This is a genomic window from Allobosea sp. NPDC055353 (genome assembly GCF_053644975.1).
Genome location: NZ_JBSHMC010000001.1, coordinates 2,729,306 through 2,784,413, shown reverse-complemented (window position 1 = coordinate 2,784,413; position 55,108 = coordinate 2,729,306). Strand labels below are relative to the sequence as shown.

The 55,108-nt window shown below is 63.4% G+C and carries 56 protein-coding genes and 1 pseudogene (2 of these 57 cut by a window edge); 33 read left to right on the top strand and 24 right to left on the bottom strand.

Features of this window, described 5'->3' with window-relative positions; genetic code table 11:
* Positions 1-253 carry the final stretch of a non-homologous end joining protein Ku gene (gene ku / locus ACWIEX_RS12910; RefSeq protein ID WP_454033382.1) on the top strand. Its footprint begins 560 nt before the window's first position, so 253 of the gene's 813 nt are visible here — the last part of the coding sequence; its start codon lies beyond the left edge, outside the window; the stop codon is at positions 251-253.
* Between the two features lie 60 nt (positions 254-313).
* Here the strand turns inward: ku and ACWIEX_RS12905 are convergent, their stop codons facing one another.
* From ACWIEX_RS12905 to ACWIEX_RS12875, 7 genes are all read right to left on the bottom strand, one after another.
* A complete protein-coding gene (locus ACWIEX_RS12905; protein ID WP_454033381.1) occupies positions 314-559 on the bottom strand; it encodes a hypothetical protein in 246 nt (81 codons plus the stop codon).
* A gap of 226 nt (positions 560-785) precedes the next feature.
* Entirely contained in the window at positions 786-1,514 is a 729-nt protein-coding gene (gene istB, locus ACWIEX_RS12900) for an IS21-like element helper ATPase IstB (protein ID WP_449375368.1), read from the bottom strand.
* Positions 1,514-3,013, bottom strand: a complete 1,500-nt coding sequence (istA, locus tag ACWIEX_RS12895; RefSeq protein ID WP_079592389.1) for an IS21 family transposase — start codon at positions 3,011-3,013, stop codon at positions 1,514-1,516. The genes istB and istA overlap by 1 nt, the downstream gene beginning before the upstream one ends.
* 85 nt (positions 3,014-3,098) lie before the next feature.
* Positions 3,099-3,302 (bottom strand): hypothetical protein, encoded by a 204-nt coding sequence (locus tag ACWIEX_RS12890; protein ID WP_454033380.1) that lies wholly within the window; start codon positions 3,300-3,302, stop codon positions 3,099-3,101.
* Positions 3,303-3,316: 14 nt separating this feature from the next.
* A complete protein-coding gene (locus tag ACWIEX_RS12885) occupies positions 3,317-3,790 on the bottom strand; it encodes a DUF3833 family protein (protein ID WP_454033379.1) in 474 nt (157 codons plus the stop codon).
* The gene (locus ACWIEX_RS12880) at positions 3,702-4,100 is read right to left on the bottom strand and encodes an ATP-binding cassette domain-containing protein (RefSeq protein WP_454033510.1); all 399 of its coding nucleotides are present in this window, start codon (positions 4,098-4,100) and stop codon (positions 3,702-3,704) included. Before ACWIEX_RS12880 ends, ACWIEX_RS12885 begins: the two co-directional genes overlap by 89 nt.
* Positions 4,101-4,686: 586 nt before the next feature.
* Entirely contained in the window at positions 4,687-5,691 is a 1,005-nt protein-coding gene (locus tag ACWIEX_RS12875) for an AraC family transcriptional regulator (protein ID WP_454033378.1), read from the bottom strand.
* 414 nt (positions 5,692-6,105) lie between these two features.
* Between ACWIEX_RS12875 and ACWIEX_RS12870 the strand changes: the two genes are divergently transcribed.
* Positions 6,106-7,548: a DUF1254 domain-containing protein gene (locus ACWIEX_RS12870; protein WP_454033377.1), complete on the top strand. Its 1,443-nt coding sequence runs from the start codon at positions 6,106-6,108 to the stop codon at positions 7,546-7,548.
* A 669-nt stretch (positions 7,549-8,217) separates the two neighbouring features.
* Here the strand turns inward: ACWIEX_RS12870 and ACWIEX_RS12865 are convergent.
* The gene (locus ACWIEX_RS12865; protein ID WP_454033376.1) at positions 8,218-9,582 is read right to left on the bottom strand and encodes an ATP-binding protein; all 1,365 of its coding nucleotides are present in this window, start codon (positions 9,580-9,582) and stop codon (positions 8,218-8,220) included.
* A gap of 50 nt (positions 9,583-9,632) precedes the next feature.
* A complete protein-coding gene (locus ACWIEX_RS12860) occupies positions 9,633-10,397 on the bottom strand; it encodes a response regulator (protein WP_454033375.1) in 765 nt (254 codons plus the stop codon).
* A gap of 178 nt (positions 10,398-10,575) precedes the next feature.
* Here ACWIEX_RS12860 and ACWIEX_RS12855 point away from each other — a divergent pair, with 178 nt between their 5' ends.
* The 14 genes from ACWIEX_RS12855 to ACWIEX_RS12790 all read left to right on the top strand — a co-directional run bounded on the left by ACWIEX_RS12855 (position 10,576) and on the right by ACWIEX_RS12790 (position 23,240).
* Positions 10,576-10,794 (top strand): hypothetical protein, encoded by a 219-nt coding sequence (locus ACWIEX_RS12855; RefSeq protein ID WP_454033374.1) that lies wholly within the window; start codon positions 10,576-10,578, stop codon positions 10,792-10,794.
* A gap of 65 nt (positions 10,795-10,859) precedes the next feature.
* Positions 10,860-12,326, top strand: coding sequence for a TolC family protein (locus ACWIEX_RS12850; RefSeq protein WP_454033373.1), 1,467 nt, complete (start codon positions 10,860-10,862; stop codon positions 12,324-12,326).
* A 23-nt stretch (positions 12,327-12,349) separates the two neighbouring features.
* Positions 12,350-13,786, top strand: a complete 1,437-nt coding sequence (locus ACWIEX_RS12845; RefSeq protein WP_454033372.1) for a multicopper oxidase family protein — start codon at positions 12,350-12,352, stop codon at positions 13,784-13,786.
* A 30-nt stretch (positions 13,787-13,816) separates the two neighbouring features.
* Positions 13,817-14,299: a cupredoxin domain-containing protein gene (locus tag ACWIEX_RS12840; RefSeq protein WP_454033509.1), complete on the top strand. Its 483-nt coding sequence runs from the start codon at positions 13,817-13,819 to the stop codon at positions 14,297-14,299.
* A 28-nt stretch (positions 14,300-14,327) separates the two neighbouring features.
* Positions 14,328-14,606: a copper-binding protein gene (locus ACWIEX_RS12835; RefSeq protein ID WP_454033371.1), complete on the top strand. Its 279-nt coding sequence runs from the start codon at positions 14,328-14,330 to the stop codon at positions 14,604-14,606.
* Positions 14,603-14,896, top strand: coding sequence for a hypothetical protein (locus tag ACWIEX_RS12830; RefSeq protein WP_454033370.1), 294 nt, complete (start codon positions 14,603-14,605; stop codon positions 14,894-14,896). The genes ACWIEX_RS12835 and ACWIEX_RS12830 overlap by 4 nt, the downstream gene beginning before the upstream one ends.
* A 60-nt stretch (positions 14,897-14,956) precedes the next feature.
* Complete coding sequence (locus ACWIEX_RS12825) at positions 14,957-15,217, top strand: heavy-metal-associated domain-containing protein (protein WP_454033508.1); 261 nt, start codon at positions 14,957-14,959, stop codon at positions 15,215-15,217.
* A 256-nt stretch (positions 15,218-15,473) separates the two neighbouring features.
* Entirely contained in the window at positions 15,474-15,782 is a 309-nt protein-coding gene (locus tag ACWIEX_RS12820; RefSeq protein WP_454033369.1) for a hypothetical protein, read from the top strand.
* Between the two features lie 91 nt (positions 15,783-15,873).
* A complete protein-coding gene (locus ACWIEX_RS12815) occupies positions 15,874-16,227 on the top strand; it encodes a hypothetical protein (protein ID WP_454033368.1) in 354 nt (117 codons plus the stop codon).
* Between the two features lie 135 nt (positions 16,228-16,362).
* Positions 16,363-16,752, top strand: coding sequence for a FixH family protein (locus ACWIEX_RS12810; RefSeq protein WP_454033507.1), 390 nt, complete (start codon positions 16,363-16,365; stop codon positions 16,750-16,752).
* A complete protein-coding gene (locus ACWIEX_RS12805; protein ID WP_454033367.1) occupies positions 16,749-18,167 on the top strand; it encodes an efflux RND transporter periplasmic adaptor subunit in 1,419 nt (472 codons plus the stop codon). The genes ACWIEX_RS12810 and ACWIEX_RS12805 overlap by 4 nt, the downstream gene beginning before the upstream one ends.
* Positions 18,164-21,358, top strand: coding sequence for an efflux RND transporter permease subunit (locus tag ACWIEX_RS12800; RefSeq protein ID WP_454033366.1), 3,195 nt, complete (start codon positions 18,164-18,166; stop codon positions 21,356-21,358). The genes ACWIEX_RS12805 and ACWIEX_RS12800 overlap by 4 nt, the downstream gene beginning before the upstream one ends.
* A 194-nt stretch (positions 21,359-21,552) precedes the next feature.
* Complete coding sequence (locus tag ACWIEX_RS12795; protein WP_454033365.1) at positions 21,553-22,707, top strand: putative sulfate/molybdate transporter; 1,155 nt, start codon at positions 21,553-21,555, stop codon at positions 22,705-22,707.
* A gap of 26 nt (positions 22,708-22,733) precedes the next feature.
* Entirely contained in the window at positions 22,734-23,240 is a 507-nt protein-coding gene (locus ACWIEX_RS12790; RefSeq protein WP_454033364.1) for a DUF411 domain-containing protein, read from the top strand.
* 43 nt (positions 23,241-23,283) lie between these two features.
* Here ACWIEX_RS12790 and ACWIEX_RS12785 read toward each other — a convergent pair whose 3' ends face one another.
* Complete coding sequence (locus tag ACWIEX_RS12785; RefSeq protein WP_454033363.1) at positions 23,284-23,733, bottom strand: hypothetical protein; 450 nt, start codon at positions 23,731-23,733, stop codon at positions 23,284-23,286.
* Between the two features lie 153 nt (positions 23,734-23,886).
* On the opposite strand from ACWIEX_RS12785, the gene ACWIEX_RS12780 reads away from it, so the two are divergent.
* Positions 23,887-24,471: a Crp/Fnr family transcriptional regulator gene (locus tag ACWIEX_RS12780; protein WP_454033362.1), complete on the top strand. Its 585-nt coding sequence runs from the start codon at positions 23,887-23,889 to the stop codon at positions 24,469-24,471.
* Positions 24,472-24,531: 60 nt separating this feature from the next.
* Complete coding sequence (locus ACWIEX_RS12775; RefSeq protein WP_454033361.1) at positions 24,532-25,095, top strand: hypothetical protein; 564 nt, start codon at positions 24,532-24,534, stop codon at positions 25,093-25,095.
* 59 nt (positions 25,096-25,154) lie between these two features.
* On the opposite strand, the gene ACWIEX_RS12770 is transcribed toward ACWIEX_RS12775, so the two are convergent.
* The 5 genes from ACWIEX_RS12770 to ACWIEX_RS12750 all read right to left on the bottom strand — a co-directional run bounded on the left by ACWIEX_RS12770 (position 25,155) and on the right by ACWIEX_RS12750 (position 29,516).
* Positions 25,155-25,505: a hypothetical protein gene (locus tag ACWIEX_RS12770; protein ID WP_454033360.1), complete on the bottom strand. Its 351-nt coding sequence runs from the start codon at positions 25,503-25,505 to the stop codon at positions 25,155-25,157.
* A 331-nt stretch (positions 25,506-25,836) separates the two neighbouring features.
* Positions 25,837-26,214 carry a DUF305 domain-containing protein gene (locus ACWIEX_RS12765; protein ID WP_454033359.1) on the bottom strand — a complete coding sequence of 126 codons (378 nt, stop codon included), beginning with the start codon at positions 26,212-26,214 and terminating at the stop codon, positions 25,837-25,839.
* A 26-nt stretch (positions 26,215-26,240) separates the two neighbouring features.
* On the bottom strand, positions 26,241-26,579 hold the full coding sequence (locus ACWIEX_RS12760; RefSeq protein WP_454033358.1) for a four-helix bundle copper-binding protein: 339 nt from the start codon (positions 26,577-26,579) through the stop codon (positions 26,241-26,243).
* Between the two features lie 212 nt (positions 26,580-26,791).
* Positions 26,792-27,028: a DUF2933 domain-containing protein gene (locus ACWIEX_RS12755; RefSeq protein WP_454033357.1), complete on the bottom strand. Its 237-nt coding sequence runs from the start codon at positions 27,026-27,028 to the stop codon at positions 26,792-26,794.
* 109 nt (positions 27,029-27,137) lie between these two features.
* A complete protein-coding gene (locus ACWIEX_RS12750) occupies positions 27,138-29,516 on the bottom strand; it encodes a heavy metal translocating P-type ATPase (RefSeq protein ID WP_454033356.1) in 2,379 nt (792 codons plus the stop codon).
* A gap of 363 nt (positions 29,517-29,879) precedes the next feature.
* On the opposite strand from ACWIEX_RS12750, the gene ACWIEX_RS12745 reads away from it, so the two are divergent.
* Positions 29,880-32,678, top strand: a complete 2,799-nt coding sequence (locus ACWIEX_RS12745) for a TrlF family AAA-like ATPase (protein WP_454033355.1) — start codon at positions 29,880-29,882, stop codon at positions 32,676-32,678.
* Positions 32,679-32,929: 251 nt separating this feature from the next.
* Here the strand turns inward: ACWIEX_RS12745 and gmtX are convergent, their stop codons facing one another.
* The 3 genes from gmtX to gmtY form a co-directional block, all read right to left on the bottom strand.
* Entirely contained in the window at positions 32,930-33,658 is a 729-nt protein-coding gene (gene gmtX / locus ACWIEX_RS12740) for a gamma-mobile-trio protein GmtX (RefSeq protein WP_454033354.1), read from the bottom strand.
* A gap of 122 nt (positions 33,659-33,780) precedes the next feature.
* Entirely contained in the window at positions 33,781-36,852 is a 3,072-nt protein-coding gene (gmtZ, locus tag ACWIEX_RS12735; RefSeq protein WP_454033353.1) for a gamma-mobile-trio integrase GmtZ, read from the bottom strand.
* A 10-nt stretch (positions 36,853-36,862) separates the two neighbouring features.
* Complete coding sequence (gene gmtY / locus ACWIEX_RS12730) at positions 36,863-38,281, bottom strand: gamma-mobile-trio recombinase GmtY (RefSeq protein WP_454033352.1); 1,419 nt, start codon at positions 38,279-38,281, stop codon at positions 36,863-36,865.
* Between the two features lie 305 nt (positions 38,282-38,586).
* Here gmtY and ACWIEX_RS12725 point away from each other — a divergent pair.
* Both ACWIEX_RS12725 and ACWIEX_RS12720 read left to right on the top strand, forming a co-directional pair.
* A pseudogene (locus tag ACWIEX_RS12725) lies at positions 38,587-39,537 on the top strand (replication-associated recombination protein A); the annotation flags it as partial.
* A 2-nt stretch (positions 39,538-39,539) separates the two neighbouring features.
* The gene (locus ACWIEX_RS12720) at positions 39,540-39,719 is read left to right on the top strand and encodes a hypothetical protein (RefSeq protein WP_454033351.1); all 180 of its coding nucleotides are present in this window, start codon (positions 39,540-39,542) and stop codon (positions 39,717-39,719) included.
* Between the two features lie 7 nt (positions 39,720-39,726).
* Here the strand turns inward: ACWIEX_RS12720 and ACWIEX_RS12715 are convergent, their stop codons facing one another.
* On the bottom strand, positions 39,727-40,077 hold the full coding sequence (locus tag ACWIEX_RS12715) for a hypothetical protein (RefSeq protein ID WP_454033350.1): 351 nt from the start codon (positions 40,075-40,077) through the stop codon (positions 39,727-39,729).
* Positions 40,078-40,171: 94 nt separating this feature from the next.
* Between ACWIEX_RS12715 and crcB the strand changes: the two genes are divergently transcribed.
* From crcB to ACWIEX_RS12670, 9 genes are all read left to right on the top strand, one after another.
* Entirely contained in the window at positions 40,172-40,588 is a 417-nt protein-coding gene (crcB, locus tag ACWIEX_RS12710; protein WP_454033349.1) for a fluoride efflux transporter CrcB, read from the top strand.
* Complete coding sequence (locus tag ACWIEX_RS12705; RefSeq protein ID WP_454033348.1) at positions 40,585-41,838, top strand: RluA family pseudouridine synthase; 1,254 nt, start codon at positions 40,585-40,587, stop codon at positions 41,836-41,838. Before crcB ends, ACWIEX_RS12705 begins: the two co-directional genes overlap by 4 nt.
* Before the next feature lie 136 nt (positions 41,839-41,974).
* The gene (locus ACWIEX_RS12700; protein WP_454033347.1) at positions 41,975-42,475 is read left to right on the top strand and encodes a hypothetical protein; all 501 of its coding nucleotides are present in this window, start codon (positions 41,975-41,977) and stop codon (positions 42,473-42,475) included.
* Between the two features lie 74 nt (positions 42,476-42,549).
* On the top strand, positions 42,550-43,227 hold the full coding sequence (locus ACWIEX_RS12695) for an HAD-IA family hydrolase (protein WP_454033346.1): 678 nt from the start codon (positions 42,550-42,552) through the stop codon (positions 43,225-43,227).
* Positions 43,228-43,728: 501 nt separating this feature from the next.
* Positions 43,729-44,178, top strand: a complete 450-nt coding sequence (locus tag ACWIEX_RS12690) for a hypothetical protein (protein ID WP_454033345.1) — start codon at positions 43,729-43,731, stop codon at positions 44,176-44,178.
* 256 nt (positions 44,179-44,434) lie between these two features.
* Positions 44,435-46,435, top strand: a complete 2,001-nt coding sequence (locus ACWIEX_RS12685; RefSeq protein ID WP_454033344.1) for an acetyl-CoA carboxylase biotin carboxylase subunit — start codon at positions 44,435-44,437, stop codon at positions 46,433-46,435.
* 131 nt (positions 46,436-46,566) lie between these two features.
* Positions 46,567-47,187, top strand: a complete 621-nt coding sequence (locus ACWIEX_RS12680; protein ID WP_454033343.1) for a glutathione S-transferase family protein — start codon at positions 46,567-46,569, stop codon at positions 47,185-47,187.
* 51 nt (positions 47,188-47,238) lie between these two features.
* A complete protein-coding gene (locus tag ACWIEX_RS12675; RefSeq protein WP_454033342.1) occupies positions 47,239-47,742 on the top strand; it encodes a lysozyme inhibitor LprI family protein in 504 nt (167 codons plus the stop codon).
* 121 nt (positions 47,743-47,863) lie between these two features.
* The gene (locus ACWIEX_RS12670; protein ID WP_454033341.1) at positions 47,864-48,652 is read left to right on the top strand and encodes a YdcF family protein; all 789 of its coding nucleotides are present in this window, start codon (positions 47,864-47,866) and stop codon (positions 48,650-48,652) included.
* A gap of 159 nt (positions 48,653-48,811) precedes the next feature.
* Here ACWIEX_RS12670 and ACWIEX_RS12665 read toward each other — a convergent pair whose 3' ends face one another.
* Positions 48,812-49,078, bottom strand: coding sequence for a DUF3253 domain-containing protein (locus ACWIEX_RS12665; protein WP_454033340.1), 267 nt, complete (start codon positions 49,076-49,078; stop codon positions 48,812-48,814).
* On the bottom strand, positions 49,075-49,767 hold the full coding sequence (locus ACWIEX_RS12660) for a DUF599 domain-containing protein (RefSeq protein ID WP_454033339.1): 693 nt from the start codon (positions 49,765-49,767) through the stop codon (positions 49,075-49,077). Before ACWIEX_RS12660 ends, ACWIEX_RS12665 begins: the two co-directional genes overlap by 4 nt.
* A gap of 134 nt (positions 49,768-49,901) precedes the next feature.
* Here ACWIEX_RS12660 and ACWIEX_RS12655 point away from each other — a divergent pair, with 134 nt between their 5' ends.
* From ACWIEX_RS12655 to ACWIEX_RS12645, 3 genes are all read left to right on the top strand, one after another.
* On the top strand, positions 49,902-50,315 hold the full coding sequence (locus ACWIEX_RS12655; protein ID WP_454033338.1) for a rhodanese-like domain-containing protein: 414 nt from the start codon (positions 49,902-49,904) through the stop codon (positions 50,313-50,315).
* Between the two features lie 9 nt (positions 50,316-50,324).
* The gene (locus tag ACWIEX_RS12650) at positions 50,325-50,498 is read left to right on the top strand and encodes a hypothetical protein (protein ID WP_454033337.1); all 174 of its coding nucleotides are present in this window, start codon (positions 50,325-50,327) and stop codon (positions 50,496-50,498) included.
* Between the two features lie 324 nt (positions 50,499-50,822).
* Positions 50,823-52,622: an ABC transporter ATP-binding protein gene (locus ACWIEX_RS12645; RefSeq protein WP_454033336.1), complete on the top strand. Its 1,800-nt coding sequence runs from the start codon at positions 50,823-50,825 to the stop codon at positions 52,620-52,622.
* A 61-nt stretch (positions 52,623-52,683) separates the two neighbouring features.
* On the opposite strand, the gene ACWIEX_RS12640 is transcribed toward ACWIEX_RS12645, so the two are convergent.
* The 3 genes from ACWIEX_RS12640 to ACWIEX_RS12630 all read right to left on the bottom strand — a co-directional run.
* Positions 52,684-53,202: a gamma-glutamylcyclotransferase family protein gene (locus ACWIEX_RS12640; RefSeq protein WP_454033335.1), complete on the bottom strand. Its 519-nt coding sequence runs from the start codon at positions 53,200-53,202 to the stop codon at positions 52,684-52,686.
* A 123-nt stretch (positions 53,203-53,325) separates the two neighbouring features.
* Positions 53,326-54,498, bottom strand: a complete 1,173-nt coding sequence (locus ACWIEX_RS12635; protein WP_454033334.1) for an isovaleryl-CoA dehydrogenase — start codon at positions 54,496-54,498, stop codon at positions 53,326-53,328.
* Positions 54,499-54,618: 120 nt separating this feature from the next.
* On the bottom strand, positions 54,619-55,108 hold the 3' portion of the coding sequence (locus ACWIEX_RS12630) for a CorA family divalent cation transporter (protein WP_454033333.1). Its footprint extends 503 nt past the window's final position; 490 of the gene's 993 nt are visible here — the last part of the coding sequence; its start codon lies beyond the right edge, outside the window; it ends in the stop codon at positions 54,619-54,621.

The following is a 55,108-nucleotide window of genomic DNA, read 5'->3' as shown; positions in this document are numbered from 1 at the left end:
CGATGCGAGCCTGGTCCCACTCGTGCAGAGCTTCATCAAGGGGCATACCAAGACCTGGTCGGCCGACATGGTCTCGGACCCCGTTCAGAGCGCGCTTTTGGATATCATCGCTGAAAAGAAGAAGGCCTTGCGGCGGGCCCGGAAGGGGAAAGCGAAGGTGGTGGACGACAAGAGCGAAAGCAATGTCATCGACATCATGGAAGCTCTTCGTCGGAGCCTCGCTCCCCGAGGAGGCAAGCAGCGAGCGTCCTGAGAAACCGTACGGGAACTGACTCGATCGAGCGAACCCGGCCGGCCGAGCGCCTTGGTGGCGTCAGTTCTTTCGAAGTTTGCCCAGGTTGCCGGGCAAACCCGTGACAGCCATGTCGTCGGGTGTGAGAAAGCCCTCATCTGTTTCGGGACCGTGAGCGTTCTGCCCTTTGTGAGCTTCATCCCACTCTCGGATTTCTGAAACCAGCCGCTGGTACTCCCGCCCCTGCTCGGAGTCCGAAAGCGCGTCGCTCAAGGCCGCAGCCCGATGGACTTTCGCCTGATATTCCTCGTGGCTGCCAATGCGCATGATAGCCTCCTGATGATGAGCCGATGGCTCGGGCATTCCGCTCAGGGCTTCAGCCTTGGGGCCTGTAGATCCGTTGGGGTTTTCTGTCAAACGGCCCGCAAAGTTGCCCCCCGATCGGCGTCCAATGTTGACCCCTTGAGTATGCTTCACGGCGAGGAGGCGGCGCGGCGGAGCTGGTCTGGATTGCGCAGCCGCGCCGGCTCCGGATCGGTGGTGTGCGGGGAACTCAGAGCCTGTTCTTGAAGCGCCAGCTTTCGTTGCCGGTCTCGACGATGTCGCAGTGATGGGTCAGCCGGTCGAGGAGCGCGGTGGTCATCTTGGCGTCGCCGAAGACGGACGGCCATTCGCCGAAGGCGAGGTTCGTGGTGACGATGACGGAGCTCTGCTCGTAGAGCCTGCTGACCAGGTGGAAGAGCAGTTGCCCGCCGGACTGGGCGAAGGGCAGATAGCCGAGTTCGTCGAGGACGATGAAGTCCATGCGGGCGAGATAGTCGGCCATGCGGCCCTGGCGGCCGGCGCGGGCTTCGGCCTCGAGCTTGTTGACGAGATCGACGACGTTGAAGAAGCGGCCGCGAGCGCCGGCACGTATGCAGGCCCGGGCGATCGCGATGGCAAGATGGGTCTTGCCGGTCCCGGTGCCTCCGACCAGGACGACATTGCGCTGATGAGCCAGGAAGTTGCCGCCGGCGAGATCATGGACGAGCGCCTCGTTGATCGGCGTGCCGTCGAAGGCGAAGTCGGCGATGTCCTTGGCGAGCGGCAGCTTGGCGATGGTGATCTGATACTTGATCGAACGGGCCTGCTTCTCGGCGATCTCGGCGGCGAGCAGATCGCCGACGACGCGCTGCGGCTCGTGCTGGCGCTTCACCGCCGAGGCGATGATCTCGTCGAAGGCGGCCTTCATGCCATAGAGCTTGAGCTCGCCCATGGTGGCGAGAATCTCCGAGCGTTCCATCACACGGCTCTCCTGAGGCTGTCGTAGCGGGCACAATCGGCGGCGGGCTCATGGCGCAAGCGCAAGGCATCGGGCGTCATGATCGTGATCGCTGCCGCCGGCTCGCGGCGCCGGGCCAGGATGTTGATGATCACGTCGGCGGAGTGGACGCCTTGCCGCAGAGCGTCCGCGCAGGCGGCTTCTACTGCGGACAATCCGTCACTCAGCACCGCTGTGAGGATCTCGACCATCTGCCTGTCGCCGTCTTGAACGGCCGCGAGCTTGCGCCGGACCCGGTCGATCGCACCGGGCAAGACCCAGTCCTTGAAGGGCGCTCCGTTCCGCAGGGCGCCCGGCTTGCGAGCCAGTACCGGGACATAGTGCCAGGGATCGTAGATGGTCTGGTCGCGGCCATAGCAGCGGGGATGCTCGCCGACGATACGCCCGTCCTGGCGCAACTCGATCCGATCGGCATAGGCGCGGATCTCGACGGGGCGCCCGACCGCACTCGCGATGACCGAGTACTTGTTGTTGTCGAAGCGCACGAGACAGGTCTTCGACACCGAGGCAGGCAGCGAGTGGAAGCCGTCGAACCGCCCCGCGTAAGGCACCAGGCTCGGGCGCTCGGCTTCGAACATCTCCCAGATCGTACGGTCACGTTGCTCCGGATGGCGGTGGGCCTTGGCGTAGCGAAGCACCTGATCCAGCAGCCAGGCGTTCAACTCGTCGTAGTTCTTGACCCGCAGGCGCGGGGCGAAGAAGCGCTCCCGCACGAGCCCGACCTGGTTCTCGACCTGCCCCTTCTCCCAGCCCGAGGCCGGCGTGCAAGCGACTGGATCGACCAGGTAATGGCTGCACATCTGCTGGAAGCGGCGATTATAGGCACGCTCCTTGCCGACGAAGATCGTCTCTACCGCAGTCTTCATGTTGTCGTAGATGCCGCGCGTGCAGGCGCCCTTGAAGAAGGCGAAGGCCCGGTCATGGGCATCGAAGACCATCTCCTGGCTCTCGCGCGGATAGGCCCGCACGAACAGCATGCGCGAGTGACAGAGCCGGACATGCGCCACCTTCACCTGGGTCGTGGCGCCATTGATGACGACGATCTCGTGGCTCCAGTCGAACTGGTAGGCCTCGCCGGGCGCGAAGCTCAAAGGCACATAGGCGTCGGCCGTGACGGCGGATTGCTCGCGGCGCCAGCCTCGCGCATAGCGACGAACGGCATCGTAGCCGCCCTCGTAGCCGAGATCCCGCAGCTCTTCAAAAAGACGGATCAGCGTCAGGCGCTCGCGGGCCGGCTTGCCGTCGTTCGCCATCAGCAGCCGATCCAGCTCAGGGCGCCAGGGCCCGATCTTCGGCTGCGGCTGAACCTTGCGCTCATACTCGAACGACGTCGCGCCAGAGCGCAGCACCTTCCGAACCGTGTTCCGAGAGACATGCAGCTCGCGGGCGATCTCCTTGATCGTCTTCCCGCGGATCGAAAACTCGCGCCGGATCCGCGCAATCGTATCCACGCCCTTCATCCCCCGCCCGCCCATCCGAAACCAGGACGGGCAGTCTCACCGAAACCGGCTCAAGGGGGTCAAAGTTGGAAGCCGATCCCCCGCCTCACGGGGTCAAACTTGCACGCCGAAACACAGTTTTCGGAGCGTCTCTCGGATCGACCTGACCGGACTGCAATTCACGCTGTGTCTGCATGTGGTTGATGTTGAAGCCGACAAAAATCGCGATGATGATGAACGCCATAATGGCGACCACGCCGATACCAACTTTCTTCGCGACTTTCGGCGGGGGTGGCTTTTCGAGCGTCATCGCGACCTCTCCAATCAGTACTTCTGATAGGCCACGAAAGCGGTCAGGAAAGGCAAACCGAGCCGCCCGGCGGTCCCCTTCACGAGCGTCCCGGTTTCGTCGATCCGATAAAACCTGTCGTCGAAGTTGAGCTTCGTGGTGTCACCGTCTTTGCGGGGGACATTGCGCGTGTACGTCCAATGAAAAGCACAGCCTGACGCTGTGCCCTCGGCTTTGCCGTCCAGGGTGGGTTCCGTGCCTTCGAATTTCCCGTCACCCAGCGACTTTATGAGCCAGTTGATCTGGTCGGTATGGCCGTCATCGAATGTCCACGTCTCGGAAAAGGCGAATGTTCCGTCGGCCTTTTCTCGCCCGAGGGCCTTTAAAGAGGCTCGACGCTGCAAGCCGCCTAACGGGCCTTCAAGCATCGCCCAACCCGTGATTCGACTGCTGAAAAAGTCGCTGGGATCGAAAGCAGGTAGGGTGCCTGCAAACTCGTCGATGTTCATCCGCGCTGTCCTCCGTCTGGAGGCAACCCGCACGGAACGGGATAGTTCGAATGCAATGCGCCGGAGCGTTCTCTCGGAGGCCTTCCCGCGTTCTAGTGCACCTTATCCTGTTCACCGGGGGAGTGGATAAACCAGCCGAACCATGCTGCCGCGCCAGCAGCATGACCAGGGTCGATTTGCCCGAGCCGTTGTGGCCGATCAGCCCGACGGCGCGCCGGGCCGGCAAGGTCAGCGTCAGCGGTTGGCGCAGGCCGGCGAACTCGGAATACGCATCGTTGTAGAGCGTGATGCCATCGACGCCCCATAACATGACGATCGGGACCGGCGATCGCAGGAGCATCGTGGTCGCAGTGCGTAGGCTCTGTGGCCAGTGGTCAGCGGCGCCGATTGGTGTCGAACTCCAGTCGATGGTCGCGATGAGCCTGCCAGTATCACTATCTAAAGGCAGAAAGCCGAAGGCCGTTGTGGGTGCCAATGTGTCCTTAAACTAGTGCTCTCAGAGTGCGGTTGCTGAGGTTTGGACTAACTATCTCGTTTCCTGCCCGCAGGTTCAGGGCCAGGTTGACGATACTCGCTTCTGAGCGAGACGTGCCTTCTTCAGGCAAACCGTGCCGCCGGGAGGTCCCCGAAGCCGCTCCCCAAGGTCTGCTTTCCGGCGACAGCCCAACGTCCGAAGTTGGCGCAACGCAGCCAAGAGCCTCTTAGTTGGCCCGAAGGTCCGGGTTGGGCGGAATTCAGAAGCTCGTCAGCCTGCGACCGCCGGGATAAGTGCACCAACAGCTGACAATGGCACGCAGCTTGGAACCGGAGATTTGCGATCTGTCCGAAGGACCGCCGGTTCCGACCCGTCTTCCCCGCTACAGCTTAGGTGCGGCTCTGGCAAGCGACCCTGGACGTTAAATGTTCGAGCGAAACTCGCTGGGTGTGCGGCCAGTCGCCTTCTGGAAGGCCCGCGCGAAATTGGCGGGAGAGGAATATCCCATCTCTGCCGAAACACGGGTAATCGAGCCATTCATGTGCCGGAGCAGCTCGGTCGCTCGCTGTAGCCGTGCCGCGTTCGCCAGGCTGCGAAAATCCGTGCCAGCCCGATTAAGCTCACGTTGCAACGTCCGGACGCTTGTGCCCATCGGCCGCGCAGCACGATCGATCGACACACTGCCGGTGAGAACCTGGGCCCGAATCTGCTCCATGACGACGTCGAGCAGATCCCGTGGAGCACCGCCGGGCCGGTCTCGCGCCACATCCTCGATGGTGACGATCGGCCATGACGCGCGGCGCGGCGTAGCAGACAAATGATGGCGTTCCACGACAACGGTCACCGCGGGCGCATTGAAAATGACCGGGCATTGGAAGAGATCTTCGAACAGGCCGGTCTGGTGCGGCCTTTTGATATCCAGCTCGATGCGCAGTGGCCGCCAGTCGTAAGGCAAATAGGCCCTGAACACACTCAGCAGAACGCCGGCAGCCGCGCCGGCGAGCATGTCGTAGCCAGCGTGGCCGGACAAGGCGAAGACATAGCTGTACCGTGCTTCGTCGCCGACGATCGCGACCGACATCCTGTCATCTGTGCTGTGATAGCATAGGGCCGCAATCGCCCGCGCGATGGCTTGGCCGAGGGTGTCGGCTCCCAATAGGTAGCGCCCAAAACTGCCATAGTTGGCAGCGTCCATCATGGGGGCGATCAGGAGCCCGAGATTGGGCTCGCCAGCCGCTCTTGCGGCGGCATTCACGAAGCTGATGACGGCGGCATGCGGGATGAAGCAATTGCGGCCTTCAGTCAGCTCGATATCGAAGCCTGCCGCGCGGTTTGCCCGCAGAAGCGCTTTCTCCCCAATCTCCTGACGCAGGAATGCCGGCAGTCCGTGCAGGATATGGCTGGAGATGACCGAGACCTCAGCCACGCGCTGGTCGCTCCGGAACGCCGCAAGGTTGGCGCAAAATGAGTGGTCTCTAAATCCGATTGCTGCTTTGTCGCACAGTGGAAGTGCCGCGGGCAAACGGGAAAACCGGTTTTGGTCGTTGTCATAGCTTTGATATGCTTGAAGGGATGTCCGGCCGTGAGTGCGTGCAGTTTGACCGGTTCGGCCAGATCAGGGCGCGTCCTTATCAATCCCGCCGCGTCGGGAACGCCGGTTGTCGGCTCGTCCGCCCCCTGTCGCGCAAGAGCGGACGTTGCCGAAAGGCCAAAAGGCGGACATGCAAGCGGGTCTGGATCGGCCATTCCTGCATCGTCGATCATCGCCGAGGTCGCGTAGCGTTCACCTGCGACCTACGCGCGCTTGACCACAAGTTGCGAACCGGAAGGGAATGTTCAGATGCTGACAAAACGCGATCTGCTGGGCTCGGCTGCGATGGCCTTGTGCGCCGCCGCAGCGACGAAATCCAGTCCGGTCCTTGCGCAGAACAAGGCCGAATGGCCCAACGTGTTCGAGGCCAAGGACATCGCCGAGGAAGGCTTCATCTATGGCCTGCCGCTGGTGATGAACTATGCGGTCATGCAAGAGTATGCCGTTGACAGGAATTCGGGGCAGTTCAAGGCCCCCTTCAACGAAATCTACAACATGCACCACGTCGCCACCCCGGCGGACACGGCAATCATCACGCCGAACAGCGACACCCCTTACTCGTTCGTCTGGCTGGATTTGCGTGCTGAACCAATGATCATCTCGGTGCCGACGGTCGAAAAGGAGCGCTACTACTCGGTCCAGTTGATCGACGGCAATACCTACAATTTCGGTTATATAGGCTCGCGCGCTACGGGGACCGATCCGGGCGCCTATCTGGTGGTCGGGCCGGACTGGAAAGGCGAAACGCCGAGCGGGATCAAGAAAGTCTTTCGATCGACGACGCCGTTCACGTTCGCGGCTTTCCGCACCCAGCTCTTCAATCCCGACGACATGCCGAATGTCGAGAAGATCCAGGCCGGCTACAAGGCGCAGCCGCTTTCCGCTTTCCTCAAGCAACCCGCCCCGCGTGCCGCGTCCAAGATCGAATTCCTTCCGGCCACCACGGCCGGGATCAAGGATAACTTCTTCCAGTATCTCGACGCGGCTCTGCAGTTCGTCCCTGAGACATCAAGGGACAAGGCGGTTCGCGCGAAACTTGCAAAGATCGGCATCGGCCCCGGAAAGACCTTCGCGTTCAAGGATCTGTCGCTCGAACACAAGGCCGCGATCCTGATCGCCATGAAGCAGGGTGACGACAAGGTCGACAAATGGCTGGCCAGCGGGAACAAGGACATTAACGGCTGGAATGTCGGCTCGTTCTTTGGCGACGAGACCTTCTTCAACGGCGATTGGGTGATGCGGGCCGGCGCTGCCAAGGGCGGCCTTTATGGCAACGATGCCGTGGAAGCCATGTACCCCTATACCCGAACGGACGCGACCGGCGAGCCGCTCGACGGCAGCAAGCACAAATACACCATCACCTTCGCACCCGGCCAATTGCCGCCAGTGAATGCGTTCTGGTCCGTGACGATGTACGACGGCAAGAGTCAGTTCTTGGTCAAGAACCCGATCAATCGCTACCTCATCAACTCCCCGATGTTGCCGGCGATGAAGAAGGACGCGGATGGCTCGCTGACGCTGTACATCCAGAAGAACAGCCCCGGTGCCGATAAGGAAGCCAATTGGCTTCCAGCGCCGGATGACGAGATCTATCTGGTGATGCGCCTCTATTGGCCGAAGCCGACACCGCCGTCTATCCTGCCGGCGGGGCAAGGGACTTGGCAGCCGCCGGGCGTGAAACGGGTCTCGTAGAAGACGATAGCTTCGTACACCTCTCCGTCGGAAGCTCGTTGCAATAACGCCGGCAGCTCTTGTGCTGTCGGCAGATGACGCTGGCCGTCGATGCCCAAGAGCGGACTTTCCCAAAATCAGAAACGGGCAATCGCTGGTCGCTAGAAGCCGACCTTGAAAGGTCGCAGTAGGTCGTTTCCACTCCTGACGCGGTCGGGCAGCTAACGTCTGCTTTCGGGCAGAGATCCAAGTTCCGCTACTGGCGCGAAACGGCGGTCGAACGCTTAGCTTCGCGCCCGGGCTAGGGCGTCTCGCACCGCACAGCGCGAGCCTGCGGCATAGAGAAAAACGGGTACGCCGACGACGGACCAGACGTCGCGGGCGCCGAACAGCACGGCACGCGCGAGCGCGAGAAGATTGACGGCGCGGTTCTTGCCGAAGAGCTCGCGCGCACTCTCTCGCCTTGCTCTTGCCGAGCATCGGCGGAAGCGAGGCGACGACGCCGAGCAGGACCAGGCCGAGCGCTACAGCCATCGCCCAATGGTACGGGCGGCGACAGTCTCCGGGTGCGCCGGGCGTTCAAGCATAAAGCCGGATTGGCGCCCAATCCAGCGATCGGCCAGTCTTTAGAACAGGCCTGAACGGACCACGCCGGAACGTCAACTACATCCGCCTGAAGCCGCAAGCGCTTTATCGTTGGCGAGCTAGACCATCAGCCGATATTGTCTCGGCCGGGTGGGGCGATCCCTGGTCGAGCTTCGGTAAGGCCAGCGTTACTTGCAGGCCCCCAGCCGGGCGATTGGCCAGTTCTATCCGGCCACCATGAGAATAGACGACGGCAGACGCAATCGTAAGGCCGAGACCGGAGCCGCCGGTCTGGCGCCCTCGCGATTCCTCCAGCCGCACGAACGGGTGAAAGACGCGCTCCATGTCGGAGGGAGGAATGCCCGGCCCCTCGTCCTCGACCGTCACGACCAGGTTGCCGTCTGCCTCCTCGATCGCGACGGCGACATGGGTGCCGTATTTCACCGCGTTCCCAATGATGTTGGAGAAGGCGCGCTTCAACGATAAGAACCGCCCCAGCACCGGCCCCGACTTCAAGCCGGACAGCGTCACCTTGTGCCCCTGATCTAGCTGCTCGTCGACGATAGTCTCGATCACCGAGGCAATATCGATCGGGCGGATCGGCTCGCTTGATATGCCTCCGCGCAAATATTCCAACGTCGAGTCGATCATGCCCTCCATCTCATTGAGATCGGCGTCCACCATGACCCGGGTTGCGTCGTCGTCGAGTAGCTCAGATCGGAGCCTCAAACGTGTAATGGGGGTGCGCAGGTCGTGGGAGACCGCCGCGAGGGCCTGCATTCGCTCCGTGACTAGGCGCTGGATGCGTTCGCGCATCGTGTTGAACGCTCGCGCCGCCCGCCGGACCTCGGCCGGTCCGCTTTCCGAAAGAGGATGAGGGGTCTGATCGAGACTGAAGCGCTCGGCTGCGATGGCGAGGTCGCGCAACGGCCGTATCGCCCAGCGCAAGAGCAGTAGGGCAACGACGACGATGCCGACGCCGAAGCAGATCGTCACTGTCAGCACGCTCCAGTCGGCGTGCTGGGTCGCTCCGAGCGCCGACGACGAGAAATTGACCCAGGAGCCGTCGTCCAGCCGCACCGATACCAGCATCATGTGCTTGTAGGCGTCTGCGTCACCGGCTTCGAGCGCGCCGTCGTCGGCGAACCCGACCCTGAAGGACTCCGCGGCCAGGTCCGGCACCAGCTCCTTGAGCCTGGCCTCCATCGTCCGGGTCCTCTCCGTCTGGGGCGCGGATCCGAGGACCAGGCTGACCTTGCTCCAATGCACCTCGAGGCTGGCGCTCGACAGATCATGCGCAACGCGGTCCCGGTCCGGGGCTTCCGGCAGGCTGGCGATAGCCCGCTTGATCGAGACCATGCGCTCGGCCAAGCCGCGATCACGCGCTGCCGTCGCGAGGCCTTCCACGCCGACGCGGTAGGCCCAGTAGCCGAGGAAATGGAAGGCGAGCAACGCCGCGACGAGGATCAAGATCGCACGGCTCGCGACGGTGTCGGGAAAGAGACGGCTCAGGGATCTCCTCAAGCGGGCAGCCCCTCATGCAATCGGACGCTCGAGGTGAACATATACCCGGCGCCTCGGATCGTCTTGATGAGTTGCCCACCATTGCGGTCAGCCTCGAGCTTGCGGCGCAATCGGCTGATCTGAACGTCGATGGTCCGGTCAAAGGGGTCATCGCTCGCCCGGGCTTTGGCGAACTGCATCAGCGCCTCGCGCGAAAGAACGCGGTTCGCGTGCTCGACGAAGGCGACGAGCAGATCGAACTCCCCCGTCGACAGATCGACCAATGTCCCCGAAGGCGACTGGAGCTCGCGGCGGCGCATGTCCATTTTCCAGCCATCAAACGAGATGAATTCGCTCGCCCGCGTTCCCCCGAGGCCGCGTGCCGTCCGCGAACGCCTCAGCACGGCGCGCACGCGGGCGAGCAGTTCGCGTGGGCTGAAGGGCTTCGTGACGTAGTCGTCGGCGCCGCCTTCCAAGCCCAGGATGCGGTCGCTCTCCTCGCTGCGGGCAGTTAGCATGACGATTGGGACTTGCGAGGTTGCGCGCACGTCGCGGCAAAGCTCGACGCCGGATCGCCCCGGCAACATGAGGTCCAGAACGATCAGGTCTATTTCCGTATGGGCCAGAACGTCCATCATGCCACGGCCATCGGACGCGCCCGTCACCTGGTACCCATGGCGCTGAAGAAAGCGCGCCACCAGCAGCCGAATCTGCGGATCGTCGTCGACCACGAGGACGTGCCCGTGATCGTCGGACGAGATGGAGGCGGGAGCTTGGTTCACGCTGCGGTCCTCGCTGAGATGCCTCCGGTTCTTTCGGATGCACCTTCGGCTCTATGGCGTTGGCAGAATAGCGCTCCCTGAAGGTCCGTGCCCGCCTGGCTTTGAAACAATTTGTAACGGACGTCGGACGGGGGCGGTTGCTACCCCTGGGTTCACCGAAGCCGAGGGAGCCCGAGTCGTGACATTCGTGAAAGTGCCGATCATCGCTTTGGTCGGGCTCGCGCTCGGTGCTTGTTCGCTCGCATCCGTCCCGGACTACCTGGCCCGGCCTGCCGATCCCAACATCAAGGTTCCCGCGACTGGCTATCGCAGCGTGACAGCCGGTGCGGAGGCACTTCGCCCGGCCGAGCCGAAGGACTGGCGCGAGCTCAACCGCCGGGTCGGACCGCAATCATGAGAGCCACCGCTCGCCCGACCGTTTCGCTCGACCTAGCCCCGGCCGACGGCCGAGAGAGGCCTGCCTTGATCGCCGCTGCCACAAATGCTCACCGTTGCTTCAAGCTGGGGCTGCTCGCGGGTGTTGCGGCGCTGCTCGGTGGGTGTGCGAGCCTGTCCGCCGACGGTGGCATGAACCCGGTCCAGGCCGTTGCTTACGCCGAGATCGGCAAGGACGTGGTCAAGGTCGGTGATGACCAGACGGCATCGACCACCAAGGTGCGGGTCGATCAGCTCCTGCGCAAACCCCTGACGGCGGATTCCGCAGTCCAGATCGCCTTGCTGAACAATCGCGGCCTCCAGGCATCCTTCAACGAGCTCGGCGTGGCCGAGGCGCAGATGGTCGCATCGAGCCTACCCCCGAACCCAGTCTTCGGCGTATCCAAGCTTTCGGGCCGGTTCGAGATTGAAATCGAGCGCCAGATAGCGGGCAGCCTCCTCGCGCTGGCCACGCTACCGGCCCGGGCCGAGATTGCCGGGGACAGGTTTCGCACCGCGCAGCTAAGGACGGCCGAGGCCGTGCTCAGGCTCGCCGCGGACACGCGCAGACAGTACTACCGCGCAGTCGCCGCGAACGCGCAGGTCGGCTTCTTCCAGCAGGCCAAAGCATCGTCGGACGCGGCTTCGGAGCTGCTGAAGCGGCTCGGCGAATCCGGTGGCGTCAACAAGCTCGACCAGGCCCGTGAATTTGCCTTCGATGCCGAGCTCGCGACCCAACTGGCGCAGGCGCGCCTTCAGCAGCGCCAGGAACGCGAACGGCTGGTGCGCCAACTCGGGCTGTGGGGCGACGACCTCAAGTTCCGACTGCCCGCTGCGCTCCCAGGGCTCCCTCGCATCAGAGCCGCGCAGGCGATCGAGGCGGAGGCCTTGCGCAAGCGCATCGACATCCAGATCGCTCGCGCCGATCTCGACGCGCTCGCCAAGTCGCTCGGCCTGACGCAGGCGACGCGCTTCGTCAACGACGTCGACCTGCTCGGACGCCGCACTTACGATCGCGGACGTAGCGTGTCCGATGACGGCCATGTCGAGCGCGAGAGCAGCCGCAGCCGAACGCTCGAACTGGATATCGAGATCCCGATCTACGACTTCGGGCAGTCCAAGGTCGCCTTGGCTGAGCAGACCTATATGCAGGCCGCCAATCGCCTGGCCGAGAAGGCTGTCAACGTGCGCTCCGAGGCGCGCGAGGCCTATACCGGGTACCGCGCCAGCTATGACATCGCGCGGCAGTACGAGAACAATGTCCTGCCGCTGCGCAAGATCATCCAGGACGAGTCGCTGCTGCACTACAACGGCATGCTGAACGACGTGACCGACCTCATCGTCGATGCCCGCGGGCGCATCCTGTCAAACGTCGCGGCGATCAACGCCAAGCGAGATTTCTGGATCGCCCATACCGACTTCAAGCACGCGTTGATCGGCGGCGGATTGGGTGGTGGCGGCGGAGCCACAGTGGCGGCCGCCGGTGGCGGCGAAGGGGGAGGGGCAGCGCATTGACCCAGTCCCGGAAGGAGCGAGACATGACGACGCTGTCACGTAGGGGCTTCATGGGTTCGTCGGGCCTCGTGCTCGCAGGGGCCGCTGCCGTCTCGGGCCGCTCTGCCTTCGCCGCTGTGCCGGAGGCGCCAACCATGACGGAGGCCTCGACGCAGGCCCCGCTCACACCGACCTCGGGACCCGACTATCAGCCGGTCGCCACGCTGAACGGGTGGACGCTGCCCTGGCGCATGAACGGTGACTGGAAGGAGTTCCATCTCGTCGCCGAACCGGTCGAGCGCGAAATGGCTCCGGGCATGAAAGCCTATCTCTGGGGCTATAACGGCCAGTCGCCGGGGCCGACGATCGAGGCTGTCGAAGGTGACAAGGTCCGTATCTACGTCACCAACAAGCTGCCGGAGAACACCACGATCCACTGGCACGGCCAGCGCTTGCCGAACGGCATGGACGGCGTCGGTGGCCTAACGCAGCCGCATATCCCACCGGGCAAAACCTTCGTCTACGAGTTTCAGCTCCGTCGCTCCGGCACCTACATGTACCATCCGCATTCCGACGAGATGGTGCAGATGGCGATGGGCATGATGGGCTTCTTCGTCGTCCATCCTAGCGATCCGGCCTTCCGCCGGGTCGACCGGGACTTCGTCTTCCTGCTCAACGCCTTCGACATCGAGCCCGGCTCCTACGTGCCGAAGGTCAACACCATGCTCGACTTCAACCTGTGGTGCTGGAACAGCCGGGTGTTTCCAGGGATCGACCCATTCGTGGTCGGGCTGAACGACAAGGTGCGGATCCGGTTCGGCAATCTCACCATGACCAACCATCCGATCCACATGCATGGCTACGAGTTCAAGGTCTCCTGCACCGACGGCGGCTGGGTCGACCCGGCCGCGGCCTGGCCGGAGGTCTCGGTCGACTGCGCGGTCGGCCAGATGCGCGCCTTCGACTTCGTCGCCGACGAGCCGGGGGACTGGGCGATCCATTGCCACAAGTCGCATCACACGATGAACGCCATGGGCCATTCGGTGAAGACCTATATCGGCGTCGGCAAGAAGGATCTCGCCAAGCGCATCGCCAGGATCGCGCCCGGCTACATGCCGATGGGCTCGAACGGCATGGGCGAGATGGGCTCGATGGAAATGCCACTGCCCGACAACACCTTGCCGATGATGACGGGGTTCGCTCAATTCGGCCCGGTCGAGATGGGCGGAATGTTCTCGGTGGTGAAGGTCCGCGAGGGGCTGGCAAAGACCGATTACAAGGACCCGGGACCGTACAAGAACCCCGAGGGGACGGTCGCCTTCGAATACAAGGGCGCGAAGCTCAGTGAAGCGCCCCGCACAAAGGGGCCGGACAGCGGTGTCCAATCCGTCGATTGGCGGGTCAAGGATCCGCGAAAGCCGAAACTCGGTCCGAACGGTAAGCCGCTCAGCGCTGCCAAAAACCCGCATTCCAATCACTGACCACCGACTTTCAGGAGCATCCACATGACGATGAAGACGTCGACACTCACACTTGCGGCTCTCGCTACCCTGCTTTCGGTCGGTGCGGCTTGGGCCGGGCCTGGCGGTGCAGGTCACAGCCATGGCGACGAGACCGCCTATGGCAAGCCAGGCGATCCGAAGAAGCCTGCTCGCATCGTCTCGGTCGTAATGAGCGAGAAGGACGGCAAGATGGCCTTCATACCGGATCGGATCGAGGTTCGGCGCGGCGAGCAGGTGAAGTTCACGCTTCGCAACAACGGCGAACTCGACCACGAACTCGTCCTCGCCACGCTCGAGGAGAACCTCAAGCACGCGATCGAGATGCAGAAGAATCCCGACATGGAGCACGACGACCCGAACGCCAAGCGTCTCGCCCCGAAGAAAACCGGTGAGATCGTCTGGCAGTTCACCAAGGCGGGTGAGTTCGACTTCTCCTGCTTGATTCCCGGTCACCGTGAAGCGGGCATGACCGGCAAAATCATCGTCAAGTAAACGCCTCGCTCAGTCAAAGGAGCATCCGATGCTGAAAACCGTTGCCACCATCGTTTTCGTCGCCTTCGCGCTGCCGGCCGCAGCTCAGTCGGTCAACGGCACCGTCACCAAGGTCGACGCGTCCCAGGGCAAGCTCACGATCAACCACGGCCCGATCAAGAACCTCGACATGGAGGGCATGACCATGGTGTTCCGGGCGGGCGATCCGGCCATGCTGAAAGGCCTGAAATCCGGGGACAAGATCAAGTTCGATGCCGACCGCGTGAACGGTCAGATCACGGTCACCAAGCTTCAGAAGACCAAGTGATCATCACTACCCAGGGCGGGCCCGCACGGCCCGCCCGACTTCGTCTCGCCCACATCGCAATCGCGATCCTGGCAAGCATCTCCACCGCGCAAGCCAGTGACGTCGGTCTTCAGCGCGCCCTGCTTGAAGCAGGCTGCATCGAGCCCAAGATCGAGACGGCGCTTAAACAGGAGACGATGGTCGTCTATCGCGCCAACTGTCTGGGATCCTCACACAAGATCATCGACATCGTCTGCAGCGGTGATCGCTGCTCGGTCAGTGCGCCGCCTGAAGAACGGGATCGGCCTTGACCTTACCATGATGGGAAGGTGCATGCTGATCTTCAGTTGCCCATCAAGGAGTTTGCAGCGATGTGCTCTTGCCAGAAATCAAGCCCGACGGCCGAAGCGCGGATCAGCGAGGACGCCATCAATTTCCGCGTCGATGATATGGCCTGCGGCCACTGCGCCGGGACGATCGAGAACGCGATCAAGACGGGGTTGCCCGGGACAACGGTGTCCGCGGACCCGGGCTCGAAGATCGTCAGCGTCCGAGGGCCTGCCGAGTTCGCGGCCATCAGATCGATCGTGATCGGAGCCGGATACACACCTGGCGTCGAACCAATCACCTGAGGCACACGGCAAGCCGCGTCGGCCAACGAAAACCTTCAGGTCTCCTGGGAGTGGCGCAGCGGTTCAGTTGGTCGGCGCCTGCCTCATCGCGGCGTCCATCCGGTAGTGAAGTTTGATCCCAATCAAAGTGGAGTTCGGGGATGAGCGTATGGTTGGATTTCAGCGGAATCGCTGATTCAACGACGCCTCGGGCAGGGAAATCACGGACGAAAGCACCGGATCCCGCCCCAGTCGTCAGATGAGGAGGAGCATCGCCATGACCAGCATTGCCTTCCCGACCACTGGACAGAGCGGTACGGCGCCCGCGCCGTTGCAGCTCCCGCTGCGCATATGCGGCGCGACGCTTGCCGCATTTGCCGTGATTTCGTTTCTGCTCTGCATGCTGCTCGGCATGATCGCGCCCGACTGGGGACTGCATCGGCCATGGTTGCAGTTCTATCTCGGCTTGACCGGGTTCGACCTGCGCAGCCTTGCTCTGGGGACCGTCCAGAGCCTGGCCTTCGGTGGCTATGCGGGAGTGATGATCGCGTTCCTTTTCAACATCATCAATCGCAGGGTGGGTTAAAGGGTGCGGCCGGGATCATGCCGCGCCGCGTTCACGTGAACCTGAAGGCCGGAAGCTTTTGCGCTGACCGGCATCATGGCAGAATGAGCCTATGAAGTTGCGGCTCCTAGCGCATTGTCTGGTTCTGGCCCTGTTCGTCATGGCCACCGTCCTGGCTGCCTTTGTCAGCCCGGCGCAGGCCGGATACGGCCGGACGGACATCACGGAAGCGGCCATGTCGATGGACGCGGACATGCCGTGCTGCCCGACCGACCAAGGCAAGGCGAAGGACTGCGCGACGAACTGCCCGGCGCTGAGTTTTTGCCTGGCCAAGTGCTTCCCGAGCGAGCCGACCGCTTTCGTCACGCTCGTTCAGCCCGTCATCGCCATGATCGGCCTTTTCAGCGACGATTCCGCCCGAGCCTCACGGCCGTTCGAGCCGCCCGCCCGACCTCCGCGAACCTGAGACATCGCCGGCGCCAGCGCGTCGGCTTCGACCGCACGGCAGCCCGGGCGGTCGGTCAACCGTGGCTCGCGCCACGTTCGAGGCTCTGCGCACGCGCAGCAGCCTGACGCTCTCAGGATTTAGACCATGACATCCATGAACACCTTGCGCGCGCTTGTCGCTGCGCTCCCGCTCGCCGCCGTCTCGCTCCCGGCACTCGCGGATATCAAGGACTATGAATTCCGCCTCGTGCAGAGCGAGCTCAAGCAGGGGAACGGCGTGACCGTCGCCGTTCAACTCATCGACAAACGTTCCGGTAAGCCGGTCCCGGACGCGGTGATCTTCGCCAAGCGCATCGACATGGCGCCCGATGGGATGGAGACGATGGCATCGCCGATCGAGGCAATGCCCTCGACCGAGCCGGGGACCTATCGTTTCAAGACGAGCCTCTCCATGGCCGGAGGCTGGCGCCTGTCGCTCGGGGCGAAGGTCCAAGGCGAGACGGGCACGCTTGAAAACAAGCTGATCCTCAAGGCGATCCCATGAAACGTATCGCCCTCACGGGTGTGGCTCTCGCCGCCATTCTGGCGGCGGGAGGCACCGGCTTTTGGGCCGGGCATCGCGGTCTTGCCGCACCCGGTCTGCTCGCGTGGCTCGGCATCGAAGGTTCGCACGCCGCGAGCGAACCTCGAGGCACCGGGCCGGTGATCTACTACCAGCACCCCGACCGGAGACCGGTCTACTCGGCGCAGCCACGCCAGGCCGAGGACGGGAGACCGTTCAGGGCCGTCCATGCCAGTGAGGACATCAGCTTCGAGGAGAAGCCGCCCGGAGAAGAGAAGGTGGCCGAGGCGGGGAAGGGCCGCATTCTCTACTACCGCAATCCCATGGGCCTCCCGGACACCTCGCCAGTGCCCAAGAAGGACTCGATGGGGATGGACTACCTCCCCGTCTACGACGGTGAGGGGAGCGAGAAGGGGATCGTCAAACTGTCGCCCGGACGCATCCAGCGCAGCGGCGTGCGCTCGGAGCCGGTCAGCCGTCGCGCCGTCGGCCAGGCGATCCGCGTACCTGGCACGGTGCAGCTCGACGAGCGGCGGATCTCGGTCGTGTCGATGCGCGCGGACGCCTTCGTCCAGGAGGTCGCGCCGGTCACGACGGGCGATCGCGTCACCAAGGGTACGCGGCTCGTGCGGCTCTATTCTCCCGAGATCAGCACCGCGGGAGCGCAGTTCATCACGGAGCTCAATGCCGCAGGGCGCGGCGTGCCCGAGGGTGGCGCACGACAGCGCCTGGAGAACCTCGGCGTACCGCCGGAGGTCATCGCCGAGATCGAGCGCAGCCGGAAGGTGCCGCTGACCATCAACTGGTCGGCACCACGCGATGGCATCGTCCTGGAGCGCAGCGTCAGCGACGGCATGAAGATGGCGGCCGGTGACAGCCTGTTCAGACTCGCCGATATCTCGACGATCTGGGTCGTCGCCGACGTGCCGGAACGCGAGCTTGCTGCGGTTCGGATCGGTGCGACGGCGACAGTCCGACTGCGCGGCCGTCCCGGGACCTCATTCGAGGGTCAAGTCAGCGTAATCTACCCGCAAATCGCGGACGCAACGCGCACCGCGAAAGTCCGCGTTGAGCTAGCCAATCGGGACGGCATCTTGCTGCCGAACATGTATGCCGACGTCGAGATCGGCTCCGGCGACGAAGCCCCGGAACTTGTGGTTCCCGACAGCGCCGTGATCGACAGCGGGACGCGCCGCATCGTCATCCTCGACCGCGGCGAGGGCCGCTTCGAGCCGCGTGAAGTCAGGCTTGGCCGTCGCGGCGATGGTATCGTCGCAATCACCGAGGGCGTCTTCGAGGGCGACCGCGTCGTCATCTCAGCCAATTTCCTGATCGATGCCGAAAGCAACCTCAAGGCCGCCCTGAGCGGGTTCGCGCAGCCGGAGGCCAAGCCATGATCGCCCGCCTGATCGCCTGGTCGGCGCGCAACCTGATCCTCGTCTTCGTCGGCGCGGCCTTCGCCGTGGCCGCCGGAGTCTACGCGCTCAGGACGTTGCCGCTCGATGCCATCCCCGACCTCTCCGACGTCCAGGTCATCGTTTACACCGAATATCCCGGCCAGGCGCCGCAGGTGATCGAGGACCAGGTCACATATCCGCTCACAACCTCGATGCTGACCGTGCCGAAGGCGCGCGTCGTGCGCGGCTTCTCCTTCTTCGGCGTCTCCTTCGTCTACGTCATCTTCGAGGACGGAACCGATCCCTACTGGGCGCGATCGCGGGTGCTCGAATACCTCAACGCCGCCGCGCGCAGGCTTCCGACGGGCGTCTCGCCGACGCTTGGGCCGGACGCGACCGGCGTCGGTTGGGTCTACCAATACGCAGTCATGGCCAAGGAGATGAACTTGGCTGAGCTACGCTCCTTGCAGGACTGGACGGTGCGCTTCGCCGCCTCCCGTGCGGAAGGCGTGGCGGAGGTCGCCAGCGTCGGTGGCTTCGTCAAGCAATATGCAATCGTGGTCGATCCCGTGCGGCTGCGTGCCCAGGGCGTCTCGTTGACCGCACTGCGCGAAGCAGTCCGCAGCAGCAACCTGGATGTCGGCGGGCGCACGGTCGAGCTCAGCGAGTTCGAGTTCATGGTGCGCGGCCGCGGCTACCTGAAGTCGATCGCCGACATCGAGAACATCGTGCTGAAAAGCGAGCGCGGGGTGCCTCTGCGGCTTTCCGACGTTGCCCGGATCGAGATCGGGCCGGACGAGCGGCGCGGCATCACCGAGCTCAACGGCGAGGGGGAGGTCGCGAGCGGCATCATCCTGCAGCGCTTCGGCGCCAATGCGCTTTCCGTCATCGATCGCGCCAAGGCCCGGCTTGCCGAGATCGCGGCGAGCCTGCCGGGCGGGGCTGAGATCGTGCCGGTCTATGACCGCTCGGGATTGATCGAACGGGCTATCGAGACGCTGAAGGACACGCTGATCGAGGAGGGCATCATCGTTGCGCTGGTCTGCATCGTCTTCCTGCTGCACCTGCGCAGCGCCCTGGTGGCGATCATTATGCTGCCGGTCGGCATCCTGATGGCCTTCGCCGCGATGAAGGCGCTCGGCCTTGGCTCGAACATCATGAGCCTCGGCGGCATCGCGATTGCGGTCGGCGCGATGATCGACGCCGCGATCGTGATGATCGAGAACGCCCACAAGCATCTCGAACGAGCTCAGCCAGGCAAGCCGCGCGTCGAGATCCTGATCGAGGCGGCGAGCGAGGTCGGACCGGCGCTGTTCTTCAGCCTGCTGGTTATCACCGTCTCCTTCCTGCCGATTTTCACGCTGGAGGCGGAGGAGGGCCGCCTGTTCGGGCCGCTTGCCTTCACCAAGACCTTCGCCATGGCGGCGGCGGCTTTCCTGTCGGTGACGCTCGTCCCGGCACTGATGGTCGTCTTCGTCAGGGGTAGGATCATCCCGGAGCATCGCAACCCGATCAATCGGATGCTGATCGCGCTCTATCGGCCGTTCATCCGCGGCGTTCTTGGGGCCAAAACCCTGACGATCGTTCTCGCACTCGCGGTCCTCGGGCTCAGCTTTTGGCCTGCCCGGCAGCTCGGCTCCGAGTTCATGCCATCGCTCGACGAGGGCACGCTGATGTACATGCCGACGACGTTACCTGGGCTCTCGGTGACCAAGGCGGCGGAGCTGCTCCAGACCCAGAACCGGATCATCCGTTCCTTCCCGGAGGTCGCATCGGTCTACGGCAAGGCCGGCCGCGCCCAGACCGCGACTGACCCGGCTCCGACCGAGATGTTCGAGACCATCATCAACCTAAAGCCCAAGGCCGAATGGCGCGAGGGCGTCACGCTCGACGGCCTGAAGGCGGAGATGGACAAGGCGCTCCAATTCCCCGGCGTCTCCAACGCCTGGACGCAACCGATCCGCGCCCGCATCGATATGCTGGCGACGGGCATCCGCACACCGATCGGGGTCAAGGTCTTCGGCACCGACCTCGCACGGATGGAGGCGATTTCACGCCAGGTCGAGACCGTGCTCAAGGCGGTGCCGGGCACGAGCAGCGCCTATGCCGAGCGGGTCATCGGCGGGTACTTCCTCGACATCGTGCCGGACCGCATCGCCCTAGGGCGCTATGGGCTCTCGGTCGGCGACGTCCAGAATGCGGTTGTGATGGCGATGGGCGGCGAGACCGTGACAACGACGGTCGAGGGGCGCGAGCGCTACGGCGTGATCATCCGCTACCCCCGTGACCTCCGCTCCGATCCACAGACGATCGCGCGCGAGGTTCAGGTCTCGACGCCGTCCGGCGCCAGCGTCCCGCTTGGAGAGGTTGCGAGTATCGAGCGAAAGCGTGGCGCGACCTCGATCCGGACCGAGAATGGCGAGCTCGCGGTGTACATCTTCGTCGACACCGTGGGTCGCGACCTCGGTGGCTATGTTCGCGACGCCCGGGACGCGATCGCCAAGAGCGTCGAGATGCCACCGGGCTATCGCATCGCCTGGAGCGGGCAATTCGAGTATCTCGAACGGGCGGAGGCGCGCCTCAAGCTGGTCGTGCCGGTGACACTCGCGATCATCTTCCTGCTGCTCTACCTGAATTTCCGCAGGCTGACCGAGACCTTCATCGTCATGCTGTCGCTGCCCTTCGCGCTCGTCGGCGGCGTCTGGCTGCTCTGGTGGCTCGGCTTCAACATGTCCGTCGCCGTCGCTGTCGGCTTCATCGCCCTTGCGGGCGTCGCCGCCGAGACCGGGGTGATTATGCTGATCTACCTCGACCATGCCTTGAACGAGGTGGAGGCGCGCCGAGAGTTGGAGCGGCGAGCCTTCACGCGAGCCGATTTGCACGAGGCGATCATGCTCGGCGCCGTCGAACGCGTGCGGCCGAAGATCATGACCGTGGTCGCGATCATGGCGGGCTTGCTGCCGATCCTGTGGAACACCGGAACGGGCTCGGAAGTGATGCAGCGCATCGCCGTGCCGATGATCGGCGGCATGGTGTCCTCGACGGTGCTGACGCTGCTGGTGATCCCGGCGATTTACGGCTTGGTCAAGGGTTGGCGGCTGCCACCGTCAGCGGTGGCCGAGAAGGTTGCGTCGGAGATAGACCCGGGACGCATCACGTCCCCCGTCGAATATGCGGAGGAACCGAGATGAACGAGATGATGAATGGCATGGGCTGGGGCATGGGGCTCGTAGGCTTGCTCGCCATCGTTGTCCTGGTGCTGGCGATCGCCGCCCTTGCCAAATACCTCTTCTTCCGGTGAGTGAGGCCGGACGCGCGACGATCGTTGAGACAAGCGCGGCTGGTTGGTCCACAGTGAGGAGAGACAAGACTCGCTCGGCATCGGATGACTGCTAGCAACCTTCCAACCGCGACTAATCGGCCAGGGCGGCGTAGCTGGCTTGCCGAATGCTCTGGGGCCTGTGGCGATCTCGGAACCTTCATCCCGCACGTGATCGGCGCCATGACAGTGGCTGGCTTGGCGCCCGCCGGGGTGCTCTTCGGCTTCGGTGTGTCATTGGTGGGGGCCGGGCTCTTCTACGGATTGCCGATGGCCGTCCAGCCGATGAAGGCGGTCTCCGCGGTTCTGCTGACCGGCCAGCTCTCGGCGGAGGGGACGGCGGCCGCCGGGCTCGTCATCGGGATCGTTCTCGTTGTTCTGGGCGCGACCGGTCTGATCGGACGCGTGGCCCGCTTAATACCGCAATCCGTCACTGCCGGGCTTCAACTCGGTCTCGGCATCACGATGGGATGGCTCGGCATCAAGATGGTGACCGCCGAACCTTGGATCGGCTTCCCCGCGCTGGCCGCCCTCGCGGGACTGCCGCGGATCTGGCCAAGGGCTCCGGCCACGCTTCTTGTCCTCGTCACGGCCACGGGGACGGCCCTTGCAACCGGACTAACGAAGCGCCCCGATCTGTCCGGCTTCGAGTGGCAACTCCCGGCTCTTGTCCTTCCGCAGAGCTGGAGATCGGTGTGGGAGGGAATCGAACTCGCCGTCCTACCGCAGATGCCGCTGACATTGACCAATGCGGTGATCGTCACGGCGGCTGTTTGCGGTGAGCTCTATCCGGACCGTACGGAGCGGACGTCCGTCCGAAACCTCGCCCTGACGTCCGGCATCGGCAATCTCCTGCTTGCTCCGTTGGGCGCCATGCCGATGTGCCATGGCGCTGGCGGCGTGACGGCACAGCATCGCTTCGGTGCCCGTTCCGGATGGGCTCCGATCCTCTTCGGATCGATCCTCCTTGTGCTCGCCCTGGGCTTCGCCGCCAATGCCGCGGCTCTGTTCGCGACGATACCGCTCAGTGCCGTCGGGGCCTTGCTGCTGATGGCGGGGACCGATCTCGCCTTGTCGAGGCGCCTCTTCGATTCCAGGCCCGACTGCTGGCCCGCCATCGGCATCGCCGCGGCTTCGACGGCATTGCTCAATCCGGCGATAGGCCTCGCGGGCGGCTTGGCCGCCGAGTTCCTGCGCCGCGCCATCAGGAACTCACGTTAGCGGGGCAATGAAGCCCGGGAGACAGCATGAGCGTCGAGCCGTATCCATCCCGTCGCGCCCTCGTATTAGGTTCCATGCAAGCCATCGTCGGTGCTGCCTTGTGGCGTCCGTCGCGGGCAGCGGAAGCGCTTCCGAAGATGAAGGTGACCCGAGATCCGAGTTGCGGATGCTGCGGCAATTGGGTTGCTCATGTGAAGGCCGCAGGCTTTCCCGTCGAGGTGGTCGAAATTCCCGACGTGATGCCGCTCAAGGCTAGGCTCGGCGTGCCTGATGCCTTGACCTCCTGCCACAGTGCCGAAGTCGCTGGCTACGTCGTCGAAGGTCACGTTCCGGCCGAGGCAATCAAGCGATTGCTGGTCGAACGCCCGAAGGTGACCGGCATCGCGGTCGCAGGGATGCCGGTCGGCTCGCCCGGAATGGAGGTGCCGGGCCATCCCGCTCAGACTTATGACGTCGTCATCTTCTCCGCAGGGAGGCAGAACGTGTTCGCCCGCTATCGCGGGGCCCAGCAGATCCCCGGACGAGCGGGTTGAGCGCCGTCTCGCGGTCGACAGGAGGCGGCGGGCTCTGCTGTGGTCAGGAAGCGGCCTTGTCACCACGCCGCTCGCCTTCAACCAGGGTTGGCGACCGCGGATTGGCAGGCGGAAACTGGCGATTGTCATTGCTCTTCAGCCCGTTTCGACGGTTGTCGCCCATCCGCTCAAGCGCGTCGGTCATCCTCCCGATCGGACCACTGAAATCAGGGATATCGATCAGGGCAAGCAGTAGTCCTGCAACCCAGAACGCGTGCACATGGGTGAACATGGCGAGCAAGCCCAGGACGCAGACGACCTGATACTGCACCTTTGTAGACTTGTGCGCGATGTGGTCGGGAAGCGCATGAAGCCTTAGATACAGGAGGCCTAATGCGAGCGCGAACGCGATCAGGAAGATCGCCATTCCGATCATTAAATAGTCCGGGCCTCCCGGCGCCGGAATGAACGACGGAAGTGGTTGTGATGCCAACGGATGAAGCGAAGGCGTCAAGCGAACCTCCGGCATTTCCTGGGTTGCCTGGGTCACAGACCGACCTCAGCGCATGTTCATACTCGCGGCAGGTCCCGATAAGGGCAAACGCATTTTCTTCCGCGTACCTGCGACGGAATATGACCTTGGATCAGAAACGAGGAAAGGACCAAGGTGCAGTTGGCTGGAATTGACCTCCCGGGATTGAACCCGGTCGCCCGAGAACTCAAGGCAGGCGAGACGCTTTTCGCGACTGGCGATGCGACCCGAGGGTTCTTCGTGGTTCGCACAGGGCGCGTTCGCCTTGTGCGCTTCGGCGCGAGCGGGCGAGAGACGGTCCTGTTCGTCGCGGGACCGGGCGAACGCTTCGCCGAGGCGTCGCTCTTCACCGAGACCTACCACTGCGATGCGCAGGCGTTGACCGCGAGCTCGGTCGCATGTTTTCCCAAGACAGAAGCCCTCGATTTGCTCCAGAGCGAAGCGGCCTCGCGACTTGATCTGACTGCCGATCTCGCGCGGCAGGTCATGGAACTCAGGGCTACCTTGACCCTGCGGGATATCCGCTCGGCGCGCGAACGCGTGCTTGCCTACCTCGTAGCGCGGACTGGCCCGGATGGCAGAACAGTGGTGACACGGGAGCTGCTGAAAGACGTTGCTGCCTCGATCGGCCTGGCCCCCGAGGTCCTGTATCGGACCCTGGCACATCTAGAAGCGGAGCGGGTCATTCGGCGGAGCGGCAGTGCGATCGAATTGACATGATTGAAATCATGTGACGGCGAGCACGCGGAGGGTATCGAAACGGTCAAGGAGACCATTTCGATGATCAATAGAACCGTTACATCCCACTTGATCGGGCTAGCCATGTCGGGGTGGGCTGGTGCCGTCTCGGCACAGCCCGTGAGCCCCTACGCGGGGCAGCAGACCCGTGAGATCAAAGCTCTCTCGCCGAAAGAAATCGAGGACCTTGTTCACGGCCGCGGCATCGGGCTCGCAAAGTCGGCGGAACTCAACCGCTATCCCGGCCCCCTCCATGCACTCGAACTGGCAGGGGAGCTCGAGCTCTCAGCCGAACAGCGCGATGGTTTGGAAACGTCCAAGGCGCGCATGAGCAAGCGGGCACAGGCGCTCGGAGCCGAGATCCTGAGCCTTGAACGCAAGCTCGACGCGGCCTTCGCTCAGCGCTCGATAGATCGGGTGGGACTGGAGGAGCTGACGGCTCTGATCGGCGTGAAGCAAGGCATGCTGCGCGCGGTCCATCTTGAAGCCCACATCGAGACGGCGGGACTGCTCACGCCGGAGCAGCTCGCGCGGTACGATACGGCCCGCGGCTACGAAAAGGCATCGTCAGACCCGCAAAGCGGCCATGGCACGAAGCATCACTAGGATCGTTCCGGCATGTCGTCTCAACAGTATCGAAAGCTCAGACCAGTGAGGAAGCACCATCACCCGCTGGCAGCGCAGGAGACACGCGTCTTTTCCATGTAAAGCGAACCGTCACGGATCGAGATCAGGAACGCCCGCCTGAGGCCACTGTCAAACGTTACCACGATCGCATTTGAGGTGACGATGTAGCTTCCGCTGCTTTGCCACAGGCCATCATAGTTGAAGCGTCCATCGTTGCCGAACGCGAATTTCGCACCGCCGCCCGTCGAGCAGACCTTTCCGCTGATTGCGGTCGTGATCTCCTGCGCGCTCAGCGACAGGCCGGTGGGGTGGGCGTCGACGGTGCCAACCGGAACGACGAGATTGACCAGGCAACTGGCCGAGACGGCGGCCCTGCGGAATGATTCCATCGCTGCCTCCCCGGCAGCGCCGTGACCACCGAACCGGCAGATCGCGGCTCAAGGACGAGAACAGTCCAAATATAGGGGTTCCTGGGCCTCGCTCGACCGTTCCAAGGGCAACAATCGGCTTACCGAGCGTCGAGTGTAGAAAGCTGGCATTGCCGACTCAAATTCGCGTGCACATTGCGGCAAGGATGCCAGGCGAGACAGCACCGCTCCCATCGCGGCGATCATCGTGCATGACAAGGTACATAACCGCAAAGGGTTTGGTAGCTGCGACCGTGACCTCCGTCATGATCCATCTCTGAAAGGCACCGCCTAAGGGAAGGGTGGTATCCTACTAGCGCCCCTTCGCCTTCAACCATTGATCGATGGTCGCGATTTCTTTTTCCTGGGCGGAGACGATCTCGTTGGCCAATGCCTTGACCTGGGAGTCTTTGCCGTTCGCAAGCACAACCTTCGCCATGTCGATCGCGCCTTGATGATGCGACCGCATCTGTTTCATGAAGTCGACGTCCGCGTCGCCGGAGAAGCTGGGCATCGTCTTAATCATTCCCATCATCGCGGCCTTGTAGCCTTTGGTCGCGGCGGAGTCGGAACTGTTCGGCTGCATCATCATCGGCATGTCCGTCCCCATTGGGGGCTTGGATGCCGGTTGAGCCCAGGCGCCGGCGGTTCCGCAGACGATGGCGAGCGAAGCAAGTGCAATGCGTCTCATGATCGGTATCCTCCGGTTGAGTATGTTCAGCGCGACGTTGCCATCACTCTGCAGCTCTCGGCGCATGCGCGACAGGCCTCGACGCATGCATCCATGTCGCCGATCCGCTCGCACTCGTTGGCGCAATCCTCACAGATGTCCGCGCATTCGGCGCAAAGATGCTTGTGGTGCCGCGAGCCGATGATCATCACGTGTGCGCTGGCCCTGCAGACTTCAGCGCAGGACATCATCAGTTGGATATGCGAGGGCTCGGCATGCTCACCGCCGAGTTCAAGGCAATGGCCGGTGCCCATGCCCAGACAGGTCTGATAGCAGCGAAGGCACGCGTCGATGCACGATTGCATCGCCGGATCGTGGTGGTGCATGGCGAACTCCTCGGCTGTCGGGAAGGCACAGAGGAGACGTTTCAGAATACAGGCCGGTTCCGGTCCGAAACAATTTGTAACAATCGGCCCGGGGCATTTGGCTCACAGAGCCATTGGCCCGATATGACCGGTGAACGGCAGACCACTTCCTTGGGCTGGAGACGACCGCGCTACCCCTTGTAGCTCGCTCAGGCGTTGTCCGGCCGGGGGGGTCACTCCTGCTTTCCGCGACTGTGGCCGTGGCCCCTGTGCATGAACAGATGCATCAGAGGACAGGCCAACAACAGCAGGTAGGGTAAAGCGCCCAACACGTGGCCCGTATGGCTCGCGAAGAGGTAGGTGCCAAGAGCCGCCAAGGCGAGCGTGCAGGCCCAACCCAAGGGCGTGTTGACGAGAACGGTCCGCCAAGTCTTTGGCGGCTCCGGAGCAGCATTCGGCGCGGTGTCCATGTCGAGCCCTCCTTGCGAAGCGTTTCGATCATGGTCCTTGGCCGGGAAGATTGCTTTGAGCGAGATCAAAGCGAGGGCTGGGCAGACCTCGTTCTGCCCAGCCAGGCGATTACAGCCGTACCGCCCGCAGGCGGATCGCGTTACCGATCACGCTGACCGACGACAGGGCCATCGCAGCCGCCGCGATGATCGGCGACAGCAGGATGCCGAAAATCGGGTAGAGCACGCCCGCAGCCACGGGCACGCCGAGTGCATTGTAGATGAAGGCGAAGAACAGGTTCTGGCGGATGTTGCGCATGACCGCCTGCGACAGCCGCCGCGCCCGGACGATCCCGGTCAGGTCGCCCTTCAACAGCGTCATGCCAGCACTCTCCATCGCCACATCGGTGCCGGTGCCCATGGCAATACCGACATCCGCCGCCGCGAGCGCCGGTGCATCGTTGACGCCGTCGCCCGCCATGGCGACGACCCGGCCGGCAGCCTTGTAGTGCTGGACGACGGCGCTCTTCTGGTCCGGTAGGACCTCGGCTTCCACCTCGTCGATTCCGAGCCGCTTGGCGACGGCCTTTGCGGTCGTCCAGTTGTCGCCGGTGAGCATGACGACCCGGATGCCCTCCGTCCTGAGACCGGCCAGTGCCGCGGGCGTCGAGCTCTTGACCGGGTCGGCGATGGCGATGGCGCCCGCCACCTTTCCGTCGATGCCGACGAAGATCGTCGTGGCGCCGTCTTCGCGCAGCCTGTCTGCCTGCTCGGCCAGAGGCGCGACCTCAACACCATGCTCGGCCAGGAAGGCTGCGTTGCCGAGCACGATGCGCCGGCCCTCGACGCTACCCAGCGCGCCCTTGCCGGTGGGGGAGTCGAATTCGGTGACCGGTGCGGTGGCGATCTCCTGCTTCTCCGCGGCAGCGACGATGGCCACCGCCAACGGGTGCTCGCTCAGCCGCTCGACGCTGGCCGACAGCCGCAGGACCTCCGCCTCTGTAAATCCTGGTGCAGGAACGATCGCAGTGACGGCCGGCTTGCCTTCGGTGAGAGTGCCGGTCTTGTCGACCACGAGGGTGTCGACCTTTTCCATGTGTTCCAGCGCCTCGGCGTTTTTGATCAGCACGCCCGCCTGGGCACCGCGGCCGACGCCAACCATGATCGACATTGGCGTTGCGAGGCCGAGCGCGCAGGGGCAGGCGATGATCAGCACCGCCACCGCCGCGACCAGACCGTAGGAGAGCCGTGGCTCGGGCCCCCAGAACGCCCAGGCGACGAAGGCGAGCAACGCCACGCCAATCACTGCGGGCACGAAATAGCCCGAGACCTGGTCGGCCAGCCGCTGGATCGGAGCCCGGCTTCGCTGGGCCTCCGCGACGAGCTGGACGATCCGGGACAGCATTGTGTCGTGCCCGACCTTCTGCGCCTCGATGACGAGGCCGCCGGACTGGTTCATCGTCCCGCCGATCGCCGCCGCACCGGCTTCCTTGGTGACCGGCATCGACTCGCCCGTGACCATCGACTCGTCGACCGCGCTGCGTCCCTCGACGACGACGCCGTCGACCGGGACCTTCTCGCCCGGCCGCACCCGCAGCCGGTCGCCGACCTGGACGGTATCGAGCTGGACCTCCTGCTCGGCGCCGTCGGGCATGATCCTGCGGGCCGTCTTGGGTGCGAGGTCGAGCAGGGCGCGTATGGCCCCGCTGGTGCTTTCCCGCGCCCGCAATTCGAGCACCTGCCCGAGCAGGACGAGCACCGTGATCACTGAGGCCGCTTCGAAGTAGACGGCGACCGAGCCGTCATGGCCGCGGAAGGCGGCCGGGAAGATGCCGGGCGCCAGGGTCGCCACCATGCTGTAGAGCCAGGCCACGCCCGTGCCCATGGCGATGAGCGTGAACATGTTGAGATTGCGCGAGACCAGCGATTGCCAGCCGCGCACGAAGAACGGCCACCCGGCCCAGAGCACGACTGGGGTCGCAAGCAGCATCTGGATCCAGTTCGAGGCCTGCTGGCCGACATAGTGGCCTAGGCCGGTCAGGTGCCCGCCCATTTCGAGTGCCACGACGGGCAGGGAGAGCGCGAGGCCGATCCAGAACCGGCGCGTCATGTCGACGAGTTCGTGGCTGGGGCCGGTCTCGGCGGTAGCGAGCACGGGTTCGAGCGCCATGCCGCAGATCGGACAGGAGCCCGGTCCGACCTGCCTGATCTGAGGATGCATCGGGCAGGTATAGATCGCGCCTTCGGCCACGGGCTCGGCGTTCCCAGCGGAGGACGGCTCGACGTATCGGGCGGGTTCGGCCGTGAATTTCGACCGGCAGCCGGAGGAGCAGAAGTAATACGGCCTGCCTTCGTGCTGCGCCCGGTGCGCGGTCGTGTGCGGGTCGACGAGCATGCCGCAGACCGGATCCTTCACCTTGCCGTCTTCCGCCGCGGCGTCATGGTGATGATGTCCTGGGTGGACGCTGTGATCATGGTGATGCTCATGGTTCCCGGTGGCTGGGGTCATGACGGTTCTCCGCGTGCGCCTCGATCACGGAAAGGCTGACGCTTCCCATCATGGGAAGGTCAAGCGCTGGTTGGCCGGTGCGGTCACGCTCTCGTCGAAGCCGTAACCGTGTTGGCTACTGAAGCTCTTGATCCGGATCAACATGCATTGCCAACAATCCGGCTTTCAGTCGAGCCTTTCGGTGCTGAGAGTGTACTCGGGGGTGCTAACCGTCCCATCTAATCACCGCTCGTCCGCGCGAGGTATCTGTCACCCGGTGCGCCACGCCATCCGCCTGGGCCTTTGGAACGAGCCAGTAAGCCGTTCAATGAAGTCTCCGAGCCGTGGTAATTGAGGGTTATGTAGGGGGGCTTGGCTAAACGCATGGACAAGGGTGCACACTTCCACCGTAGCGATTTTCAGGTGCATACGCCGCGCGACCTGCGGTGGACTGGGCCGAACGCGACAACCGACGATGAGCGCAATGTTTACGCGCGCAACCTAGTGGCCGCCTGCCGGGCGCGCGGACTGCAGGCCATTGCGATTACCGACCATCACTGCATGGCCTTCGTGCCTTGGATTCAGAAAGCAGCCCTGGAGGAGACCGGAGACGACGGCGCGTCCTTGGTTTCGTCTGACCGCTTGGTCGTCTTCCCCGGGATGGAACTCACCCTGGGCGTCCCCTGCCAGGCCATCCTGTTACTGGACGCCGACTTTCCACCGGATTTCTTCAACCAGATTCTGACTGCCCTGACCATCGACCAGGCGCCGCCGGAGGAGGCAAAGACGCGAGTGGTGAGCCAGCTCACGCACGTCCAGACCGTTAAGCAGCTCAAGGAAGAGCTGGACAAGCACAGCTGGCTTAGAGGGCGGTATACGGTGCTGCCCAATGTCTCCGGCGAGGGGCAGCATTCGTTGCTGCGCGTGGGCCAGCACGCCAAGTACGCGGAAATGCCATGGGTCGGCGGCTACTCCGACGGTGAGGTTTCGAAGCTGAAGGTCGGAACCGTCAACATCTTGGCCGGCAAGGAAAAGGCTTGGGGGAACAAGCGTATCGCGGTCATCCAGACCTCGGATACACGACGTTCGGACCACCAAACCCTCGGCGTACCCTCCACCTGGATCAAATGGGCCCGTCCCACGGCCGAGGCGCTGAGGCAGGCGTGCCTAGCACAGGAATCGCGAATCTCCCTCGAGGCGCCGCGAATTCCTGACACCTACATCGCTACAGTGTCAGTCACCAACTCCGCCTTCCTCGGCCCGGTCGATCTAGACTTGAACCGACAGTACAGCGCTCTGATCGGGGGAAGGGGCACTGGGAAGTCCACCCTTCTCGAATACATTCGCTGGGCGCTCTGCGACCAGCCGCCACCAGGCGACGAGGACGGGACACCCAACTACCAGGGGCGTCGACTCCGGCTCATCGACGGCACGCTGAAGGCGCTGAATGCGAGCGTGGAGGTCACCTATGTGCTCAACGGCGTGCCGCATGTCGTGCGCCGGGCAGCGCTCGACGGCGCGGTCCATCTGAAGATCGACGGTGGATCCTTCGCACCGTGCACCGAGGACGAGGTGCGTGCCCTCTTGCCGATCCAAGCCTACAGCCAGAAGCAACTGAGCGATGTCAGCGTGCGCGTGGAGGAGCTGACCCGGTTTATCACCGCGCCCATTAAGAGCGACCTGGATCGCATTGCGCGTAATGCGTCGGACAAAGCGAACCATGTGCGTGAGCTTTACACTACCCGCCAGCGGCATCGCGACCTCTCGCGGCAACTCGCGAGCCGCGAGTTCGAGCGGCGCTCGATTATGGTGCAGGCTGAGGCAGTCCGGGGCTCCTTGGCTGGACTGAGCGACGCGGACCGGGCCCTGCTTGCCGAGGAACCCCAATACAAAGCGGCGGCCAGCGCCGTGGCAGGTTGGCAGGCCGGAGCCGGAACGTTGGCCGAGAAGGCCAGCGAATTACTCCGGATCGCGGCCATGCAGAAGGCGGCATTGCAGCCCGCGCCGGAAATGCCGACGGCCTACAAGGACACGCTGGACGCCGTGCGCGAGGACTACGTTCGGATGCTAGAGACTGCGATGCAGGTGCTGGAGACCGTAGAGCAAACAGCCTCGGTTATCCGGACAGGCGAAGGCGCCGACGGAGTGTGGACCGCCTGGGAGATCGCCCGGCGTGGCTTCCAGTCGCGGTACGCCGAGGCATTGACCCGATCGTCGTCTCACAGCGAGAAGGTCGCACAGCTGGCCGGTCTCGAGAGTCGGTTGAGCGATTTGGACAACGACACTACACGCATCCGAGAAACGATCGCCACGCTCGCCTCGGCCGAGGCTGGCTACGCTCAAGCGCGGGATGAGTGGCTGGAAGCGCTGGGCAACCGCGATACACTGATCGACCAGGAGTGCGCGGCGTTGACGGCACGCTCCGGCGGGCTGATCCGGGTCCATGTTAGCCGGTACGCCAATGCGGAAGCATTCGTGGCTGCACTTCGCCAAATGCTCTCCGGCTCCCGTGTGCAAGGTGCTAGGATCGAGGCATTAGGGGCAGCGATCACCGGATTGCAGGACAGGGCGGACGCGTGGACCGGTGTTCTGGCCGAACTCGAGCGGCTGGCCGACTTTCGTTCTGAGCAAGTCCAAGGTGAGGCGCGGCCGGCGGCGCCTCTGCTTATCCGGTGCGGCCTAACCGCCAACGATCTTGACCGGATCGCAGACACGCTCCAACCGGAGGCTTGGCTCAACCTGTCCCTGACCCCCCTCGCATCGGTCCCAGTCTACGAGTTTCGGGCCCGGGAGGACGAGTACATCCCGTTCCGCAACGCGTCTGCCGGTCAACAGGCGACCGCGCTCTTAAAGACAATGCTTAACCAACCCGGGCCGCCATTGCTGATCGACCAGCCGGAGGAAGACCTGGACAATCCGGTGATGTTGGAGGTGGTCAATCAGATCTGGACGGCCAAGCGGATCCGTCAGGTCGTGTTCGCGAGCCACAACGCCAACCTCGTCGTCAACGGCGACGCCGAGTTGGTTGCGTGGTTCGACCATAGAACGACCGGGGATCAGTCTCGTGGGACAATACAGGGGGTCGGTGCGATCGACGTGGAGGAAGCGCGCGCGGCCATTAAGCGCATCATGGAGGGTGGTGAAGCGGCCTTCACCCTGCGGCGCGAGAAGTATGGCTTCTGAGGCGTCATACGATAGCCGTCTACGCAGTCCGGCGCTGATGGACCATAGCAATGGACGATAGATCCGTCGCCGGGTGGAGGACGGTCTGCTGCTTGCGCTTGGAATAGTGATCGACGAGTATCGCTGCTTGCGACCGCGACACGGTGGTGAAGCGGACGAGTTCTTCCATCATGTGCACGCTGCGATCGTAAAAGATGAGGCTTCATCCGCCCAGCTTCGTCGACATCGAGGTTGCGCAGCGCCGATGCGAATCAACTGTTGTGCTCGCTCTTTAACGCGGCGGCGTCCATCACTCGACGCAAGCCATCGACGAAGCCTGGAGGGGCCACTAAGATTGATCCCGAAACCTCATCCACGATCGAACCATCGTCACCTACAGACCAGAATCTCGACTGCATCCATTCGTCGCTAAGAAACTTAGTGATCGCTTCCAGTTGCACGACTTCGAGCTCTGGAGCGCTTGCCGGGGTGCGCGTCGTGGGGAAGAAAAGGCTATCGGGCGCCGCCGCAGACCCGCAGGTCGGTCCGGCGGCTACCGACAGGTTCTTGAATGCCGAACGCAGCTCATCATTTTCTCGCTCGAGGCGCTTGGACCGCTCAATAATCATCCTTATGGCGGTTCGAGATCCGAAATCTCGAATATCGTCAATCGCTCTGTCTATATTCGATTGAGGCTTGTAAGAAAGCTTGGCGATTGACGATCCAACGTCGTTCGCAAATGTTTCGATGAGTCTCCTGAACTTTGCGCCGCTTGCGTTCCTAATCGATTGACTTTTCGGACCGCCATATTTCTCACAGAACTTGCCGACCCTCGCGATCGAATAGTCAGGCACATTTGCCGCACGCATTTCTTGAAGTGCGCTCCACAGCCCGGTGAGCGTCTGACGGCTCCTTGCATGCGCCATTGCCTCGAGCATCCCCCGATACAGATCTGCAGCGGGCGACCTTTCAGAAGGGGAGATAAGTGGCTGATCATTCATCAATTTGCCCCTCAAGATCGATGTGCTTATGACGCGTGGCGGCTTCTTACATGCTGGTTGACCGAGAGGTCCTCGGAATACGATTTGATCCGACTTTATTCTGTACAAATTCCTCAGTTACATCATATGTTCGGATCGTCGTCTGTAGTAATTCGCAGTTTTGGACTGGGGCGCACAATGCTTTTTCCGCCTATTTCAGATATCTTCTCTGAGAACGCTTTTTCAGCGGCGATTCCGAGGCTGCGAAGCGTGTTCGTTCCGGCAATGAGCCGAGTGACATTCTCTCTTCCAAAATAGGAATATAGGAACTTAGAGAAAGCATTTCCGGCTTGAAAAGCTTCTTCCTCCGTCATTTCAAAAAATATCGGCTCAAACCCGTTCCGCTTAATCAATTGATCGAAGTGACGCATGCGATATACGTTGGGGGTTCTGGGATTGATTGAGTTAAAAAACACCGATGAGTGACATAATTTATCGAAAAGCTCAAATTCCCTCTCTCCACTGTTGTCAACCTCAAGAACATATTCGATATCATCGTAAGTCCCAACTGTTATTAGGAAATTCTTTCCGGGCGTTTCATTTGACTTCTGTTTACGGAGCAATTCAATGCATTGTTCTATCAAATTGTATGTCGCGTGCCACGTAAGGGCCAACTCGTCAACTTCTCGAGTCCGTTGATCTACAGTACTAGAGAGAATTTCAAGCCGATGATGATCAAAAAAGGGCTGCCCTTCCGCGACAGACCGCCTTCTTATGTAATCAAGCTTGTCGAATTCCGTTGTTGCGGCAGCGTAAGCTCGACTCGCTTCACGATATCTGAAGCCGACGTCATCGAAGTGAGCTTGTAGGCCGAGCAAGAAGCAGGGGCCGGTAATGAAAAAGCGACACCGAACGCAGTTCTGCGGCCCCCCCGGTACAGGATGGTGCTTCCTGCTAATGCTCCCTTCGACTAGCGGCCCGCCCTCGTGGCATCTGCCGCATCCCACGGGGCAAATGCCGTGATCCCTACGTGAAATGGAGGAATTTGAAGCTTGATTAAGAGCCTTGAAGCTAACGGTGTCGTTGTATGCGGCTACGTTCAGTAGTTCGTCATAAGATTTGCTTCTCAGCCAAGACTGCCAATTACCTTGTTCGTCTAACATCATTTGCGCGGACGCGCGATTCAAGACATCAGAAACATGCGATATTGAGAGCTTCTTATAGTAAATTGTCATAAATGCAGTCGCATGGCCCGCGACCTTCATCAAGATATCAATGGGCACTCCGGCTTCCGCCCATGCCGTGATCATGGTGACGCGCAAGGCGTGCAGATTGTAAACCGTTCCCGAGGGCTCCCCCACCTGGTTGCGGGTCACCAGTTGAATTCGCTCACCGCCGGGCGCTGTTTCGCCTTCCCTCGCGAGGCGATCTTCAAGTTCGCCGCAAAGCTTGTTCCAGAAGATGGTCAAGCGCGTATGCGTTACAGGGTGTTCGGGGTAACGAGAGCAAGGATCGCGGAAAAGGAAAGTTTCAGCTCCCTTTTCCCGAATGATATCGGTCGAAACCCCGTTTACGATTGCATCTTCACGTAGGTCTTCCCACCTTGTGGGCAGTTCAACAGGGTTATATTTTTCCTGCCAAGATCTCATCTTGTCGTAAAGCTTCAGTATCGATTGATTGTGCCAAGGTATAACGTGTCCTCTGTTCTCGGGCGATTTTCCCAAATCTCCAGTTTTATTTGTGTTGAAATACAATCCAGTGAAAATTTTCCCTGTGCGGTGATCATGAATTTTTCGCGCTAATCCCATGGGTCTGGCGTAGGGTGTTTTACCGGCGAGCCGATGTGAATTTGTAAGCCAGCGGTCATGCTCGGGGTCGTATCGCTCGGAATCTGCTTCTCCAGAGTTGCAGACTCGAACTTGGAACGTGCGCTCGGGCAGTTCGAGCTTCATCAAGATCGCGATCGCTCTGACGGGGGACCAAATAGTCGCCCATTCGCCGGTTGCCGGGTCCTTCCAGCGGAAAGTGTCAGATCCAAATTCGAACGCGGTTCTAGGCCAGGAGTAATCGTCGCTTTCGATAATCTCCTTTAGGCGCCGCACAAACCGTGTCGGCATGGCGTCGCGAACGGTTTCAGGCGGTTTCGTATTGCGGATGCGGGGCGCCGATATGGGGTTCCGAAAGCCCGGAAGCCGATATGGGTGCCCGTGGTCATCTTCAGAGACGCACTTCTTGTTTAAGACCCAGTCGATGAATTCTCTGACCGCGTGTGCTGTTGTGGACGGGAGCGCTGTGGAATTGAAAGGTGGGCTAATTTCGCGTCCAGATTGCAGGAATTCTAGAGGATTTCGAGGCACGTTAGGGTTGGAAGCAATATAGGTGAGGAACTGAGCGACGCCGCTTCTCCGCCGGAGCCGATCTCGCATTCCGACGCCCTCGAGCCACTCTTTACCCAGATCCCGCCATTCGGCTAAGTCAGGGTTGTCATCTATAATCCAATTGAAATCGAGGTTCGATTTTCGCCCAGATTTATTAAATGGACCATAGTCATTTGAGCTGAAAGTGACGTCGACCGAATTGAACTGACTTCTAATTGCGGTGGTAAGCTGCGTCGCTAGCGTCGTTCCTCCTTTTACATCTTTGAAAGATCCGTCAACTACCGATGGTGTTAAGTCGCCTATCTCTCTTATTCCTGTTATGGAAAAAACGACTAAAGCGAGCCTACGAAGAAGTACGTCTTTAAATTTAAACGTATTGACTTTCTGTAAGGTCTCAATAATTTCCTGAGGGTGTGGTTGTATAGTAGGTGCACCACGGAAGATTATTCCTCCGTGAAAGCGACCTAGATATTTTGTCGAATCGCGCGGAAAGGTGAGGCAATTATTAAGCCATAGGTCAACAAGAATATCGGCTATTCGTCCAATATTGGTATTTCCCGGTAAATGATAGCCGCTAACGACAATCTCATCCAGGGCGTTCGCAAAATCTGCCAGGCTTTCAATTTCTGCGAATCGAGTCAGGTACGGGCGTAGTTCAGGTGTCGCCGGGCTTCCTCTCCTTTTCTGATTTACAATCGAATTTGCAGATCTACGGGCGACTGACACGTCGAACGTAGGCGGTATAAGAAAAAGAGTTTCGCTTGTGTTGATTAGTAATTCTCTGCCCGTTAGCTCCGAGCGAATGGTTTTGTAACAATCAAGTGAGTAACTAGCCATAATTGAGGCCTCAATTGGGGAAAATCGCTAAATGCGAGTTCGTGTTGGGCTCAGAACGCTCCGGAAAAAGCAATTCGCTCGCTCTATCTAAGGTGTAGGTAATTTCCGAGATAGATAGCTGCGTGTAAACGTTCTGTGAGGCAGGCGATCGGTGGTGAAGGCAGAGTTGAACCGCTTTCTCATCAATGAGCCCTTGGCGTTTTGCCTCGGCGAGGCGCTGGCCGTACGCGTGCCTATGACCGTGCGGGGTTGTTCCATCCGCTTTTCGGGGGTGAATATCTAGTCGCCGGGCAGCTGCGGCATACTGTTGTGCGAATGCTTTTGCGGTCATTGGAAGGCCGCTTTCAGTAAGAAACAACCAAGGTTCAGGCGACGGTGGTCGAGTATACTCGATATACATTCTGAATAATTTTAGAAATAGTCGCCCGTAATCGGTAGGAAACCAGTAAACTGGCATAAACAGTCCGTTTGGATTTACGTGGTTATTTTTCCAACCGGTTCTTTTTCCTACTTGATCGAGAGGGGTCCGGCCGTGATGGATCTTCAGATAAGCTTCTCTATTGATCTTTCTTGGGCCAAGTAGTGGGTCTTCAACATCCATCATCCCATCGCTGGGGTGAAATACGCGAACGTGTGCTATAGAGTTGTCATTAGGGTCCTCAAAAATATCCTCAACAAAAATATGAAAAGGCTCGCTCACGCGAAGTCCGCCTCCATGCATCAATAGCGTGATCAACATGTCCCGAAGGTTTTGGCGGAGGTGCGGTTTTGCCGATGCAGCCCTGCCGGGACGAATGAAGCCATCATACAGGAATTTTGGGAACAGCTTTTCTGGGAACGCTGGAGGAGGGGTATCCACTCTTGATGGCCGTGAGGTCGGAAAAGCATTCCTCCGAGCTGATTGTACACTATTGATGTCAGGGTTTGTCTTAAGGTGCTTTAGCAGACTATTTGCAGATGCCCGATTCCAGCGGCGCAAAAAGGCCATTTCCTCGGCATAGCTCGCTTTGCGCCAGGGATTTAGGGATGTGGCATCTGCCTTAAGGACGAGCCAATCCGAAAACTCCAGCGCGGCGGCCAAAAGCTTGCGCACGTTGTCTGTGGAGCGTGGCACCCACCAGAGGCCGGTAGGGTCGTGTCCTGCGGCTATGGTTCCATGTTTCAGGGCGTGGGCGAACCCATTGAAAAACTGCGGGCGTTGCTCAACGTCGCGGTAAAGATTTCCGCGGGCTGCTAAAAAGTCGATGAGTTGCCCGATCGCTCTTGCGTAAACCTCTTCCGAAGCCAGCGAGAAGTTTCGTTCTCGAAAGTATTCCAACAGGGGGCGAAAGGGCTCTCGTTGCAGAATCAAAAGAACGGTCAGCCGGTCAGACCGGGCTGCGTCTCGAGCGGTTACGGTCAGGTGATCCAAGCCGTTTAAGCTATGCATTTCAGCGCCCCTCCGGGCCAACGGGGTCGTGGCTTGGACGTACACAGGCTGGTTGAACGCCCAACTTAGCATGCGCGAACCGTGCGGGCGGCTGCGCAACCCTGACCAGCTGCGCCGCCCGCACTGGCGGCAGTGAAACCCAGGCATACTCGAAGCCCATCCCGTCGGCTCCTGCCACTCGAGTAGGTAACTTCACTGGTAAATATCAACGTAACACATCCGCATGAGATGTCACGATGTGTGTCGGATCATCGGAAAGCGCGACACGTCGGCGGCGTTTCAGTTACAGAGTGGACTGGTAAGAATTCAACCGCGCCCAGCTCGACGCCTTCCTGCCCGTCATGGAAGACGGCACGATCACGCTGATCGGGGCGACCACCGAGAACCCGTCCTTCGCGCTCAATGCGGCGCTGCTGTCGCGGGCGCGGGTGCTGACCTTCAAGTCGCTGGACGAGGGCTCGCTGCTCTTCCTGCTCGGTCGGGCCGAGGTACTCGAGGGCCGGGAACTGCCCCTGACGCCGGAGGCGCGGTTGGCGCTGGCGCGCTTCGCCGATGGCGACGGGCGCGCCGTGCTGACGCTGGCCGAGGAAATCTGGCGGGCGGCCAAGCCCGGCGAGATACTCGACGAGCATGGCCTGTCCGAAGTGATCCAGCGCCGCGCGCCGATCTACGACAAGGCGCAGGACGGCCACTACAACCTGATCTCCGCCCTGCACAAGACGATCCGCGGTTCCGATCCCGACGCGGCGCTCTATTATTTCGCGCGCATGCTCGATGCCGGCGAGGACCCGCGTTTCCTGGCACGGCGGCTGGTGCGTATGGCGGTCGAGGATATCGGGCTCGCCGATCCGCAGGCGCTGATCCATGCGCGCGCGGCGGCGCAGACCTATGAGCAGCTTGGCACACCCGAGGGCGAGCTCGCGCTGGCCAATTGCGTGATCTATCTGGCGACCGCGCCGAAATCGAACGCGGCCTATAACGCCTACAAGGCGGCAGTGCGGGTGGCGAAGGAGCGCGGCTCCCTGACGCCGCCCAAGACCATCCTCAACGCGCCGACCAAGCTGATGCGCGAAGAGGGCTACGGCGCCAACTACGCCTATGATCACGATCAGCCCGATGCCTTCTCCGGGCAGAACTACTGGCCGGATGCACTGGGCAGACAGCGCTTCTACGATCCGCCGGAGCGCGGCTTCGAGCGCGAGATTCGCAAGCGGCTGGAATATTGGGAACGGCTGCGGCAGGAGCGGGGAGAATAGGGATGCAATTGCTGGCGCGCCTGCTCCTGATCGTGCCTTCGATTATCGCGGGCTGGTTCGTCCCGAAGGACGATGTCTCCTATTGGGTCGTGGCCTTCGTGATCGCGCTGGTCTTCATCGTGCTGACCATCGCTTTCGAGCTCTACGTGCATCCCTGGCTCAGACAGCGCCGCCAGCGGTGAGCGGCGCTCAGCTACGGCAGTTGAACGGCAGGAAGGTGCTGGACATGCCGCTGTTCATCGCCATGACGACGAGCCGGTTGGCAAGCTCGAGTTCTTCCTTGCTGCGGGCGCAGACCTCGGCACGGGCCTGGCAGTTCGAGGCGAGGAAGGCGTCGTGGCTGGCGAGGAAATCCGGGCCGAGGCCTTTCTTGCCGAGGCGCGCCAGCGACTGGTCATAGGCCTTCCGGTAGCGATTGCATTTTTCCGTCGGCCAGTCGGTGCCCGTGCTGCCGCTCTGCTGGGCGAAGGCGGCCGCGCTGCCGAGGATGACCATGGCGGCAAGCAGCCCTGCACTGCCGATCCGAAGCTGAAGACGCATCCTTGCCATTCCCATCGTTCCCGCCGGGCCCATTCATGACGCCGGTCTTCCTGCCCGGCCGCACCGAGCCGTGCAATTGCGGCGGATTTCGTTTGTGCAAGGCGATCGTGCGCTCTATTCCACAACGATGATCTCCACCGCTTTTGTTTTTGTAGGCGCCGGCATCGGCGGCGCCCTGCGCCACGGCATCAATGTCGTCTCGCCGCGCTGGTTCGGCATGGGCTTTCCCTACGGGACCATGGCGATCAACATCCTCGGCTCGGCCTTGATGGGGCTCGTCGCCGGCTGGTTCGCCTTCCGTGCCGGCGAGGGCGTACCGCAGGAGCTGCGGCTCTTCCTCGCCACCGGCGTGCTCGGCGGCTTCACGACCTTCTCGGCCTTCTCGCTCGATGCCGTCCTGCTCTGGGAGCGGGGCGAGGCGATGCTGGCGGCCACCTACGTGATCGGCTCGGTCGTGCTGTCGCTGGCGGCGCTGGTCGGTGGCCTCGCGATGATGCGGAGCATGTCATGAAGACGGGCGGCAAAGGCCCCGGTGGCAAGGGCCCCGGAAACAAGGGCGCCGGCGGCGCCTCGCGCGGCGGCAAGTCGCCATCCGCGGGGGCTCCGCGCGGCAAGCGGCCGAGCCATGACGCGCGGCGTCGCGCAGCGGCGCGTCCGGCCGGCGGCGAGGAGCGCGTGCAGCGCGCTCCGCGACCGCGGCCGGTGGAAGAGGCCCCCAAGCCGACCCGCGCCCAGGTCAAGGCAGAGACCTCCGAGGTGCTCTCGACCGGCGTGCAGCAGCTGGTGGTGACCCCGGACGAGAACGAGATGCGGATCGACCGCTTCCTCGAGGCGCGTTTCCCGCAGCTCTCCTTCAGCCATATCCAGCGCATCGTCCGGAAGGGGGAGCTGCGCGTCAACGGCAAGCGCGCCGACAGCAAGGACCGGCTCGAAGAAGGCCAGACGGTGCGCATCCCGCCGCTCAAGCTCGAGCCGCAGGAACAGCGCCCGCGCTCGCTCAAGGCCGATACCGACACGGTCGAATTCCTGCGTTCGATCACGCTCTACGAGGATGACGACGTCATCGTCCTCAACAAGCCGGCCGGCCTTGCCGTGCAGGGCGGCTCGGGCACGACGCGGCATGTTGACCAGATGCTTGAGGTGCTCACCGACAAGAGCGGCCAGAAGCCCCGCCTCGTCCACCGGCTCGACAAGGACACCGCCGGCTGCCTCGTCATCGCCAAGTCGCGCTTCGCGGCGGCGACGCTGGCCAAGACCTTCCGCTCGCGCTCGGCCCGCAAGGTCTACTGGGCGCTGGTCGTTGCCGTGCCGCGCGTGCGGCAAGGCCGGATCTCGACCTATCTCGCCCGCGAGGAAGCCTATGACGGCGACCAGCGCATGGCTGTCGCCAAGCATGGCGAGGACGGCGCGATGCACGCCGTGACCTATTACGCGGTGGTCGAGACGGCGGCGCAGAAGCTGGCCTGGCTCTCGCTGAAACCGGTGACCGGGCGCACTCACCAGCTGCGCGCCCATGCCGCCCATATCGGCCATCCGATCATCGGCGATCCCAAATATTTCAACATCCAGAACTGGGAATTGCCCGGCGGCATCCAGAACAAGCTGCACCTGCTGGCGCGGCGGATCGTGCTGCCGCATCCACGCGGCAAGGGCACGATCGATGTGAGCGCGCCGCTGCCGCCGCATATGCGCCAGAGCTGGAACCTGCTCGGCTTCGACGACGCGCCCTACGATCCGATCGTCGAGGCGCCGGACGAGTGAGGCCTCTCCCTCGCCTTCTCCCTTGGCGGTGACTCCCTTCGCGGTGACTTCCTTGGCGGTGACGAAACGTAAGAGAACAGTTGCGGAACAAAGCGCTTTCTGTTCTAACTATGTTCTCGTCATCGGAGGGCTGACCATGCGTTCGGTTTTGATCGTTTCCAGCTTTGTTCTCGGTCTTGCGGGAGCCGCCCAGGCGCAGACCACCGCGCCGGCAAACGCACCCGCGCCGGCTGCCGTTGCCGCGTCGGCGAATGAGCCGATCCCGCGCGCCGAGCGGGCGAAGGCCCGGCAGGATTGCGTGTCCGAGAATATCGCGCTCGCCGGCGCGGATTTGCGCGCGGCGATGCGCATCTGCATGCAGGGCAAGTTCCCGGGCATACAGCTCTATGCCCATGATGGTCTTACGCGCGACGGCAAGCCGACGGCGGTGGCGGCGCGGGCCGCCTGCAAGGAAGAGGTCGACGGCCGCAAGCTGCAGGGCCCGGAACGCATCGCGGCATTGACCGCCTGCTTCAACGGCAAGCGGCCGGATCTTGCCCAGCGCTCCGAATGCCGCAAGGAGGCGCGTGCCAAGGGGCTCGACGGTGCCGATCTGCGCAAGGCGGTCGATGCCTGCGCCCGCGAAGCCAGGGGCTGAACCGTTCGCGCGCGGAATGATGCCATGACGGGCTTGCAGTGGATTGCCTCGGCAATCCGGGATAAAGCCCCGGCATGGATCTCATCATCTTCGATCTCGACGGCACGCTGATCAATTCCGAGGCGATCATCCTCGGCGCACAATACGAGACTTTCAGGCGCTGCGGACGGGTTCATCCCGGACGTGAAGCTGGTCTCGGCATCGTCGGGCTGACGCTCGACATCGCGATGGCGCGGCTTGCCGGGCTGGCCGAGCCGGACGATGTGCTGACCGAGACCTATCGCCAGGTCTTCAGCACGATGCGTGTGCAGGCCGAGAGCGATCCGTCGCTGGACGAGCCGCTCTTCGCGGGTGTCGCCGAGACGCTGGTCGAACTGAAGCGCCATGGCGGGTTGAAGCTCGGCATCGCCACCGGAAAGTCGCGCAAAGGCGCCGAGTTCATCGTCGCCCGGCATGGCTGGCAGGGCCTGTTCGATACGGTGCAGTCGGCCGACGATGCTCCCTCGAAGCCGCATCCCGGCATGATCCAGCGGGCGATGGCGGAGACCGGAGCGGCGCCGGAGCGCACCGCGATGGTCGGCGACAGCTCCTTCGACATCGAGATGGCGGTTGCCGCCGGTGTCGTGCCTGTCGCCGTGTCCTGGGGGTTCCAGCCGGTCGAGAGCCTCGTCGCGCTCGGCGCCCGGCATGTATTGCGCGCGTTCCCGGAGCTGCCGGCGGCGCTGGGATTGCCGAAGGCCGTGGCGGCGTAGGACGCTGCGAAAACGGTCCGATGATTCTTCTATGCGCGCCCTTGTCATTCCGGGGCGCGCCAGCGGCGCGACCCGGAACCCACGACCGGGTGAAACATGCAGGTGTTCGGCTGCGAGCGGTGCGCCCAGTCGTGGGTTCCAGGTTCTTCGCTGCGCGAAGCCCCGGAATGACAAGGGTGGTTTCGCGTCGGAGCGATTGATCGCCTGGCCGGGCTGCCCCAGGAAGTGCCTTTATCCCTTCGGATCTTGCCCGTGCTCGCCTGAATGACCTCAGGCGGCGGCGCTCATCCGGCGCCCTTGCCGCAGTGCGGGCTGAAAGCCGGAGTTCGAGGCGTCCGCGCTCACCGCAGTAACACCCTCGCAACCAAGTCGACTCAGTTCCGTTTAACCTGAATATCCGTTCAGGTTTGCGCGTTAACCACCTGATGCGGGGAGCGGGTTCATGGTGTTCCCACAGCAGGAACGTACCGGCACAAAACAACGCCGGACAGGGGTTCGAACATGATGGGTCATGAGCTTCGTGAATTCGTCGATCGCGTGATGGATCGTCGCGCGATCGACGAAGAAGACGTCAAGATGCTTCAGCGCAACATCTTGGATGATGTCGTCGTCACGCGAGATATCGTCGATGTTCTGGTCGCGCTCGACCGGGCCGTGCCGCAAAGCTGCAAGGCCTATGCAGATTACCTCCTGGCGTTGGTCGTCGACTTCGCCGTCTGGGAAAACCGCCCCACCGGCGTGATCGACCGTGACAAGGCGCATTGGCTGGTGACGACGCTCTCCGCCGGCGAGGGGCCGACCGCCACCGCCCAGCGCATCGCCAACGAGATCGCCCGCGAAGCCGAGCATTGCGACGAGACGCTGCTCGCCTTCGCCTTCGCCAAGGGCGCGGCGAAGGATGTGGTTCGCTTCGGCATCGGTGCCGCGCCGCGCGTCCTGCTTGCAAGCTGAACCCGGCGCCATTCTCCGGCTTGGCTCGAGAGTCCTGGACGGGAGAAAGTAAGCGCTTCTTGCGAGAGATGCCCGGGGCAGGCCCGGGCATGACGGCGGCGGCTGGACGCTTCCTTCACAAGGGCAGGATGCCGGGTCTGCGCATCCGTGCACAACGATCTGGCGGGCGGCCGACTTTCGCATCGGTGGACGGCAGTTGCGGCGTCCCATACACCCCGGCTATTGCAATCTGGTCTGAAGCTGGGGTGGTCCGCGCATGTTCTCGAAGATCCTGATCGCGAACCGCGGCGAGATCGCCTGCCGTGTCATCAAGACGGCCCGGCGCATGGGCATCAAGACGGTCGCCGTCTATTCCGATGCGGATCGCGACGCGCTGCATGTCGAGATGGCCGACGAGGCCGTGCATATCGGCGCCGCCCCCGCCGCTCAGTCCTATCTGCTGATCGACAAGATCATCGACGCCTGCAAGGCAACCGGGGCGCAGGCCGTGCATCCCGGCTACGGCTTCCTGTCCGAGCGCGAGGCCTTCGCCCAGGCGCTGAAGGATAACGGCATCGTCTTCATCGGCCCCAATCCCGGCGCCATTGCCGCGATGGGCGACAAGATCGAATCGAAGAAGGCGGCTGCGGCGGCCAAGGTTTCGACGGTTCCCGGGTTCCTCGGCATCATCGAGAGCCCCGAGCACGCCGTGACTATCGCCGACGAGATCGGCTATCCCGTGATGATCAAGGCCTCGGCCGGCGGCGGCGGCAAGGGCATGCGCATCGCGCATTCTTCGGGCGAGGTCGCGGAAGGTTTTGCCCGCGCCAAGTCGGAAGCGGCGTCCTCCTTCGGCGACGATCGCGTCTTTGTCGAGAAGTTCATCGTCGATCCCCGCCATATCGAAATCCAGGTTCTCGGCGACAAGCACGGCAACGTCATCTATCTCGGCGAGCGCGAATGCTCGATCCAGCGCCGCAACCAGAAGGTTCTGGAGGAGGCGCCGTCGCCGCTGCTCGACGAGGCGACCCGCCGGAAGATGGGCGAACAGGCGGTGGCGCTGGCCAAGGCCGTGAATTACGACTCGGCCGGCACGGTCGAGTTCGTCGCCGGCCAGGACAAGTCCTTCTATTTCCTGGAGATGAACACCCGCCTCCAGGTCGAGCACCCGGTGACCGAGATGATCACCGGCATCGATCTGGTCGAGCAGATGATCCGTGTGGCCTATGGCGAAAAGCTCGCGATCACCCAGGCTGACGTGAAGCTCGACGGCTGGGCGGTCGAGAGCCGCGTCTATGCCGAGGACCCGACGCGCAACTTCCTGCCCTCGACCGGCAGGCTCGTGACCTACCGCCCGCCGAGCGAGGGGCCGGACGGCGAAGCCGTGGTCCGTAACGATACCGGCGTCTTCGAGGGCGGCGAGATCTCGATCTATTACGACCCGATGATCGCGAAGCTCGTGACGCATGCGCCGACGCGCGAGGCCGCGATCAAGGCGCAGGCGCGGGCGCTCGATGCTTTCGCCATCGATGGCATCCGCCACAACATCCCCTTCGTCGCGGCGGTGATGCAGCACCCGCGCTGGATCGCCGGCAATCTCTCGACTGGCTTCATCGCCGAGGAGTTTCCCGAGGGCTTCTCGTTGCCGGTGCCCCAAGGCGATACCGCGCAACGCATGGCCGCGATCGCGATCGCCTGCGATCACCGCATGAACCAGCGCAAGCGCCATGTCTCGGCGCAGATGGAAGGCTGGCGCAAGGTCTCCTTCGACCGTTTGCGGATCGTTCAGCTCGGGGCAGAGCGCTTCGAGGGCGAGGTGACGGAGCAGGGCGGGGCGGTCGCCATCGCCTTTGCCGGCCGCAACGTCAGCGTCGTCAGCGACTGGGTTCCGGGCGAGCCGGTCTGGCATGGCACGCTCGACGGCGTGAAGGTCGCGGCCCAGGTCCGTCCTATCCTGAACGGCGTCGCGCTCGGCCATGCCGGCGCCTATGCCAACGCCCATGTCTATACGCAGCGCGAGGCGGAGCTGGCCGCGCTGATGCCGGAGAAGGTCGCGGCCGATACCGGCAAGTTCCTGCTCTGTCCGATGCCGGGGCTGGTCAAGGCGATCTCGGTCACGGTCGGGCAGGAGGTCAAGGCTGGCGAGCCGCTCGCCATGGTCGAGGCGATGAAGATGGAAAACGTGCTGCGCGCCGAGAAGGACGTCACCATCGCCAAGATCCTGGCGAAGGAAGGCGACTCGCTCGCGGTCGATGCCGTGATCATGGAATTCGCCTGAGCGGATGGGCATGACGCGGCTCTGCCGTCATGGTCGGGCTTGTCCCGACCAGCCACGTCTTCGCTGGTTAAAGTCATGTTCAAGACGTGGATGCTCGCCACAAGGGCGAGCATGACAGTCCGGAGGGGTTTATGTTGACGATCTGGGGCCGGTTGAGCTCGATCAACGTCCAGAAGGTGGTCTGGGCAGCCGGCGAGGCCGGACAGGCCTTCGAGCGCATCGATGTTGGCGGGCCGTTCGGTGGGCTGGATACGTCCGAATTCGCTGCGATGAACCCGAACCGACAAATCCCGGTGCTGCGCGACGGCGAGCTCGTCCTCTGGGAATCGAGCAGCATCCTGCGCTATCTCGCCGCCCGTTATGCCGTGGGCGTGCTCTGGGACGAGGATCCGGCCCAGCGCGCGCTGGCCGATCGCTGGGTGGACTGGATGCAGTCCGAGCTCCAGCCGGCCCTGGCGCCGGTGCTCTGGGGCGTCGTGCGCAAGGTGCTACCCTTCACCGATCCGAAGGCGATCGCCGATGGCGTCGCACGGGCCGAAGCGCTGATGGCGATCCTCGAGGCGCAACTGGCGGATCGTCCCTTCCTCGCAGGCGAACGCTTCGGCATGGCCGATATCGCCGTCGGCTGCGGCACGCATCGCTGGCTCAACATGCCGGTCGAGCGGACCGCAAGGCCGGCGGTGCAGCGCTGGTACGAGGCGCTCTTCGCGCGGCAGGCCGCGCAGGCCGCGTTGCCGTTGCCGATTACGTGAAGGCAGCGCGACGGCGCTTGATCCCGGCGCCGCCGCTGGCATGATGGCGGCATGAACGTTTTCCGGATGGTCCTGCTCCTGTGCAGCATCGCTGCCGCGCCGGCGGTTGCACAGACTTCGCCGACGCTGCGGACAGATCTCGCCGCGCTTTCCGGCTGCCTGCGTGACAGCAACGCCTCGCCTTCGATGTGCGTCGGCTCGGTGGCGGTGGCCTGCGTGCGCGCCGCCAGCAACGATCCGCGGGGCGCTGAAGCCGCCTGCGCCCGGCGCGAGGAAGCGGCGTGGCGCGAGCGCCTGACGCTCGCCTTGCAGGTGACGGGGCGGGGGCTCGATGCCGGCCAGCGCAGCCGGCTCGCGGCGCTGCAACTGGCCTGGGAAAGCTATGTCACGCAGAAATGCGCCTTCTACGGCGCGACCCAGCGGGAGGCGCTGCAAGCCGGAAGGCAGGCAGGCTGCGAATTGCGGGAGGTCGCCGGCAGGGCGATCGAGCTTGCGAAAGCCCTGCCGCGGGCCGGCGGCCGACGCCCGCAAGCGCCGCCTCGGATCATCCGCTGAAGCGCTGCCTGCCGCTTGCGCCGGGGTGACGGCGGCGGAGACCATCATGCCGATATCCTCGAATGGCGATCGCGGCTAAAGCGAGCGCAGTCGTTGCCCCGCCTCATCCTAGCGAGCCCCGATGTTCTTCGTTCTGTCCAAGGTCGTCTGGTTCGTCCTGTCGCCGGTCAACCTTGCCATCCTGCTCGCGGGGCTCTCAGCGCTGCTGGCCTTCACGCGCTTCGCGCGGCCCGCGCGCTGGATCGGGCTGGTCTCCCTGATCGCGCTCGGCCTGATGGCTTTCAGCCCGCTGCCGCGCATCGTGCTCAGGCCGCTGGAGGACCGGTTTCCGCAGCAGGATGCCCGCAAGGGGCCGGTGACCGGGATCGTCGTGCTGGGCGGCGCGATCGGCGTCGCGCGGGGCGATACCGTGATGAATTCCTCGGCGGCGCGCATGACCAAGGCGGTCGAGCTGGCGCGGCTGCATCCGCAGGCGAAGATCGTCTTTACCGGCGGGGCTGCTAACCTGATCTCGGAAGCGAAGGTGACCGAAGCCGCTGGCGCGAAGCTGCTGTTCGAGGGGCTGGGGCTCGATCCTGCCCGGCTCATTCTGGAAGACAAGTCGCGCAACACGCGCGAGAACGCCGCCTTTACCCGAAAACTCGTCGATCCGAAGCCCGGCGAGCGCTGGCTTCTGGTGACGTCGGCCTGGCACATGCCGCGCTCGATCGGCGTCTTCCGCAAGGCCGGGTTCGCGGTCGAGGCCTTCCCGGTCGACTTCTGGTCGAGCGGCGAGCCCGGCGATTTCGTCCGGCCCTATAGTCGCGCCCCGCGCGCGCTCGAGATCGCCGATAATGGCTTCAAGGAATGGGTCGGGCTCCTGGCCTATCGGCTCGCAGGCTATACGGACGAGCTCTTTCCGGGGCCTTGAGCCACGCCAATCGTCTTGCTTGGAAAACACGGGTCATCCCGGACGCAGCGGAGCGAAGATCCGGGATCCATGCCTGAAGCTTGATCGGAAGCGCTCCGGAATGGATCCCGGGTCAAGCCCGGGATGACCCGCGCGGTTCCGCGTAAAATCGGGTCGGTCTCAAGACGCCGTCGGCAGCACCAGCCGATAGACGCCGCGAAAGTCGTCCGGGTCGACCGGGCGGCCCTTCCGGGTGATGACGAGCCGGCCTTCCTTCATCAGCTTCACGGCGGCCCGGCGCACCGGCTGCATCAGCGGCCCCCAGCCATCCGGGTGATCGCCGCCGAGGCGGCGCGCGACATCCATCGGCGAGATCGTCAGCCCTGCCTCCCGCTGCGACAGCAGGTCGAGGATCATGCTCTCGATCGCCTCGGGTTCGATGCTCATGATTGGCCCGGATGGTTGAAGACGCGCGTCGCGTCGGAGGCGAACTGGCGCCGGTACATCGCGACGAGCACGGCACCGGTGAATCCGATGAAGCTGACGGGCCCGAGGAACCAGCCGAGATAGGCGAGTGCGAAGAAGAAGGCGCGCTGGCCGCGGTTGAAATGCCGGCCGGCGGCGATGTTCATCTCGATCGTCTCGTGCACGGCATGGGCCATGGCCTTCTCGTCCTTGCTGTCGAACGGGGGCAGGGCGCCCACGAGGATGACGCAATAGTTGAACAGCCGGTAGCTCCAGGCGAATTTGAAGAAGGCGTAGCCGAAGATGCCGACGAGCCCGATGATCTTCAGCTCCCAGACGGAGCGAGGGGTCGCCGGCACGAAGGGCAGGTCGCTGAAGATGGCGACGGCGCGGTCCGTAGCGTTCAGCAGAGCGAGCGTGCCGCCGATCGCGAGCAGCGAGGTCGAGGCGAAGAAGGCGGTGCCGTTCTGCAGGCCGCCCATCACCTGCGTGTCGACGATCCGGACTTCGCGGGCCGCCGATTCGCGAATCCAGCGGGCGCGGCGCAGGTTCATCCGCATGTTCAGTGTCCGGACGGCATAGGGACCCATCTCGACCACGTAGTGGTAGCCGAGCCAGGACAGCGTGAAGAACGCCAGCGCGATCAGATCGAGATTGCTGAAGCCGAACATGCCGTCGCTCTGCCATTTCGCCCGTGGCTCAGGCAAGCAGCTTGTGCGCCATCCGCGATCGCGGCAAGGCGACAGCATTGACGCTGTAGCGGCGAGCCGCCACGGTGCGGCCGGAATCGGGGAGGGCGACGGCCATGCCACAGACCATCACCAAGGGCTACAAGGCGCTGGTCGCGGAGGCCGAGAGCCGGATCGAGACCCTGTCGGTCGAGCAGGCGCAGACACTCCATGGCAGCGACGATGTCGTCTTCGTCGATCTGCGCGATCCGCGCGAGCTGGAGCGGGAAGGACGGATGCCCGGCGCCTTCCATTGCCCGCGCGGCATGCTGGAATTCTGGATCGATCCGGAAAGCCCCTATGCCAAGCCGGTCTTCCAGCAGGATAAGCGCTTCGTCTTTTTCTGCGGCGGTGGCTGGCGCTCGGCATTGGCAGCGCAAGTGGCGCAGGAGATGGGCTTGAAGCCGGTCGCGCATGTCGCCGGCGGGTTCGGCGCCTGGAAGAAGGCCGGTGCGCCGGTCGACAGCGCGCCCGCCGACAAGAAGGCTTAAGATCCGACCTTGTCCCACTACGTCATCGTTCTGCTGGTCGCGGCTTTCGTTTTCCGCAAGCCGCTGGGCAGGCTGCTCGCGCGGCGCTGGCCCAACCACGCCAAGCGCCAGCAGGTGCTGGGCACGATCATCGTCGCCTTCCTGCTGGTGATCGCAGCCCGGCTCGTGGCCCTGTTCTGGTAAGCTGACGCACAACTCCGCCTTGAATTGAGCGAAGACGCCTCGTGCACCCATTGCATGGGAGGCAGGCTTGCGCGCTGCTTAAACATCAGGCATCTTCCTCAACCTTGGCTCCAACTCAAGAAAGGGAGGGCTGAATGAAATTTATCAACACCGCAGCCACTCCCATGCGACCAACCCGGCACTAGGTCGGTCTCGCACGAGGCCCGCCTCCGGGTGGTCTCCTGAGCCTTTTTCCAACCAGTTTCTTTCATTGCCGAAGCCGGCGCGCGTCGTCGTCTTCGCCTGATTTCGGAGTCGGCAGCCGTCCTGGCGCCGAATGACGCTATGTCTCACGATACTCAAACCGGGCGGCGCGAGCCGTTCCGGGCCGTTCTCGGCTTCACTTTCAAGCACTGGGCCCGTCAGCCCCGGCAGGTCGCCTGGGTTGCCGGCGTCACCATCGCCGCCACGCTCGCCGAGCTGTTCACGCCGGTCTATGCCGGCCGCCTCGTCGACGCGGTCGCGGGAGCTGTCGGCGCCGGCGGTGTGGAAGCGGCGCTCTCGGCACTTGGGGCGATGATGCTGCTCGCCCTCATCATGGTGATCGGGCGGCATTTCGCCTTTGTCGGCCTGACCACGATGACGCTGCGCACGATGAGCGATGTCTCGCAGGAGGCCTTCGCGCGCCTGCAGCGTTTCTCGACCGACTGGCACGCGAATAATTTCGCGGGCTCGACGGTGCGCAAGATCACGCGCGGCATGTGGGCGCTCGACCTGCTGACCGACACGGTGCTGATCGCGCTCTTGCCGTCGCTGGTGATCCTGCTCGGCATGACGGCGGTGCTGGCCTGGCATTGGCCGGCAATGGGGCTCGTCGTGGCTGTGGGCGCGGTGGCCTATATCGGGCTGACGCTCGCGCTCTCGTTGCGCTTCGTCGCGCCGGCGGCGCGGCTGGGCAATGCCTGGGATACGCGGCTCGGCGGCGCGCTGGCAGATGCCATCACCTGCAATCCGGTGGTGAAGGCCTATGGCGGCGAGGCGCGCGAGGACCTGCGGCTCGCGACCGTCGTGTCGAAGTGGAGCCTCAGGACGAGCCGCGCCTGGATTCGCGGAACCTGGTCGGGTACCGGCCAGAACATCGTGCTGCTCTTCCTGCGCGCGGCGGTGATCGGCCTGGTGATCTGGCTGTGGGCGAACGGGCAGGCCTCGCCCGGCGACGTCGCCTTCGTGCTGACGGCCTATGCGGTGGTGCATGGCTATCTGCGCGATGTCGGCCAGCACGTCCACAACCTGCAGCGCTCGGTCAACGACATGGAGGAGCTCGTCTGGATGCACGACCTTCCCTATGGCGTACCGGACCGGAAGGGCGCGGTGGCGATGGGCGTGACGGCGGGCGAGATCGCCTTCGAGGACGTGACCTTCCACTATGGAGGTCATGCCGACCCGCTCTACCGCGATTTCTCGCTGACCATCCGTGGCGGCGAGAAGGTCGGCCTGGTCGGCCGCTCGGGCTCCGGCAAGACGACCTTCGTCAAGCTGGTGCAGCGGCTCTACGACGTGACCTCGGGCCGCATCGCGATCGACGGGCAGGACATCGCCGATGTCACCCAGGCGTCCCTGCGCCAGCAGATCGCGATCGTGCAGCAGGAGCCGGTGCTGTTCCACCGCTCGCTGGCGGACAACATCGCCTATGGCCGGCCGGGCGCGAGCCTAGCGCAGGTCGAGCAGGCGGCGAAGCTCGCCAACGCGCATGAGTTCATCATGCGCCTGCCCAAGGGCTACGCCACGCTCGTCGGCGAGCGCGGCATCAAGCTCTCGGGCGGCGAGCGCCAGCGTGTCGCGCTGGCCCGGGCCTTCCTGGCCGATGCGCCGATCCTGATCCTGGACGAGGCGACATCGAGCCTCGATTCGGAATCGGAGGCGCTGATCCAGCAGGCGATCGAGCGCCTGATGGAAGGCCGCACCACGATCGTGATCGCGCACCGTCTCTCGACGGTCCGCGCGATGGACCGCATCCTGGTCTTCGATCGCGGCCGGGTGATCGAGGAGGGGCCGCACGAGGCCCTGCTGACCCGGCCGGACGGCGCCTATCGCGCACTGTTCGAGAAGCAGGTCAGCGAGCTGGCCAAGGGGCTGGCGGCGTAACTGCCGCCAGTGTCCTCGAACAAGGAAAGGGCCGCGCGAGCGGCCCTTTTCGTTCTCTGAGCTATTTCGGCGCCAGCGCCCTTGGCCTGACGCCCTTCACCGGGCCGGGCGGCAGCGGCGCGCTCGCATCCTGATTCAAGCCCTTCAGATCGAGATTCGGCTTCATCAGAAAACGATTCAAACCGGTGACGTAAGTCTCTGGCAGGCCGTAATGTTTCGCCCCGGCGATGACCGCTTCCATGTAGCCGGGTTTGGGCCGCCCCGGATCGGCGGAGCGGCCGATATAGATCAGCGCGCGCTTGGCACCGCCCGGCACGATCACCGGCTGACTGATCTTCACATAGAGCCCGCTGGCCAGCTCCTCGAACTTGTCGAGGACGCGCATGTCGCTGAGCGAGCAATCCCAGAGCACGCCATGGACCTCCTCGCGCGGATCGCGGATCACCGAGGCATAGCCGTCGCGGGTGATGATGAAGCGGTGCCGCGGCAAGCGGGCCGGGCCGAGCGGCTGCGCCTTCGGGCAGCGCTCGGCCATCCCGACCGGGTCCATGTTGAGGCCGTAGGCGAAATAGAGGGGCATGGTTCCGGCTGCGCGCTTTCCGTCATGGTCGGGCTTGTCCCGACCATCCACGTCTTCGCCTTTCGAGGGGCGGGGTCAAGACGTGGATGCTCGCCACAAGGGCGAGCATGACGGCGGAGCTTCTCACTTCGTCTTGTTGAACAGCTCCCGGCCGATCAGCATCCGCCGAATTTCGCTCGTCCCGGCGCCGATCTCGTAGAGCTTGGCGTCGCGCAGCAGGCGGCCGGTGGGGTAGTCGTTGATATAACCGTTGCCGCCCAAAAGCTGGATCGCGTCGAGCGCGACCTGCGTCGCCTTCTCGGCCGCGATCAGGATCGCGCCGGCCGCGTCCTCGCGGGTGGTCTCGCCGCGGTCGCAGGCCTTGGCGACGGCATAGACATAGGCGCGGCAGGAATTCATCGCGACATACATGTCGGCGACCTTGCCTTGCACGAGCTGGAACTCGCCGATCGACTGGCCGAACTGCTTGCGCTCGTGGACATAGGGCATGACCACGTCGAGAGCCGCCTGCATGATGCCGAGGGGCCCCGCCGCCAGTACGACGCGCTCGTAGTCGAGGCCGGACATCAGCACGTTGACGCCGCGCCCGACGGTGCCGAGCACGTTCTCCTCCGGCACCTCGCAATCCTGGAAGACGAGCTCGCAGGTATCCGAGCCGCGCATGCCGAGCTTGTCGAGCTTCTGGTGGGTCGAAAAACCCTTCATGCCCTTCTCGATCAGGAAGGCGGTGATGCCGCGCGGACCGGCCTCCGGGTCGGTCTTGGCGTAAACGACCAGCGTCTCAGCGATCGGGCCGTTGGTGATCCACATCTTGTTGCCGTTGAGCACGTAGCGGTCGCCCTTCTTGTCGGCGCGGGTGCGCATCGAGACGACGTCCGAGCCCGAGCCCGGCTCGGACATGGCAAGCGCGCCGACATGCTCGCCGGAGATCAGCTTCGGCAGGTATTTCCGCTTCTGCGCCTCGTTGCCGTTGCGGCTGATCTGGTTGACGCAGAGATTCGAATGGGCGCCATAGGAGAGGCCGACCGAAGCCGAGGCGCGCGAGACCTCCTCGACGGCGATGCAATGCTCGAGATAGCCGAGGCCGGTGCCGCCATATTCCTCCTCGACCGTCATGCCGTGCAGGCCGAGCGCCCCCATCTCGGGCCAGAGATCGCGCGGGAACTGGTTGGTCTTGTCGATCTCCTCGGCGCGCGGGGCGATCTTCTCCTGCGCGAAGGCGAAGACGGTGTCGCGGATCGCGTCGGCGGTCTCGCCGAGGTCGAAATTGAATGGGCGCGGCGCGTTGGCAAGCATGGCGGATACTCCCGGCAAAGCGTTGGGAGCATCGCTCCCTTTGTCCTCGTTATAGCCGCCTGCGGCAGCAACGTCAGTGCGCAGCCGCGCCCGGCGCATTTTGGTGTCGGCGCGGGCGCCTCAGCTCCCGATCACGCCCCGGCGCCGAAGCAGGACAAGGGTCAGCAGGGCGGCGGCGACGCAGGTCAGCGCCACGAAGAAGGCGCCGGCCTCCGATTCGACCCAGGGCAGGCCCTTCACGTTGATGCCGAACAGGCCGGTGATGAAGGTCGCGGGCAGGAACAGAGCGGTCAGCAGCGAGAGCACATAGAGCTGTCGGTTGGTGCGGCTGGCCGAGCGGGCGGCGATCTCGTCCTGCAGGAGCCGCGCCCGATCCTGAACCGACTGGACATCATGGTGCAGGCCGTCGACGCGCTGGAGCAGTCGCGACGCCGCGGCCTTCACGGCATCGGGCGCGCTGCGGCCCGACTGGGTCTCGGCGAAACGGCGGAACAGCACATGCAGGCCGCTGAGCTGGCGATGTAGCCGGACGGCCGTGCGCCGGACCGCGCCGACGCGCTGCGGGCCGTCATGCAGGCGGTCGAGCAGGATGTGGTCCTCGACGCTGTCG

Excerpts from the sequence above, each read along its gene's own strand:
- ACWIEX_RS12690 (WP_454033345.1), top strand. The coding sequence starts at position 43,729 with ATGATGGGTCATGAGCTTCGTGAATTCGTCGATCGCGTGATGGATCGT.
- ACWIEX_RS12795 (WP_454033365.1), top strand. The coding sequence starts at position 21,553 with ATGACTGCTAGCAACCTTCCAACCGCGACTAATCGGCCAGGGCGGCGT.
- ACWIEX_RS12655 (WP_454033338.1), top strand. The coding sequence starts at position 49,902 with ATGCCACAGACCATCACCAAGGGCTACAAGGCGCTGGTCGCGGAGGCC.
- ACWIEX_RS12670 (WP_454033341.1), top strand. The coding sequence starts at position 47,864 with ATGTTCTTCGTTCTGTCCAAGGTCGTCTGGTTCGTCCTGTCGCCGGTC.
- ACWIEX_RS12645 (WP_454033336.1), top strand. The coding sequence starts at position 50,823 with ATGTCTCACGATACTCAAACCGGGCGGCGCGAGCCGTTCCGGGCCGTT.
- ACWIEX_RS12880 (WP_454033510.1), bottom strand. The coding sequence starts at position 4,100 with ATGTTATGGGGCGTCGATGGCATCACGCTCTACAACGATGCGTATTCC.
- ACWIEX_RS12685 (WP_454033344.1), top strand. The coding sequence starts at position 44,435 with ATGTTCTCGAAGATCCTGATCGCGAACCGCGGCGAGATCGCCTGCCGT.
- ACWIEX_RS12820 (WP_454033369.1), top strand. The coding sequence starts at position 15,474 with ATGACCAGCATTGCCTTCCCGACCACTGGACAGAGCGGTACGGCGCCC.
- ACWIEX_RS12765 (WP_454033359.1), bottom strand. The coding sequence starts at position 26,214 with ATGAGACGCATTGCACTTGCTTCGCTCGCCATCGTCTGCGGAACCGCC.
- ACWIEX_RS12665 (WP_454033340.1), bottom strand. The coding sequence starts at position 49,078 with ATGAGCATCGAACCCGAGGCGATCGAGAGCATGATCCTCGACCTGCTG.
- ACWIEX_RS12745 (WP_454033355.1), top strand. The coding sequence starts at position 29,880 with ATGGACAAGGGTGCACACTTCCACCGTAGCGATTTTCAGGTGCATACG.
- ACWIEX_RS12695 (WP_454033346.1), top strand. The coding sequence starts at position 42,550 with ATGGATCTCATCATCTTCGATCTCGACGGCACGCTGATCAATTCCGAG.
- ACWIEX_RS12680 (WP_454033343.1), top strand. The coding sequence starts at position 46,567 with ATGTTGACGATCTGGGGCCGGTTGAGCTCGATCAACGTCCAGAAGGTG.
- ACWIEX_RS12835 (WP_454033371.1), top strand. The coding sequence starts at position 14,328 with ATGCTGAAAACCGTTGCCACCATCGTTTTCGTCGCCTTCGCGCTGCCG.
- ACWIEX_RS12890 (WP_454033380.1), bottom strand. The coding sequence starts at position 3,302 with ATGACGCTCGAAAAGCCACCCCCGCCGAAAGTCGCGAAGAAAGTTGGT.
- istB (WP_449375368.1), bottom strand. The coding sequence starts at position 1,514 with ATGGAACGCTCGGAGATTCTCGCCACCATGGGCGAGCTCAAGCTCTAT.
- ACWIEX_RS12635 (WP_454033334.1), bottom strand. The coding sequence starts at position 54,498 with ATGCTTGCCAACGCGCCGCGCCCATTCAATTTCGACCTCGGCGAGACC.
- ACWIEX_RS12770 (WP_454033360.1), bottom strand. The coding sequence starts at position 25,505 with ATGGAATCATTCCGCAGGGCCGCCGTCTCGGCCAGTTGCCTGGTCAAT.
- ACWIEX_RS12750 (WP_454033356.1), bottom strand. The coding sequence starts at position 29,516 with ATGACCCCAGCCACCGGGAACCATGAGCATCACCATGATCACAGCGTC.
- ACWIEX_RS12815 (WP_454033368.1), top strand. The coding sequence starts at position 15,874 with ATGAAGTTGCGGCTCCTAGCGCATTGTCTGGTTCTGGCCCTGTTCGTC.
- ACWIEX_RS12775 (WP_454033361.1), top strand. The coding sequence starts at position 24,532 with ATGATCAATAGAACCGTTACATCCCACTTGATCGGGCTAGCCATGTCG.
- gmtX (WP_454033354.1), bottom strand. The coding sequence starts at position 33,658 with ATGAATGATCAGCCACTTATCTCCCCTTCTGAAAGGTCGCCCGCTGCA.
- ACWIEX_RS12715 (WP_454033350.1), bottom strand. The coding sequence starts at position 40,077 with ATGCGTCTTCAGCTTCGGATCGGCAGTGCAGGGCTGCTTGCCGCCATG.
- ACWIEX_RS12760 (WP_454033358.1), bottom strand. The coding sequence starts at position 26,579 with ATGCACCACCACGATCCGGCGATGCAATCGTGCATCGACGCGTGCCTT.
- ACWIEX_RS12905 (WP_454033381.1), bottom strand. The coding sequence starts at position 559 with ATGCGCATTGGCAGCCACGAGGAATATCAGGCGAAAGTCCATCGGGCT.
- ACWIEX_RS12870 (WP_454033377.1), top strand. The coding sequence starts at position 6,106 with ATGCTGACAAAACGCGATCTGCTGGGCTCGGCTGCGATGGCCTTGTGC.
- istA (WP_079592389.1), bottom strand. The coding sequence starts at position 3,013 with ATGAAGGGCGTGGATACGATTGCGCGGATCCGGCGCGAGTTTTCGATC.
- ACWIEX_RS12660 (WP_454033339.1), bottom strand. The coding sequence starts at position 49,767 with ATGTTCGGCTTCAGCAATCTCGATCTGATCGCGCTGGCGTTCTTCACG.
- gmtY (WP_454033352.1), bottom strand. The coding sequence starts at position 38,281 with ATGCATAGCTTAAACGGCTTGGATCACCTGACCGTAACCGCTCGAGAC.
- ACWIEX_RS12755 (WP_454033357.1), bottom strand. The coding sequence starts at position 27,028 with ATGGACACCGCGCCGAATGCTGCTCCGGAGCCGCCAAAGACTTGGCGG.
- ACWIEX_RS12675 (WP_454033342.1), top strand. The coding sequence starts at position 47,239 with ATGAACGTTTTCCGGATGGTCCTGCTCCTGTGCAGCATCGCTGCCGCG.
- ACWIEX_RS12705 (WP_454033348.1), top strand. The coding sequence starts at position 40,585 with ATGAAGACGGGCGGCAAAGGCCCCGGTGGCAAGGGCCCCGGAAACAAG.
- ACWIEX_RS12810 (WP_454033507.1), top strand. The coding sequence starts at position 16,363 with ATGAACACCTTGCGCGCGCTTGTCGCTGCGCTCCCGCTCGCCGCCGTC.
- ACWIEX_RS12790 (WP_454033364.1), top strand. The coding sequence starts at position 22,734 with ATGAGCGTCGAGCCGTATCCATCCCGTCGCGCCCTCGTATTAGGTTCC.
- ACWIEX_RS12805 (WP_454033367.1), top strand. The coding sequence starts at position 16,749 with ATGAAACGTATCGCCCTCACGGGTGTGGCTCTCGCCGCCATTCTGGCG.
- ACWIEX_RS12720 (WP_454033351.1), top strand. The coding sequence starts at position 39,540 with ATGCAATTGCTGGCGCGCCTGCTCCTGATCGTGCCTTCGATTATCGCG.
- ACWIEX_RS12640 (WP_454033335.1), bottom strand. The coding sequence starts at position 53,202 with ATGCCCCTCTATTTCGCCTACGGCCTCAACATGGACCCGGTCGGGATG.
- ACWIEX_RS12700 (WP_454033347.1), top strand. The coding sequence starts at position 41,975 with ATGCGTTCGGTTTTGATCGTTTCCAGCTTTGTTCTCGGTCTTGCGGGA.
- gmtZ (WP_454033353.1), bottom strand. The coding sequence starts at position 36,852 with ATGGCTAGTTACTCACTTGATTGTTACAAAACCATTCGCTCGGAGCTA.
- ACWIEX_RS12840 (WP_454033509.1), top strand. The coding sequence starts at position 13,817 with ATGAAGACGTCGACACTCACACTTGCGGCTCTCGCTACCCTGCTTTCG.
- ACWIEX_RS12800 (WP_454033366.1), top strand. The coding sequence starts at position 18,164 with ATGATCGCCCGCCTGATCGCCTGGTCGGCGCGCAACCTGATCCTCGTC.
- ACWIEX_RS12845 (WP_454033372.1), top strand. The coding sequence starts at position 12,350 with ATGACGACGCTGTCACGTAGGGGCTTCATGGGTTCGTCGGGCCTCGTG.
- ACWIEX_RS12825 (WP_454033508.1), top strand. The coding sequence starts at position 14,957 with ATGTGCTCTTGCCAGAAATCAAGCCCGACGGCCGAAGCGCGGATCAGC.
- ACWIEX_RS12885 (WP_454033379.1), bottom strand. The coding sequence starts at position 3,790 with ATGAACATCGACGAGTTTGCAGGCACCCTACCTGCTTTCGATCCCAGC.